This window comes from Planococcus sp. RAB007_Raresut, from assembly GCF_057369535.1.
In genome coordinates this window covers 341373-390878 of sequence record NZ_JBXYIF010000005.1, presented here as the reverse complement: position 1 = coordinate 390878, position 49506 = coordinate 341373, and the positions used below count along the sequence as shown (strand labels likewise).

General features: G+C 46.4%; 59 protein-coding genes and 3 tRNA genes (1 of these 62 cut by a window edge). 55 read left to right on the top strand and 7 right to left on the bottom strand.

Annotated features, from left to right (window positions below; translation table 11 throughout):
* Nucleotides 1-87: 87 nt before the first annotated feature.
* The 3 genes from AC2Q9J_RS12770 to AC2Q9J_RS12760 all read left to right on the top strand — a co-directional run bounded on the left by AC2Q9J_RS12770 (nt 88) and on the right by AC2Q9J_RS12760 (nt 345).
* Nucleotides 88-162: transfer RNA gene (locus AC2Q9J_RS12770), tRNA-Gln, on the top strand.
* Nucleotides 163-170: 8 nt separating this feature from the next.
* Nucleotides 171-243, top strand: a tRNA-Lys gene (locus AC2Q9J_RS12765).
* A gap of 29 nt (nt 244-272) precedes the next feature.
* Nucleotides 273-345: transfer RNA gene (locus AC2Q9J_RS12760), tRNA-Ala, on the top strand.
* A gap of 381 nt (nt 346-726) precedes the next feature.
* Here the strand turns inward: AC2Q9J_RS12760 and AC2Q9J_RS12755 are convergent.
* Nucleotides 727-1806 carry a citrate synthase/methylcitrate synthase gene (locus tag AC2Q9J_RS12755; RefSeq protein WP_499040451.1) on the bottom strand — a complete coding sequence of 360 codons (1080 nt, stop codon included), beginning with the start codon at nt 1804-1806 and terminating at the stop codon, nt 727-729.
* 112 nt (nt 1807-1918) lie between these two features.
* Here AC2Q9J_RS12755 and AC2Q9J_RS12750 point away from each other — a divergent pair, with 112 nt between their 5' ends.
* The 9 genes from AC2Q9J_RS12750 to glmS all read left to right on the top strand — a co-directional run bounded on the left by AC2Q9J_RS12750 (nt 1919) and on the right by glmS (nt 11692).
* Entirely contained in the window at nt 1919-2794 is an 876-nt protein-coding gene (locus AC2Q9J_RS12750) for a LysR family transcriptional regulator (protein WP_499040449.1), read from the top strand.
* A gap of 12 nt (nt 2795-2806) precedes the next feature.
* The gene (locus AC2Q9J_RS12745; RefSeq protein WP_499040448.1) at nt 2807-3370 is read left to right on the top strand and encodes a GNAT family N-acetyltransferase; all 564 of its coding nucleotides are present in this window, start codon (nt 2807-2809) and stop codon (nt 3368-3370) included.
* Nucleotides 3371-3440: 70 nt separating this feature from the next.
* Nucleotides 3441-4349: an arginase gene (gene rocF / locus AC2Q9J_RS12740; protein ID WP_499040446.1), complete on the top strand. Its 909-nt coding sequence runs from the start codon at nt 3441-3443 to the stop codon at nt 4347-4349.
* A gap of 201 nt (nt 4350-4550) precedes the next feature.
* On the top strand, nt 4551-5114 hold the full coding sequence (sigW, locus tag AC2Q9J_RS12735; RefSeq protein ID WP_499040444.1) for an RNA polymerase sigma factor SigW: 564 nt from the start codon (nt 4551-4553) through the stop codon (nt 5112-5114).
* A gap of 12 nt (nt 5115-5126) precedes the next feature.
* Nucleotides 5127-5762 carry an anti-sigma factor gene (locus tag AC2Q9J_RS12730; protein ID WP_499040442.1) on the top strand — a complete coding sequence of 212 codons (636 nt, stop codon included), beginning with the start codon at nt 5127-5129 and terminating at the stop codon, nt 5760-5762.
* 129 nt (nt 5763-5891) lie between these two features.
* Nucleotides 5892-6728, top strand: coding sequence for a diadenylate cyclase CdaA (cdaA, locus tag AC2Q9J_RS12725; RefSeq protein ID WP_499040440.1), 837 nt, complete (start codon nt 5892-5894; stop codon nt 6726-6728).
* Nucleotides 6721-7995 carry a CdaR family protein gene (locus AC2Q9J_RS12720; protein ID WP_499040438.1) on the top strand — a complete coding sequence of 425 codons (1275 nt, stop codon included), beginning with the start codon at nt 6721-6723 and terminating at the stop codon, nt 7993-7995. The genes cdaA and AC2Q9J_RS12720 overlap by 8 nt, the downstream gene beginning before the upstream one ends.
* Nucleotides 7996-8041: 46 nt before the next feature.
* Nucleotides 8042-9391 (top strand): phosphoglucosamine mutase, encoded by a 1350-nt coding sequence (gene glmM, locus AC2Q9J_RS12715; protein ID WP_499040437.1) that lies wholly within the window; start codon nt 8042-8044, stop codon nt 9389-9391.
* A gap of 495 nt (nt 9392-9886) precedes the next feature.
* Entirely contained in the window at nt 9887-11692 is a 1806-nt protein-coding gene (gene glmS, locus AC2Q9J_RS12710; RefSeq protein ID WP_101803572.1) for a glutamine--fructose-6-phosphate transaminase (isomerizing), read from the top strand.
* Nucleotides 11693-11810: 118 nt separating this feature from the next.
* On the opposite strand, the gene AC2Q9J_RS12705 is transcribed toward glmS, so the two are convergent.
* Complete coding sequence (locus AC2Q9J_RS12705) at nt 11811-12443, bottom strand: C40 family peptidase (protein WP_499040434.1); 633 nt, start codon at nt 12441-12443, stop codon at nt 11811-11813.
* A 529-nt stretch (nt 12444-12972) separates the two neighbouring features.
* On the opposite strand from AC2Q9J_RS12705, the gene AC2Q9J_RS12700 reads away from it, so the two are divergent.
* The 24 genes from AC2Q9J_RS12700 to AC2Q9J_RS12585 all read left to right on the top strand — a co-directional run bounded on the left by AC2Q9J_RS12700 (nt 12973) and on the right by AC2Q9J_RS12585 (nt 31835).
* Nucleotides 12973-13158 (top strand): hypothetical protein, encoded by a 186-nt coding sequence (locus AC2Q9J_RS12700; RefSeq protein ID WP_499040432.1) that lies wholly within the window; start codon nt 12973-12975, stop codon nt 13156-13158.
* Nucleotides 13159-13169: 11 nt separating this feature from the next.
* On the top strand, nt 13170-13700 hold the full coding sequence (locus AC2Q9J_RS12695) for an NUDIX hydrolase (protein ID WP_499040430.1): 531 nt from the start codon (nt 13170-13172) through the stop codon (nt 13698-13700).
* The gene (locus tag AC2Q9J_RS12690) at nt 13684-14136 is read left to right on the top strand and encodes a GNAT family N-acetyltransferase (protein WP_499040428.1); all 453 of its coding nucleotides are present in this window, start codon (nt 13684-13686) and stop codon (nt 14134-14136) included. Before AC2Q9J_RS12695 ends, AC2Q9J_RS12690 begins: the two co-directional genes overlap by 17 nt.
* A 42-nt stretch (nt 14137-14178) precedes the next feature.
* Nucleotides 14179-14643: a VOC family protein gene (locus AC2Q9J_RS12685; RefSeq protein ID WP_499040426.1), complete on the top strand. Its 465-nt coding sequence runs from the start codon at nt 14179-14181 to the stop codon at nt 14641-14643.
* A gap of 56 nt (nt 14644-14699) precedes the next feature.
* Nucleotides 14700-15215 (top strand): NUDIX hydrolase, encoded by a 516-nt coding sequence (locus tag AC2Q9J_RS12680; protein WP_499040425.1) that lies wholly within the window; start codon nt 14700-14702, stop codon nt 15213-15215.
* A gap of 17 nt (nt 15216-15232) precedes the next feature.
* Nucleotides 15233-15973 (top strand): alpha/beta fold hydrolase, encoded by a 741-nt coding sequence (locus AC2Q9J_RS12675; protein WP_499040423.1) that lies wholly within the window; start codon nt 15233-15235, stop codon nt 15971-15973.
* A gap of 219 nt (nt 15974-16192) precedes the next feature.
* Entirely contained in the window at nt 16193-17611 is a 1419-nt protein-coding gene (locus tag AC2Q9J_RS12670) for a purine-cytosine permease family protein (RefSeq protein ID WP_499040421.1), read from the top strand.
* 123 nt (nt 17612-17734) lie between these two features.
* Nucleotides 17735-18124 (top strand): VOC family protein, encoded by a 390-nt coding sequence (locus AC2Q9J_RS12665; protein WP_499040419.1) that lies wholly within the window; start codon nt 17735-17737, stop codon nt 18122-18124.
* A 61-nt stretch (nt 18125-18185) separates the two neighbouring features.
* A complete protein-coding gene (locus AC2Q9J_RS12660) occupies nt 18186-18434 on the top strand; it encodes a hypothetical protein (protein ID WP_499040417.1) in 249 nt (82 codons plus the stop codon).
* Between the two features lie 124 nt (nt 18435-18558).
* Entirely contained in the window at nt 18559-19710 is a 1152-nt protein-coding gene (locus AC2Q9J_RS12655; RefSeq protein WP_499040414.1) for an HD domain-containing phosphohydrolase, read from the top strand.
* Complete coding sequence (locus AC2Q9J_RS12650) at nt 19707-20051, top strand: DUF3307 domain-containing protein (protein ID WP_499040412.1); 345 nt, start codon at nt 19707-19709, stop codon at nt 20049-20051. Before AC2Q9J_RS12655 ends, AC2Q9J_RS12650 begins: the two co-directional genes overlap by 4 nt.
* Before the next feature lie 11 nt (nt 20052-20062).
* The gene (locus tag AC2Q9J_RS12645) at nt 20063-21907 is read left to right on the top strand and encodes an adenylate/guanylate cyclase domain-containing protein (protein ID WP_499040410.1); all 1845 of its coding nucleotides are present in this window, start codon (nt 20063-20065) and stop codon (nt 21905-21907) included.
* A gap of 128 nt (nt 21908-22035) precedes the next feature.
* Nucleotides 22036-22326, top strand: a complete 291-nt coding sequence (locus AC2Q9J_RS12640; protein WP_499040409.1) for a hypothetical protein — start codon at nt 22036-22038, stop codon at nt 22324-22326.
* Nucleotides 22327-22454: 128 nt separating this feature from the next.
* The gene (locus AC2Q9J_RS12635) at nt 22455-24302 is read left to right on the top strand and encodes a beta/alpha barrel domain-containing protein (protein WP_499040407.1); all 1848 of its coding nucleotides are present in this window, start codon (nt 22455-22457) and stop codon (nt 24300-24302) included.
* Between the two features lie 123 nt (nt 24303-24425).
* The gene (locus AC2Q9J_RS12630) at nt 24426-24950 is read left to right on the top strand and encodes a sigma-70 family RNA polymerase sigma factor (protein ID WP_499040405.1); all 525 of its coding nucleotides are present in this window, start codon (nt 24426-24428) and stop codon (nt 24948-24950) included.
* Complete coding sequence (locus tag AC2Q9J_RS12625; RefSeq protein ID WP_499040403.1) at nt 24943-26136, top strand: hypothetical protein; 1194 nt, start codon at nt 24943-24945, stop codon at nt 26134-26136. Before AC2Q9J_RS12630 ends, AC2Q9J_RS12625 begins: the two co-directional genes overlap by 8 nt.
* A 266-nt stretch (nt 26137-26402) precedes the next feature.
* Complete coding sequence (locus tag AC2Q9J_RS12620; protein WP_499040401.1) at nt 26403-26564, top strand: hypothetical protein; 162 nt, start codon at nt 26403-26405, stop codon at nt 26562-26564.
* A gap of 160 nt (nt 26565-26724) precedes the next feature.
* Nucleotides 26725-27447, top strand: coding sequence for a hypothetical protein (locus tag AC2Q9J_RS12615; protein WP_499040399.1), 723 nt, complete (start codon nt 26725-26727; stop codon nt 27445-27447).
* Between the two features lie 15 nt (nt 27448-27462).
* Nucleotides 27463-27852: a GntR family transcriptional regulator gene (locus tag AC2Q9J_RS12610; protein ID WP_499040397.1), complete on the top strand. Its 390-nt coding sequence runs from the start codon at nt 27463-27465 to the stop codon at nt 27850-27852.
* 3 nt (nt 27853-27855) lie between these two features.
* On the top strand, nt 27856-28701 hold the full coding sequence (locus AC2Q9J_RS12605) for an ATP-binding cassette domain-containing protein (RefSeq protein ID WP_499040395.1): 846 nt from the start codon (nt 27856-27858) through the stop codon (nt 28699-28701).
* A 21-nt stretch (nt 28702-28722) separates the two neighbouring features.
* On the top strand, nt 28723-29655 hold the full coding sequence (locus AC2Q9J_RS12600) for an ABC transporter ATP-binding protein (RefSeq protein ID WP_499040393.1): 933 nt from the start codon (nt 28723-28725) through the stop codon (nt 29653-29655).
* On the top strand, nt 29648-30856 hold the full coding sequence (locus tag AC2Q9J_RS12595; protein WP_499040391.1) for an ABC transporter permease: 1209 nt from the start codon (nt 29648-29650) through the stop codon (nt 30854-30856). Before AC2Q9J_RS12600 ends, AC2Q9J_RS12595 begins: the two co-directional genes overlap by 8 nt.
* Before the next feature lie 38 nt (nt 30857-30894).
* Entirely contained in the window at nt 30895-31407 is a 513-nt protein-coding gene (locus AC2Q9J_RS12590; protein ID WP_499040390.1) for a hypothetical protein, read from the top strand.
* A gap of 86 nt (nt 31408-31493) precedes the next feature.
* A complete protein-coding gene (locus AC2Q9J_RS12585; protein WP_499040388.1) occupies nt 31494-31835 on the top strand; it encodes a zinc ribbon domain-containing protein YjdM in 342 nt (113 codons plus the stop codon).
* 91 nt (nt 31836-31926) lie between these two features.
* Here the strand turns inward: AC2Q9J_RS12585 and AC2Q9J_RS12580 are convergent, their stop codons facing one another.
* Genes AC2Q9J_RS12580 through AC2Q9J_RS12570 form a run of 3 tightly spaced genes read right to left on the bottom strand, consistent with a single transcriptional unit; the run spans nt 31927 to nt 34861 of the window.
* The gene (locus AC2Q9J_RS12580; RefSeq protein ID WP_499040386.1) at nt 31927-32877 is read right to left on the bottom strand and encodes a hypothetical protein; all 951 of its coding nucleotides are present in this window, start codon (nt 32875-32877) and stop codon (nt 31927-31929) included.
* Nucleotides 32877-34103, bottom strand: coding sequence for a glycosyltransferase family 2 protein (locus AC2Q9J_RS12575; protein WP_499040384.1), 1227 nt, complete (start codon nt 34101-34103; stop codon nt 32877-32879). The genes AC2Q9J_RS12580 and AC2Q9J_RS12575 overlap by 1 nt, the downstream gene beginning before the upstream one ends.
* Entirely contained in the window at nt 34100-34861 is a 762-nt protein-coding gene (locus AC2Q9J_RS12570; RefSeq protein WP_499040382.1) for a hypothetical protein, read from the bottom strand. The genes AC2Q9J_RS12575 and AC2Q9J_RS12570 overlap by 4 nt, the downstream gene beginning before the upstream one ends.
* 398 nt (nt 34862-35259) lie before the next feature.
* On the opposite strand from AC2Q9J_RS12570, the gene fliW reads away from it, so the two are divergent.
* From fliW to AC2Q9J_RS12540, 6 genes are all read left to right on the top strand, one after another.
* Nucleotides 35260-35706: a flagellar assembly protein FliW gene (gene fliW, locus AC2Q9J_RS12565; RefSeq protein ID WP_499040381.1), complete on the top strand. Its 447-nt coding sequence runs from the start codon at nt 35260-35262 to the stop codon at nt 35704-35706.
* Between the two features lie 3 nt (nt 35707-35709).
* Entirely contained in the window at nt 35710-35931 is a 222-nt protein-coding gene (gene csrA / locus AC2Q9J_RS12560) for a carbon storage regulator CsrA (protein WP_499040379.1), read from the top strand.
* Nucleotides 35932-36115: 184 nt separating this feature from the next.
* The gene (locus tag AC2Q9J_RS12555; protein ID WP_499040378.1) at nt 36116-37027 is read left to right on the top strand and encodes a flagellin N-terminal helical domain-containing protein; all 912 of its coding nucleotides are present in this window, start codon (nt 36116-36118) and stop codon (nt 37025-37027) included.
* Nucleotides 37028-37350: 323 nt separating this feature from the next.
* Nucleotides 37351-37485 (top strand): flagellin, encoded by a 135-nt coding sequence (locus AC2Q9J_RS12550; protein WP_499040376.1) that lies wholly within the window; start codon nt 37351-37353, stop codon nt 37483-37485.
* A 58-nt stretch (nt 37486-37543) separates the two neighbouring features.
* The gene (locus AC2Q9J_RS12545; RefSeq protein ID WP_499040374.1) at nt 37544-37720 is read left to right on the top strand and encodes a YjfB family protein; all 177 of its coding nucleotides are present in this window, start codon (nt 37544-37546) and stop codon (nt 37718-37720) included.
* A gap of 74 nt (nt 37721-37794) precedes the next feature.
* Nucleotides 37795-38028 (top strand): hypothetical protein, encoded by a 234-nt coding sequence (locus AC2Q9J_RS12540; RefSeq protein ID WP_499040373.1) that lies wholly within the window; start codon nt 37795-37797, stop codon nt 38026-38028.
* On the opposite strand, the gene AC2Q9J_RS12535 is transcribed toward AC2Q9J_RS12540, so the two are convergent.
* On the bottom strand, nt 38025-38906 hold the full coding sequence (locus AC2Q9J_RS12535; protein ID WP_499040372.1) for an endonuclease: 882 nt from the start codon (nt 38904-38906) through the stop codon (nt 38025-38027). The two genes, AC2Q9J_RS12540 and AC2Q9J_RS12535, sit on opposite strands and share 4 nt — an antisense overlap.
* A 200-nt stretch (nt 38907-39106) precedes the next feature.
* Between AC2Q9J_RS12535 and AC2Q9J_RS12530 the strand changes: the two genes are divergently transcribed.
* The 13 genes from AC2Q9J_RS12530 (at nt 39107) to flgL (ending at nt 48510) form a co-directional block, all read left to right on the top strand.
* The gene (locus tag AC2Q9J_RS12530) at nt 39107-39868 is read left to right on the top strand and encodes a glucosaminidase domain-containing protein (protein WP_499040370.1); all 762 of its coding nucleotides are present in this window, start codon (nt 39107-39109) and stop codon (nt 39866-39868) included.
* A gap of 135 nt (nt 39869-40003) precedes the next feature.
* Complete coding sequence (gene flaG / locus AC2Q9J_RS12525) at nt 40004-40357, top strand: flagellar protein FlaG (RefSeq protein WP_499040368.1); 354 nt, start codon at nt 40004-40006, stop codon at nt 40355-40357.
* A 29-nt stretch (nt 40358-40386) separates the two neighbouring features.
* Nucleotides 40387-41928, top strand: coding sequence for a flagellar filament capping protein FliD (gene fliD, locus AC2Q9J_RS12520; protein WP_499040367.1), 1542 nt, complete (start codon nt 40387-40389; stop codon nt 41926-41928).
* Nucleotides 41928-42317 carry a flagellar protein FliT gene (gene fliT, locus AC2Q9J_RS12515; RefSeq protein ID WP_499040365.1) on the top strand — a complete coding sequence of 130 codons (390 nt, stop codon included), beginning with the start codon at nt 41928-41930 and terminating at the stop codon, nt 42315-42317. Before fliD ends, fliT begins: the two co-directional genes overlap by 1 nt.
* Before the next feature lie 18 nt (nt 42318-42335).
* Entirely contained in the window at nt 42336-42713 is a 378-nt protein-coding gene (gene fliS / locus AC2Q9J_RS12510; RefSeq protein WP_499040363.1) for a flagellar export chaperone FliS, read from the top strand.
* Between the two features lie 240 nt (nt 42714-42953).
* Nucleotides 42954-43751 carry a flagellar motor stator protein MotA gene (gene motA / locus AC2Q9J_RS12505; protein WP_472483938.1) on the top strand — a complete coding sequence of 266 codons (798 nt, stop codon included), beginning with the start codon at nt 42954-42956 and terminating at the stop codon, nt 43749-43751.
* The gene (motB, locus tag AC2Q9J_RS12500) at nt 43741-44571 is read left to right on the top strand and encodes a flagellar motor protein MotB (RefSeq protein WP_499040361.1); all 831 of its coding nucleotides are present in this window, start codon (nt 43741-43743) and stop codon (nt 44569-44571) included. The genes motA and motB overlap by 11 nt, the downstream gene beginning before the upstream one ends.
* Nucleotides 44572-44590: 19 nt before the next feature.
* Nucleotides 44591-45019: a flagellar basal body-associated FliL family protein gene (locus AC2Q9J_RS12495; RefSeq protein WP_084243347.1), complete on the top strand. Its 429-nt coding sequence runs from the start codon at nt 44591-44593 to the stop codon at nt 45017-45019.
* Nucleotides 45020-45099: 80 nt separating this feature from the next.
* Nucleotides 45100-45525, top strand: coding sequence for a flagellar protein (locus AC2Q9J_RS12490; protein WP_499040358.1), 426 nt, complete (start codon nt 45100-45102; stop codon nt 45523-45525).
* Nucleotides 45526-45551: 26 nt separating this feature from the next.
* The gene (flgM, locus tag AC2Q9J_RS12485; protein WP_084243346.1) at nt 45552-45818 is read left to right on the top strand and encodes a flagellar biosynthesis anti-sigma factor FlgM; all 267 of its coding nucleotides are present in this window, start codon (nt 45552-45554) and stop codon (nt 45816-45818) included.
* Between the two features lie 39 nt (nt 45819-45857).
* Nucleotides 45858-46337 (top strand): flagellar protein FlgN, encoded by a 480-nt coding sequence (locus tag AC2Q9J_RS12480; protein ID WP_499040474.1) that lies wholly within the window; start codon nt 45858-45860, stop codon nt 46335-46337.
* Between the two features lie 24 nt (nt 46338-46361).
* Complete coding sequence (gene flgK / locus AC2Q9J_RS12475) at nt 46362-47606, top strand: flagellar hook-associated protein FlgK (RefSeq protein ID WP_499040356.1); 1245 nt, start codon at nt 46362-46364, stop codon at nt 47604-47606.
* A gap of 25 nt (nt 47607-47631) precedes the next feature.
* On the top strand, nt 47632-48510 hold the full coding sequence (gene flgL / locus AC2Q9J_RS12470) for a flagellar hook-associated protein FlgL (protein WP_499040355.1): 879 nt from the start codon (nt 47632-47634) through the stop codon (nt 48508-48510).
* 667 nt (nt 48511-49177) lie between these two features.
* On the opposite strand, the gene AC2Q9J_RS12465 is transcribed toward flgL, so the two are convergent.
* Nucleotides 49178-49506: the 3' end of a flagellar hook-basal body protein gene (locus AC2Q9J_RS12465; protein ID WP_499040353.1), read on the bottom strand. 511 nt of this gene lie beyond the right edge of the window; 329 of the gene's 840 nt are visible here — the last part of the coding sequence; its start codon lies beyond the right edge, outside the window; its stop codon occupies nt 49178-49180.

The window sequence follows — 49506 nt, the reverse complement described above, 5'->3', positions numbered from 1 at the left end:
AAGTGGCTAAACGCGGCGGACTGTAAATCCGCTCCTTCGGGTTCGGCAGTTCGAATCTGCCCCCCACCACCAGTTTTATATTGGCATTGGGGTATAGCCAAGCGGTAAGGCAACGGGTTTTGATCCCGTCATGCCCTGGTTCGAATCCAGGTACCCCAGCCATTTTTTATGAGCCATTAGCTCAGTTGGTAGAGCATCTGACTTTTAATCAGAGGGTCGAAGGTTCGAATCCTTCATGGCTCATCTTTTATTACCTTGCGCCTGTTCAGCGCGGGGCCTTAGCTCAGCTGGGAGAGCGCGACGCTGGCAGCGTCGAGGTCAGGGGTTCGAGCCCCCTAGGCTCCATTGTTCCATGTGTATTTGTACTATCCATGTGTAAAAATCCCGTATCCATTCAATTGGATACGGGATTTTTTTATGGATAAGAAAGTATAGTTTTCTAATTATGCTTTTCAGAGCTAAACGGGTGCCGTCGCTTTTCTTTGTCCAGACTCCAGCGCCCAGATTCTCGAGTCATAAGCCACTTTGGCTATGCGGCAAAGAACGCCGCTTCGCCAAATCGTCTTATGCTTTTCGAATCTAAACGGGCGCTTGCGCTTTTCTGCTGTCCAGACTCCGGCGACCCAGCTCTTCGAGTCATAAGCCAACCCAGCTGCCGTGGCAAAGAACGCCACTCTGCTGGTCTGTCTTATGCTTTTCAGAGCTAAACGGGTGCCGTCGCTTTTCTTAGTTTCCAACATAAATCGATTGCGGACGGAAAATGACGTTATCTTCCTGCTGTTCGATAGTGTGGGCTGTCCAGCCGACGATTCGGGCGATACTGAATGTTGGTGTAAATAATTCAGGAGGCATTGCAATGGAACGCATAATAGCTGCAGCATAGAATTCCACGTTGGTGTACAACGCGCGTCCCGGTTTTCGTTCGTTAAGCAAATGGATAATCCTTTTCTCGGCGCCCACTGCGAGATCCAGCCACGGATCGCTGCCTTGAAGCTCTTGGCATTTCCCGCGTAAAAGAATGGAACGTGGATCTTCGGTTCGGTAGATGCGATGACCAAAGCCCATGATTTTTTCTCCCGCTTCCAGTTTTCCATTGATTACAGAATCGATATCATCAGCCGCATGGATTTCATTGAGCAAGGTGATGACTCCGGAAGGAGCGCCTCCGTGTAATGGCCCTTTCATTGTGCCGAGAGCGGAAGTGACAGCAGCCACCATATCCGATTCTGTGGAAATGGTGACTCGCGCAGCGAAAGTCGAAGCGTTCATGCCATGCTCCATCGTCAGCTTCAAATAAGTTTCAAGAGCTTCGATTTGCGCAGCGCTTGGCTCTTCTCCGTCGAGCATCCACAAATAATTGGCGACGTGTCCAAGTTTATCATTCGGGTGAATTATCTCATATCCGTTTTGAAGCCGGTAAAGCATGGCGGTCATAACGGGCAACGCGGAAGTGAGGGCAATTGCCTGTTCGTATGGGGACAATGAAATATACTCTTCATCATAATAAGCTGACAGCAGGGTCCGCATTTTATCCATGAGCGGAGCATTGACCGGCAGTTCTCCGGCAATCTTTTCAATATGAGAGGGAAGTGTCCGGCACCTCAGAAATTGCCGGCTCAGTTCCTGAGCCTGGTTTGCTGTCGGAAATTCTCCGTGCCATAGAAAATAAGCGGTTTCTTCAAAACTTTTGTGTTGAATCGCTTCTTCAACCAGGCTTCCACGGTACCGCAGTTCCCCTTTCTCCCCATCTACTGAAGCGATTTTCGTTTGAACTGCCACTACATCTTTCAACCCTTTTTGGAACATGTGAATTCCTCCTTTTCTTAAAGTTTACCCGGGTATATTGATTATTAAAATTAATGATTTATAATTAAATCAATTCAAAATATTAATCGATAAGGAAGTGATCATTATCGACTTGGCATGGCTAAAGACTTTTGCCGATGCAGCGGAAACGCTGAATTTCCGAAAGACTTCCGAGAGGCTGCTGATGTCGCAGCCGAGTGTTACTGTTCACATCCGCCTGCTTGAAGAAAGCCTCGGAGTGGTTTTATTCCAGCGGCAGAAGAACCGGGTATCGCTGACGGAGGAAGGAAAGTTATTCAAAGGAGAAGCGGTTACGCTTCTGCGGCAGTTGGAACAGAGTGTGGAAAGGGTCCACTCGTTTGCGCAGGGCTACCGTAAGAAATGGGTGCTCGCGATTTCGCCTTTGATGGCGGAGACGGTGCTGCCTTATCTATTGAAGTCGTTTACGAAGCGGCATCCGGATTTGGAATTGGTGATCCAAGTGGAGGAATCGGAAAAGATTGAAGCGCTGGTGGAGACCGGGGCAGTAAACGCAGGGATTTCAGCCATTCAGCCGATGAGCCGTGTGCTGCATAGTGAAGTGGTGTATAAAGACGAACTTGTTTTTGTCGTGCCGCGGGATGCTTACGATGATGAGTCGGGACCGGTCATCTCCGATGAAGCGATGCTGCGCTCCCATTATCTTTTCACACATCATCATCCGGTATTCTGGGACGAGCTGTTAGTGAAATTAAATTTGAAAGCACCTGAATTGCGGACAATGACAGTGACGCAGGCGCATATTGCGAAACGTTTTATACAGGAAGGGCTGGGCGTATCCTTTTTGCCGAGGTCGATGGTGCGCCGGGAATTGATTGAAGGGCGTCTTTTGGAAGCGCATTTTGATTTGTTTCCATTGCCTGAAGTCGCTACTTATTTCATTTGCAAAGAAAAGAATGACTTGGAAAAAGAGTTTTTGGAAAGAATCCAGGCGGTTTATTTCGGTTAAGGGGGAAGTTGGATGATTATTGAACAGCCAGGCGTGCGATTGCGTTTATTGAAGCGGGAGGATTTCGAAGCTTTATGGGACCTGTATACACCGGGTATTTTCGAACATATGCTGACAAAAGTGGAGACGTTCGAGCAATTAACGGACTGGTTAGAGGCAGGATTGAACGGATCGAATGTGCTGGTGTTTGCTGTAGAACAGCCGGACACCGGAAAAGTAGTCGGCACAACCCGTATTTACGGAATTGATGAGGCGAATAAAAGCTGTGAGATCGGCTCAACTTTTTATGCGGAAGAAATGCATGGCAGCGGATTAAACAGCCGGGTGAAATATGCGCTGCTCGCTTATTGTTTTGAAGAGCGCGACATGATTCGGGTCCAGTTTAAAACAGACAGTGAAAATATGCGGTCGCAGAAAGCGCTTGAAGCCATAGGGGCAGTAAAGGAAGGGACACTGCGCAACGAACGCATCCGTTCCACCGGCAAGCCAAGAGATGCTGTTGTCTATTCAATTATTGATCAAGAATGGCCGGCAGTAAAAGAATTACTGAAGAAACGGATGAATAAAAATACGTAATCTTGTGCGGTTGAGCCATTGAGTTGATAGCGGTTACAATGGGTTTAACTACTCAAGGGGGTATAAAAACATGAATAAATTAAATGTGTCAATTATTGGAGTTCCAATGGATCACGGGCAAAACCGCCGCGGAGTCGATATGGGACCGAGCGCCATCCGCTATGCGGGTGTTGTTGATCGCATCGAAAACTTAGGGCATACCGTCAAGGATGAAGGGGACATCCAAGTCGGCCACGCTGATGGGAAAATCGATACAGATACGAATCTTCGCAATATGACGGTCATCACTGAAGCCATGGAAGCGTTGGGCGAGAAGGTTCAGGCAGTTACGGAAACAGGCAACTTCCCATTGGTTCTTGGCGGAGATCACAGTATTGCTATCGGAACACTTGCAGGCATTTCACCGAACCATGAAAATTTAGGTGTGATCTGGTATGATGCCCACGCAGATATGAACACGAGCGAGACATCGCCGTCAGGGAACATCCACGGCATGCCGCTTGCAGCAAGCTTTGGCCATGGCCACGAGAACTTAACGCAGATCCGCGGCTTTTCACCAAAAGTGAAGCCGGAAAACATTGTCATCATCGGTGCACGTTCTGTAGATCCGGGCGAACGCGAATTAATCCGTGAGCGCGGCATCAAAGTCTACAGCATGCACGAGATCGATAAAATGGGTATGGATTTTGTTATTGAAGATGCAATCCGTTATTTAAAAGAAGAACGGGGAACAGACGGTGTCCACTTGTCTCTTGACCTGGACGGCATCGATCCTCTATATACACCAGGCGTTGGAACTCCAGTACCAGGCGGCATCAGCTACCGGGAAAGCCATTTGGCGATGGAGATGCTGCACGATGCAGGCATCATCACTTCCGCTGAATTTGTGGAAGTCAATCCGATTCTGGATGAAAAAAATAGAACAGCAGACGTGGCAGTGGCTCTAATCGGTTCATTGCTCGGCGAAAAATTACTTTAAAACAGGCGAAAGCCTGTTTTTTTATTTTTATGGAAATAAATTTTGTGAAATAAGGAACAAATCCTTTAGTTATTTCGTATGAAAATTAGATGGATTTATTTGGGTAATATTTGATACGATAGAAAAGAGAAAATAAATGAAACCTTTCATCGGGTTATCCGTATATAAAACATAGCCGCATAGGCGGAGGGAAATGAGATCATGGATGCGTTAGTGAACAAGAGAATAGCAAAAGTCATCAAAGGCGATCAAGACGCATTCGCAGAGATTGTAGAATTGTATCAGCACCAGCTGTATCAAATTTGCTATCGTATGCTCGGCAATAAACATGAAGCCGAAGATATAGCTCAGGAAGCTTTTATGCGTGCTTACGTCAATATTCATACATTCGATCAAAAGAGAAAATTCTCCACGTGGCTTTACCGTATAGCTACAAATTTGTGCATCGACCGGATCAGAAAGAAAAAGCCGGATTATCACCTTGATGCAGAAGTGCGTGGGGCAGAAGGCTTGAATATGTACTCGAGCATTGCGGGCGACGACCAGCTTCCCGAAGATGAGCTGGTGAAGATGGAGGTTCAGGAGCGGGTACAATATGAGATTAGCCGCTTGCCAGATAAGTACCGGGCAGCTATTGTATTAAAGTATATTGAAGAATTGCCGCTGGCTGAGATCAGCGAAATTCTGGATTTGCCGCTTGGGACTGTGAAAACACGCATACACCGTGGGCGAGAAGCCTTGCGGAAGCAATTAAGCAATTTGTAGGAGGCGAGCAGGATGAAGACGTGTCCGGATTACATCGTCCAGTATATGAACGATTATTTAGACGGTGACCTTGAACCATCCAAAGAACGGGTGTTGAAAGAAAATCTGGCGACCTGCCAAGATTGTCAGAAGATTTACCACGAATTGAACAAGACGATTGCATTCGTCCAGAGTGCATCCCATATAGAAGCGCCAAAGGGCTTCGTGGAAGCCACGATGAGCAAACTGCCGAAACAGAAACAGCGTTCAGGCGCGCAGCGCTGGTTCAAGCAGCATCCACTTTTGACGGCCGCTGCGATTTTCTTTGTAATGATGAGCGCAGCGTTGTTCTCGGATTTCAATAATGATCAGCAGTTCTCCTTCACGAAGCAGCCGAATGTTATTGTAGAAGGGAATACAGTGATTGTGCCGGAAGGTGAAGTGGTGACCGGGAACATTAAAGTGAAGAACGGTAATCTGCGTGTCGACGGGGAACTCCATGGCGACGTTACCGTTGTGAACGGACAATATATGGCCTCCAGTGGTGTGATTACCGGTGAAGTGGAAGAGATAGACCAGGCATTTGACTGGTTATGGTATAGCATTAAAGATGCCTTCAAAGACGCGGCTTCCATTTTCAGCAATGAAGACGCAATGATCGAAGAATAAAATCCGTCCCTTTGGGGCGGATTTTTTGCGTCCAGATTCGAATGGGCGTTTTCACGGCATATGAAAGCATGACCAGAATGATTTATGATATACTTATTTCATGCAGATGTAGAAAAGCGAGGGTTGCAGATGCCGTTTTTGGATAATATTACAAACCTAACACCACTCGAACTCATAATCAATATAGCTGATATTTTATTAGTTTGGTTCGTTTTATATAAATTGATAACGATTATTAAAGGGACAAAAGCCGTTCAATTATTAAAAGGGATTTTTGTCATTATCATCGCTCAATTGATCACGCAGGCATTGAATTTGCAAACGCTCGGGTGGATTATGCAGGAAGTGCTCAACTGGGGTTTCCTGGCCATTATCATCATCTTCCAGCCGGAATTACGGCGGGCGCTTGAACAGCTGGGACGCGGGAAATTATTTTCCAGCAGCACTTTAAATGAGGAATCAGAGCGCAACAGGCTGATCGAAGCAATGACGAAATCCGTCAGTTATATGGCGAAAAGGCGTATTGGCGCATTGGTATCCATTGAACGTGAAACCGGATTGAGTGAATATATTGAAACCGGAATACCTTTGAACTCAGACATTACGTCAGAGTTGATGATAAACCTCTTTATCCCCAATACACCTCTTCACGATGGAGCCGTAATCGTCCAGAAGAACAAAGTGGCGGCGGCAGCGTGTTATCTTCCATTATCGGAAAGTCCGTTTATTTCCAAAGAACTCGGAACCCGCCACCGCGCAGCTCTTGGAATCAGTGAAGTGACAGATGCCATTACAATCGTTGTTTCGGAAGAAACGGGCGCCATCAGTTTGACGGCGAACGGCGATTTGCACCGGAATCTGTCTTTAGAGGATTTTGAAGTGAAACTCCGCCGTATCTGGTTTGGCGAAGAACAACAGGATGAAACTTCTTCATGGTGGAACTGGAGGGGAAAAAAGAATGGATAAAATGATGGATAACCCCTGGTTTTTGAGGATTACTGCATTATTGCTAGCCTTTCTTATGTTCTTTTCCGTAAAAGCGGAAGAAGAAAACAATAATTCAGCGGCCAGCAATACGATGACCGAAATTATTGAAGATGTACCGCTCGAAGTCTATTACGATGATACAAGCCTGATGGTCAGCGGCGTGCCGGCGACAGTCGATGTCCATATTACAGGACCCAATAGCATGGTCCAGGCCACTCAGCAGATAAAGGACTTTACGGTCTTTGTGGATTTGCGCAATCTCCAGCTCGGGGAACATCGCGTGCGGGTGCAGACGGAGAATATTTCTGAACAATTGGGTGTCCGGATCGAACCGACTTTCCTGAATGTGCAGATTGAAGAAAGGGTCACCCAGGAATTCAAAATTGATGCAGAGTTGAATGAACGCTTGATTGCGGAAGGCTATGTGCTGAAGAGCATATCTGCCGATCCGGATACAGTGATGGTCAGCGGACCGAAAAGTGTCATTGATTCCATCAGCTTTGTGAAAGCGACAGTAACAGAAGAGCCGGGCTTAGATTCTTCCGTGACAAGGGAAGCGAGAGTGCGTGTGCTTGCCAACGACCTGACAAAACTGGACAATGTAAAAATCGAGCCCGAAGTGGTGGAAGTCGAAGCTGTGATTGAAGAGTACAGCAAAGAAGTTCCAATCACACTGACTCAAACGGGAACGGCCCGCGAAGGTATTACTGTGGATGAGATTGAAACAGATGTTGATACCGTCAAGATTTCAGGGCCGCGGAATGTCGTGGACACAATCGAAGAATACGAAGTGGAAGTGAATATCAGCGGGGTCACCCTGACGGATACAGCGATTGAAGTGGATCTCGCAGCTCCGGAAGGGACAAGCGCTGTAGAGCCGGGAACCCTTATCGTGGAAGCCGAAATCAGTGTGGATGAAACTGTGCTGATGCCGGAAGATATCAATTTTGGCCTAACAAATCAGGACGATGCGCTTGATCAGCAAATCTTTGAAAATCTTCCACTGGAAATCAGAGGGCTGGAAGATGGCAATAAAGCCGATTTCCTCAATCCCGAAGATGGCCTTGTGTCTTTGATTGCTTATGGAACTGAAGAGTTGCTTGGAAGTTTGAACTTGGAAGATTTTGTGGTATATGTAGATGCAGCGGAAAAAATGGGACAGCATAAACTGACGGTTGCGGCAGAAGGAGTGGAAGAAGCCAAATGGCTGATTTTCCCCTCGACTGCAACCATCCATATAAGATAGGCATTATTATCCGATATTGCATTGGATTTAAGGAGAGAATAAAAGCATGGGTAAATATTTTGGTACAGATGGAGTTCGCGGTGTTGCCAATAGTGAATTGACACCGGAACTTGCATTTAAATTGGGCCGCTTCGGCGGATATGTGTTAACGAAAAGTTCGAAGGATAAACCGAAAGTTTTGATCGGGCGCGACACCCGTATTTCAGGTGAAATGCTCGAAGGTGCTTTGGCTGCCGGATTATTGAGTGTCGGAGCGGAAGTCATGCGCCTTGGCGTTATCAGTACACCGGGTGTTTCTTATCTGACGCGCGTGATGAGCGCGGAAGCGGGCGTAATGATCTCGGCTTCACATAATCCTGTCGAAGACAACGGCATCAAATTCTTCGGTTCTGACGGCTATAAACTTTCCGATGAACAGGAAGCTGAAATCGAAGCCTTGCTGGATATGGAGGAAGATACGCTGCCGCGTCCTACTGGCGGTGACCTTGGCGCCATTACGAGCTATTTTGAAGGCGGCCAGAAATACATCCAATATCTGAAACAGACAGTTGACGAAGAATTCGACGGCATCCATGTCGCGCTTGACTGTGCACACGGTGCCACTTCAACTTTGGCGACGCATGTATTCGCTGATCTTGATGCGGACATCACTTCAATGGGAGCTTCGCCAAACGGCTTGAACATCAATGACCAGGTCGGTTCCACGCATCCGCAGAAGCTCGCGGAACTTGTCGTGGAGAAAAACGCTGACATCGGACTTGCTTTCGATGGCGATGGCGACCGTTTGATTGCGGTGGATGAAAAAGGCCGCATTGTCGATGGCGACCAGATCATGTATATCTGCGGTAAATACTTGAAGTCTGAGGGCCGCTTGAATAAAGACACAGTCGTGTCAACGGTAATGAGTAACATGGGCTTCTACAAAGCGGTGGAAGCAAACGGCATGACCAGCGTGAAAACAGCAGTGGGTGACCGTTATGTGGTCGAAGAAATGCGCAAAAACGGTTATAACCTTGGCGGCGAACAGTCTGGCCATATCATTTTCCTTGATTACAATACAACAGGCGACGGATTATTGACGGGCCTTCAATTGGTGAACATCATGAAGGTTACCGGCAAGAAATTGTCCGAGCTTGCAGCTGAAATGACGATCTTCCCGCAAAAACTTGTCAATATCCGTGTAACTGACAAACATGCAGTGACGGATAATGCGAAAGTGGCTGCTGAAATCGAAGAAGTTGAAACTGAAATGAACGGCAATGGCCGTGTGCTTGTGCGTCCTTCCGGCACTGAACCGTTGGTGCGCGTCATGGTGGAGGCAGCTTCAGAAGAAGATTGCGAACGCTATGTCGAGCGGATTGCAGAAGTGGTCCGTGCTGAGATGGGCATGAAATAAAAATTGAGACCGTTCCGAAGCTGAAATGCTTCCGGAACGGTTTTTTTATAGGGCTGAATTAATAAATAAATTAACAGAAACGTAAATATTTTGTCGGCAGACAGATATGAAAATCGAATTTTATCCTTTATTCGATATTAATACATCTTTGTCTAAGGACTTAGGGACGATTGACTAAGGGAATTGGAAAAGGTATGATATAGTAGCCTGTTTAAGGCCGCCAAAAAAGGGGGATAGTAGTAAAGCGTAAAAAGGAAACTAGTTGAAGCGCCTGTACTGGGGAAATCGGACGGACAAGTCATTTCCCAGTAGACGAGGAGGAGGAGTATCGAGATTTCGGCGGATACCTCCCGGCCGTGAAGCCCGGTCGTTATGTCCATCTTCAAAGCAGTTGAGTGATCAGCTGTACAACAGGATGGATGGGCTCAAGCATGCGTGCGCGCAAAATGGCGAACGCTCTTTTTGATATTGAAAAAAATTGGAGGAACTATAATTATGTGTGGAATTGTTGGGTATATCGGAGAAAAAGATTCAAAAGAGATCCTATTGAAAGGCCTTGAGCGCTTGGAATACCGCGGCTACGATTCAGCGGGTATTGCTGTGCGCAACGGCGATGGCATTACAGTATTCAAGGAAAAAGGCCGCATTGCGGATCTTCGCGGAGCTGTGAACGGCGACGTGACAGGAAATACGGGAATCGGGCACACACGTTGGGCAACGCACGGCAAGCCGAGCCAGGTAAACGCTCACCCGCATCAGAACACGTCAGACCGTTTCACGATTGTGCATAACGGCGTAATCGAAAACTATCACCACCTGCAGCGCGATTATTTGGCTGATGTGGAAATGGAATCCGATACGGACACGGAAATCATCGTTCAATTGATCGGTAAATTTGTTGAAGGCGAAGGCATGACGACGCAGGATGCGTTCAGCAAAGCTTTGAAGTTGATGAAAGGTTCGTATGCGATCGCCTTGCTTGACGCTGAAGAAGCACAGACGATTTTCGTCGCGAAAAACAAGAGCCCCTTACTTGTCGGCCTTGGAGAAGATTTCAACGTTGTAGCGTCTGATGCTATGGCAATGCTGCAAGTGACGGACCAATTCGTTGAATTGATGGACAAGGAAATCGTGATCGTCCGTAAAAACAGCGTGGAGATCCTGACGCTTGAAGGCGAAAAAGTGGAACGCGAACCGTTCACTGCTGAAATCGACATGAGCGATATCGATAAGGGCACATACCCTCATTATATGCTGAAAGAAATCGATGAGCAGCCGGCAGTGATGCGCAAAATCATCCAGGCTTACCAAGGCGAGGACGAGAAATTGACGATCCAGCCTGAAATCCTTGATGCTTTGCAGGAAGCTGACCGTCTGTATATCATCGCAGCGGGCACAAGCTATCATGCTGGTCTGATCGGCAAGGAATATTTGGAGAAAATGGCGGGCATTCCAGTGGAAGTGCATGTAGCGAGCGAATTCGGCTATAACATGCCGCTTCTTTCCGAAAAACCGTTGTTCATCTTCATTTCCCAGTCAGGTGAAACAGCTGACAGCCGCCAGGTACTGGTGCGCATCAAAGAACTTGGCCACCCGTCACTCACAATCACAAACGTTGCGGGATCGACTTTGTCACGCGAAGCTGACCATACGTTATTACTGTATGCAGGACCTGAAATCGCTGTAGCGTCTACTAAAGCTTACACAGCACAATTGGCAGTTCTGGCGATTTTGGCAGCCGTAACTGCAGAAGCACGCGGACGCGACCTTGGTTTCGATCTTGTGCAGGAAATGGGTATTGTGGCAAACGCCATCCAGGCGCAAGTCGATATGAAGGAAGAAATCGAGAAATTAGCGCATGATTTCCTTTCGACGACACGCAATTGCTTCTTTATCGGCCGTCTGATGGATTATTTCGTTGGTCTTGAAGGCGCTTTGAAGTTGAAAGAGATTTCGTATATCCAGGCGGAAGGTTTTGCCGGCGGCGAATTAAAGCACGGTACGATTGCTTTGATCGAAGAAGGTACACCTGTTATCGCACTTGCAACACAGGAATCTGTAAACTTGAACATCCGCGGAAACGTCAAAGAAGTGGCGGCGCGCGGCGCAAACACAATGATCATTTCAATGGAAGGCCTGAACGAAGATGGCGACAGCCACGTTCTTCCGACAGTGCATGAATTGTTGACTCCGCTTGTATCGGTTATCCCGCTTCAGCTGATCAGCTATTATGCAGCACTTCACAGAGACTGTGACGTTGATAAGCCGCGTAACCTGGCGAAATCCGTTACGGTTGAATAAAAATTAATATTGCAGAGCCGGATCCTTAGGGGTCCGGTTTTTTTGTGCTGTCAGATTTAAAAACACAAAAAAAACAGACCAGGAATTATATCCTGATCTGTTTCGTTTATTGAGTTTATTACATTCTGCCGTAGCCAGTGAAGTGGTCTCCCCAATAAGGGCCGAATACGTCAACGACTTCTACTCCGCCGTTATTGGCAGCTACCATTTTGCCGTTTCCGACATAGATGCCGACGTGCGAAATTCCTGCTTTATATGTGCCAGAGAAGAAAACCAGATCCCCTTGTTGCGGAGTGCTGACTTTCGTCGCCATGTTATAGTAACCAGCTGCGCTTGTGCGGCTTACGTTGTGGCCTGCTTTGTTAAGTGTATAGGCGATAAATCCACTGCAGTCAAATCCTGCTGGCGTTGAGCCGCCCCATACATATGGAACTCCGATATATTGTTGTGCAATTGATGCGATTGAAGAAGTAGGGTTGCTCACTTGTGTTACTTGCGGCGCTTTCGTGCTGCTGGATGCTGCAGAAGAACCTGCGCTAGTCTGGAATGTTTGGCCAGGATAAATCATATGGCCTGAAATACCGTTGATGCTTTGCAGGCTAGAAACCGTAGTTCCATAATCCTGTGCAATATTCCAAAGCGTGTCACCGGATTTTACTTGGTGTGTAGCTGCGCTAGTAGGTGCAGCAATAGCAGCTGAAAGGGCAATAGTGGCAGTGAAAGATAGTAAAGCTTTTTTTGTTTTTTTCATGTTTTTATTTCTCCTTAAATGTCTGGAATTCACTGGATTCATATCGTTGAATAGTGATTCTCGTATTTTATTTATTAAACCAAAATGTCTAAGGTGTTATTAATAATCTGATGCTTCTTATCACTTATCTTTGAAGCCTTGATTAGTGTAGCATGCCATTTTCCCGAATTAAACCCTTGTAATGGTTTTGTGAACGCATTTAAATATTTTGATATATTTTTGATATATTGTATCTTTATATAATGAAAAACAGTTAATTGGCTAAAACTCTCTCCTAACGTTAGCGCGAAAGGATTTAAGAAGAGCCTTCAATGAAAAAATGAACTCGATTCTCTTAAATTAAGCTGTAAAACTTACATTAAATGGATTGATTGTTTCAAAGATGAAATGTGTTTTTTCTTATTTTCTGCTCGAATTTAAAACAGTATTGAATAAGAAACATCAGTCTAGGAATTGTAAAATTCAGTATTTTTGTATTTTACTGGGCTTTCGGATGGTATGATTAAGTGAAAAAAGGAGGGCTTTGTAGATGAATTGGGCAGTTTTAAAAGATGGCAGAACAATGCTGGGGCTGGTGTTGTCTGTTTTATTGAGTGCAGGAGCAATTGTGCTGGCGGTGAACGATATCGGTTATTGGGTTGCACTGGCTGTAATGGCGCTGATTGTGCTTTTCTTCAGTATTGCCAAAGCTGATAAAGTCACGAAGCAAGGGTAGGGGGCAAACGCATGGAAAATCAGGCATATGTAGATTGGGGCGGCCATATCATCAGCCTTAGCTGGGAACCATACAGAAAGATGGAATCGGCTGATATTGTGACGAGTGTACACGGGTATTGCTTTTATGAAGGCAAAGTGGTGCTCGTCCATGTGAAGGGCAGAGGCTTTAATGTTCCCGGCGGCCATATTGAATCGGGGGAAAGCCCTGAAGAAACGCTGCACCGCGAAGTATATGAAGAAGCTTATGTCAAAGGGGATGTAACCTATATCGGGGCGATTTGTGTCGATCATACAGAAAACGTGAAGTTCGTGGAGAACGGAAAATATCCGCAGGTCGGTTACCAATTGTTTTACCGGATGGACGTTGTGGAATGTCTGCCATTTCTACGGGAGCATGAGACCTTGACGCGCATTTGGGTGGAGCCGGAAGAAGTGCCGCATGTGATGGATGACCATGAAATTGCGTTATTGGTATTAAAGGAAGCAATGAACAACAAGAGGGAAAGCGGAGTGACTGTGGGAAATGAAAATAGAAACTGAACGATTGATTATCAGCCCTTGCACGGAAGATGTAATCCCGATGCTGGAAGAACAACAGTACGATAACGGGCCGCAGGTTGAAAATCACCTGAAGCAGCTTGCAGAAAATCCAGCCATTCTTTACTGGGGACCGTGGCTTGCGATTTTGAAATCGGAGAATACGATCATCGGGGACCTGGGATTCAAAGGTGCGCCGGACGATAAGGGCGCAGTGGAAATCGGCTATGGTTTGCTTGAAGAATACCGGGGCAAAGGATATGCGACAGAAGCGGTAGAGGCCTTGGTCGACTGGGCATGGAAGCAGGATGGTATACATAAGATCAAAGCGGAAACGTTGGTGGATAACCGGGAATCGATCCGTGTATTAGAAAAAGTCGGGATGAGTAAAGTGGCTGAGAGCGAAGAGATAGTTTATTGGGAGACAAGCAGAGGCTGAGACTGCCATGAATATCTTACAACAGATACTGGAGGGGAAATAATGATCAAAGGCCTGTACGAAGCCCATTTACCGGTGCGCGATCTGGAGACATCAATCGAGTTTTATAAAAAGCTGGATCTGGAACTGGCTTATCAAACAGACAAGCTTGCTTTTTTCTGGATGGAGAAGGGACACAGCTGGCTGGGGTTGTGGGAGACAGATAAAGTGGACACGCCTTATCATCCGTCGCTTCGGCATATCGCTTTTCACGTGTCGCTTGAAGATATCCGAAATGCAGGAGATTGGCTAAAGCAAAGAGGGCTCGAATCACGGACGGCTTTCGGCTTTTCGCCCGAGGAGCAGCCGCTGGTCCTGGCAAATGATGCACATGCCCATGCGGCGGTTTATTTCCACGATCCGGACGGCAACTCACTGGAATTGATTGCGCCGCTGCGCTTGGATTCTAATGAGAAGCTTGAAAAGATGTCGCTGAAAGAATGGGATCAAAAGCATCCATCGGAATAAATCCGGATAGGCTGACGATGCGGAATAGTTGAATAGGAAATGAGTGGATTTACATTATGCTGAAATATACGCTTTGTTTGATCAGAAACGGGGATCAATTCCTGCTGCTGAACCGGTTGAAAAAGCCGCAGATGGGCACATGGAACGGTGTTGGCGGCAAAATAGAGAACGGTGAAACGCCATTTGAAAGTGTCATCAGGGAGACTTTTGAAGAAACGGGAATTCTCCTGAAAGAGCTGACTTATGCAGGCAATGTGATATTCAAGAGCAACGAAGGCCGGGAAGGCATGTATCTTTTTATAGCTGATTTGCCGGAAGGCAGTCGTTTGGTGACGCCAGCCGGAACAGCGGAAGGCATCCTGGACTGGAAGCAGGTTGACTGGATTCTTCATAAAGACAACCGGGGAGTGGCGGCGAATTTGCGTGTTTATTTGCCGGCAGTTCTGGAAGGCAGAGTAGGATTGGAGCATCTCTTTACATATGACCAAGGTGTTATTCTGGATTACACGACTGTTGATATGAATGAAAATAAAATTAATGAAAAATATGCACCACCGGTTATTGTCAGTTGAATAGAGGAGTGCGTGTAGTGAAGAAAAGCGTTGGCGATAAAGTGTCCATAAACGGCGCAGAGCTGTATTATGAACGAGCTGGTAAACCGGGCAAAGGGCCAATCGTCGTCTTTGAATCGGGGTATGGGTGGTCCATGGAAAACTGGAAGCCGGTTCGAAAAAACTTGGAAGAATCAGTGGGAATGTTCTTTTATGACCGGGCCGGTGTCGGCAAGAGCGACAGAAGTGGAGAACCAATGCACAGCCTGCAAATTGTCCGGAATTTAAAGGGGCTGCTTGAAAAGGCGAAGGTCGAACCGCCTTACTTGTTAGTCGGCCATTCGTTCGGCGGCATCAACGTCCGGTTTTTCGCACACCTTTATCCTGAAGAAGTCGCAGGAGTAATCTTGCTGGACTCTTGCCACGAAGATCAGAATCGGAAGATGGTGCCGTTGTTTAAAGATGAAGTGAAAGAGGATTATTTGAATCAGTTTACCGTCGAAGCGACTTTGGTAGAATTTGAGCAAAGCCTTGATCAGGTCCGTGGAAAAAGCCTGGAAGACATACCGCTATTGGTAGTGACCGGCGGCAATCAGCCTCACCATACGGCAGAGTCCATGCAGGAGTGGCTGAAATTCCAGGAGGAGCTTGCGGCATTGTCTTCAAATAGTGAACATGTGATGGTTGGAGATGCTGGCCACGCTATTCATTTGGACAACCCGGTGCTTGTCACTTCATTGATAAAGAAGATGGCAATGCAAAATCAGTCAAGCTATTAAGTTATTGTGGGAAAACTCTGTAGACCAATATTTTACAATTAATGGCTGAATTGCCTGTCTTAAGTACGAAAATTTCGCCAGACGAAATATCGGAATATAGTATATGTTAAAATTAAAAGGCAAGTGTTTTTATTCCTTGGGGCGCCAGCGCCTTGATGGGAATGGAGCCACCTGCTTTTTTATATGTTTTAAAACTCCATACAGAAAGAAGAGGATAATATGAGATCTGAGATTACCGCAGATCAGGAAGTACATGACAGGCATTATAAACCAGAAGCAGAACCAACCAAAGATTATACGTTCGACCGGGTTCCACGGGAAGAACGGAACATGGGCTGGCTGAGCATCACGAATATTACGTTCGGCATTGCCACCGCCATTTTCTATTTCCAGATGGGCAGTGTAATGGCACTTCAATTCGGAGCGGGGAATGCCATGATTTCGGCTGTCTATGCCATAATTGTCGCAGGCATCATCGGTTCGATCATTGTTTATTTATCCGCTAAATCAGGCATGAACGTCAATTTATTGTCCCGCGGAGGGTTCGGTTATATCGGCGCCTCACTCACCTCATTAATTTACGCATCGAATTTCATCATGTATTGTGCCTTCGAAGGCATGATCCTGGTATCCGCAATCCATGCATATTTCCCCGCCATCCCCTTATGGATATTGATTGTTGTCTTCGGCACATTGGTCATTCCGTTGAACTGGTTTGGCATCAAACAATTGGACAAACTTCAAAAATGGTCGCTGCCGCTGTTCGGCATCTTCCTAATCGCTGCAATCGTCGTTGCCTTCAACCGGACGTCAGTATATGACGGGAATTTCTGGACGTATATGCCGGAAGGTGTACAGATCGGCGGTACCGCCTTATTGCTGTGTATCGGCATGCAGCATGGCATCATGGGACTGACAGCATTGATCGCTTCTGATTATGCGCGTTTCCTGAAACCGAAAGACTTGAAAATCGGATCCATCGCCATCGGCTTCATCCCGCAGATATTCTGCTTTGGTGTTATGGGCGGCCTTGGCATCTGGTTCGGTGTGACGTTAGGTGAATCAAACCCGGGTGTTTATATCGTGGTGCTGCTGGGCCTTGGCGGTGTGCTGTTTACGACACTGACGCAAGTGCGCATCAATATCACCAATATCTACAGCTCTTCGCTGTCCCTGTCGAGTTTTTTCGAGAACATGTTCCGCTTCACGCCGGGCCGGCGTTTCTGGGTAGTGGTTGCGGGCGTCGCTGCCATGGCATTGATGCTAGGCGGCATCATCGACCATCTCGATACCGCGATGACATTCCAGGGCGTCGCGCTTATGACATGGGCTTCGATTCTAGTGACGGATGCCCTGGTCGTGAAGAAATGGCTTAAGATCGGGCCTCGCTATTACGAATCCGAACAATCGAATTTGTATAAATGGAATCCGGTCGGCGTCATTTCGCTGCTGCTGCCGACGATTATCGGCACGATTGCGGCACTTGGCTACATGGGCACGTTCCTGCAAAGCACTGCTGCTTTTTTCGCCGCGCTGCTGGCAGCTGGCTTGACGGTAGTGTTGGCTGTACTGACGCAAGGCCGTTATTATCAGAGGGCGGAAGCAAAAGATATTCCAAAAGAAGATTATATTGCTTGATGATAAAAAACAATGAACAGCTTCCGCTATTATTACGGAAGCTGTTTTTCTTTAGATAGAGGAAAACAGGCAGACTTTAGAGAAAGAGAAAGAAAGCAAATCGTTGTAATAGGAGGAATTTGTTTGGAACTGACGCATATTCGCTTATTGGTGGACAATTACAAGGAATGTTTTCTGTTTTACCGGAATGTTTTGGGTTTCAACGTGTCGTGGGGAGATGAAGTTTCCAATTATGCCGATTTTGAGTTTGATGGAGTTAAATTGGCCTTATTTGAACGGAAGCAGATGGCCGACGCAATCGGAGCGGAATACCATTTGCTCCGGAAACGATCAGATAAAGCCGCGCTCATTTTCAAAGTCGATGATGTGGATGAAAAGTACCGGGAACTTCAGAAGAAAGTCGACTTTATCACCGCGCCGACCGTCCAGGAAGACTGGGGCATTAAAGTGGCGCATTTCCGGGATCCTGCGGGGAACTTGCTCGAAATTTATGAAAGCCTGCCGCCACTCTAATAATGGGGTTGTGTACGGTGTGTTGAAATGAATTCAGAAATTTTCTGAAGGGGTGGCGTCAATGAGCGGGATTGATAAAAACGGCCGTCTTGACGAAGAGCCGTTTGCTTATCAACTGACGAAAAATCATACGGTGCTGATCAGTTATGAAGGGAAGACAGTAGTCACGTTGAAAGGGAAAGAGGCTGAGCGGCTGTCTGCAAAGCTTGCAGCTGCCACGGGTGATCACCGACAAGAGCAGTTGCTGCTGGCGAAAGCGACAGGGAATTTTAAACGCGGCAATGAAAAGAGCGCCAAACCAAAATGGTGAGCAATAAGTTGACGGTAAAAGCTGAATCCCTATGGGTTCAGCTTTTTTATTATCCGCGAAGGGTTAAGGTTGAAGGGTTTTCAGCCGATAATAAACAATAAATGACCGTCATTGGGGGAGTACCGTGGAACACGTGGAGAATTTGGAATTGCAGGTTCAGGAATTATTGAAGCTGCTGGAAGCCGCAAAACAATTGAATTCAAATTTGGAGATAGAAGAAGTGTTCCAGAACATCCTGCTGCAGATGGTGACGATGATCGGCGCCGAGGCAGGCACGCTTTGGGTGCTGGAGCAGGACGGCGAAGAGATCAAAGTGGTCGCGGCTTACGGCGAATCGGCTGACAAAATCGTCAATATCCGGCTGAAGAAAGACGAAGGCATCGCAGGCAAAGTGATTATGAGCGGAGAGCCCGTGTTGATACGTGATGTACAGGAGCATCCGGATTGGTCGAACCGGGTGGATGTATCAAGTGGTTTTGTGACGAAGTCAATGATTACGGTGCCGCTCACGGTAAAAGGCAAGGTGCTGGGATCGCTTCAGCTATTGAATAAGAAGCAATGCGATTTCTTTAATGAAGCGGATGTCTCCCTGGCTGTCGCGCTTGCAAGCCAATCGGCGATGGCGCTCCACAACAGCCAAATGTATGACGAACTGCAACAGATGTTCCTCAGCATGATCCGGACTTTGGCTAAAGTGCTCGATGCACGGGATCCCTATACAGCGGGGCATTCAGAGCGGGTGGCCAATTATTCGGTATGGATTGCCGACAAGCTTGGCATGGCGGGAGATCGGAAGAAAGAATTATATAAAGCGGCGCTCTTGCATGACGTCGGAAAAATCGGCATCCCGGATGATATCCTCCGTAAGCCTGACCGGCTGACGACAGAGGAATACGAAGCGATTAAGTTACACACCGTAGTCGGTGCCGACATCCTGTCGAATATGGAACCGAAAAGAGCGATGGCAGATGTCATTCAAACAGCCCGTTCCCATCACGAGCGCATCGATGGCAGCGGTTATCCGGATGGCCTGAAAGGGGACGAGATTTCCCTGTTCGCACGTATCGTCGGTGTGGCGGATACATTCGATGCCATGACGACGGCGCGTTCTTACAGTAAAGGGATGCCTTATAGGGACGCGGCGGCAGAGTTGATCCGCTGCAAAAATACGCTTTTTGACAGTGCCATTGTCGATGCGTTCACAACGGTTCTGGCGGAAAGTGATTACGACTTAACGCAATACGAAGCGGATCATAAAAAAGAGTACCGCTTATGAGCCAGTTCGATTTATTGTTGATCGGGCATTTAATTGGAGATTTTTTATTGCAGTCGTCATGGATGGCGAAGAATAAAGCAACGAAATGGCTGCCGTTACTCGCACATGTCGCAGTCTATACGATTGTGGTCGGCATTTTCGGACTGATGTCAGGCGGATTGTCGCTCGCGGCAATCGCTTTGATCATTATCAGCCACATTATATTGGACAGAAGGACATTCGTATCGTTTTGGGTACGCAATGTGCAGACGGCGGAAGGCCCCGAACAGGCATGGCTGTGCATTGTGGCCGACCAGATTTTTCACATCATCATTATAGCGATTGCCATTGCTATTTCGTAGGAGAGTGACAGATGAATTTTGCACCGAAAGTGTTTACAATGGAACGCGTTTATAATTTGAGTAAAGAAGAAGTATGGGGACTGCTGGCGGATAACGACCGGATGAATCAGTATATCGGCCTTTTTCCTGTCTCATTCAGCACAGTGAAAAAAGAAGGACAGGGCGTTTTTTACAGGGAAGCGAGCGCGACTGCAGCTGGTGTGGTTCCGATGAAGTGGCAGGAGCTCCCTTTCCAGTGGGAAGAGTTCAAAGAGTACCGGATCGAGCGTCGCTATATCAGCGGGCCGTTCCGTTTTTATACCTGGACAATCGAGCTGTTCGAGGTGTCGCCAAGTTCGGTAGAGACCCAAACAACGGTGCGGCTGACGATGGAATTCATCCCGAAAAACTTGATGGGAATCGCGGCGATTTACGCTGTGGCGGTTCCGACGATGAAAAAAGCGTTGGATTACCTGGATGATTTCATCACATCCGGCGCGCAAAAACTGCACGAAGCGCCTCGGAAAACGGCCAAGCATAAAGTGGAGCTGGAAGAACTGGAGCGGCTCGAGAAAGTCCTGAAAAGCTGGCCTGTCGAGGATGCGAAGGTTGATTTACTGCACCGGCATCTCGTGGAAAAAAGCGATCACGATGTGGCGTTGATGGAACCATTTGTGCTGGCTGAGCAATGGCAGGCGGATCCGGATGAAGTGCTGAGCCTGTTTTTGTATGCGACCAAATCCGGCATTCTTAATCTGAGCTGGAATATGATCTGCCCGAATTGCCGGGTGTCCAAATCGGCGACGACTTCGCTGTCGGGTCTGACTGCCGACTTCCACTGCGATTTATGCGGCATCAATTACGACGCCAGCTTCGATCAATTTGTCGAACTTCAATTTTCTGTTCATCCGTCGATCCGGAAAGCCTACGCGGAAGTGTATTGTGTCGGAGCACCGATCATCACACCTCATGTCAAAGTGCAGAAAATAATTGAGCGAGGCAAGACTGCGCGCTTTCCAGTCCCGGAATCGGAAGGGCAATGGCGGCTGAGGGTATTGCAATCGAACGAAATGGTGAATGTCGAGCGGGCGGCCACAGAAACGGAAACGTCTCTTGGATTTACCGCTGATGGCTGGTCGGAGTCCCGCTTGCTGCCGGTATCGGAACTCACAGTCCACAACTCGAGCGACCGGGATATCGTCGCGGTTCTGGAACAGGCAGACTGGAGCAAGAATGCCGTAACAGCGGCAAAAGTGACAGCGATGCAGGAATTCAGAGATTTATTTTCTTCCGAAATCCTGTCGCCGGGCCAGCAGATCGGCATCGATCATGTGACGATTCTCTTTACCGATCTGCAGGGGTCGACTTCACTTTATGAAACAGTGGGGGACGCCAATGCCTATGGCCAGGTCAATAAGCATTTCGATTACCTGACAAAATGGATCGGGAAAAACAAAGGCAGTGTCGTGAAAACGATCGGCGACGCCGTGATGGCGGTCTTCCATTTGCCGGAGGACGGCTTAAAGGCGGCCCTAGATATTCAACAGAACCTCGCGGAATTCAATGAAGGCAAGCAAGATCCGATTGTCCTGAAAGTCGGCTTATTCAGCGGACCGGCCATTGCCGTAACCTCGAATGACCGCCTCGATTATTTCGGACGCACCGTCAATCTGGCGGCTCGTATCCAAGGTCAGGGAGCGGGCGGCGACATCATCATCAGCCGTGATTACTTGGAACAGCCGAAACTTCGCGCCATTGTGGAGCGGGAGGGCAATCAGGTGGAGACTTTCCCGGCGAAACTGAAAGGGATTGAAGAGCAGGTGGAACTGGTGAGGGTTTGTGTGGGAATCAATGAAGTGGAAGCAGTCTTTAAATAGCCTATTAGTTCGGTGAATTACAAAATAATTGAATAACGCAGATGCAACGTCTGACTGACGGATAACGTCCTTAGGAATAAGAGCTCGTTCCATTACATAAATCCCAACCAGTTAGAAGGATTGCATATATGATAAAACTTTTTTTATTTTTGGCATCAATCGCCACAGTCATCGTTCACCTTTCGATATTCTTAATTTGGATTTTTGACTGGACAATATTAACGACAGAGACAGGCCTAATCACCTGGGGCGCATCCATTGCAACAGGTGTGCTGATTTACACACTTTGCCGCAAATTCAACGATGCTGATAAACGTGGCGTTTTTACAAAACGGCTTATATTCACTTCGACTTTGATGACGGTTGCTTTAGCTCTTCTTTCGGCAGTCATCGAAATTGCCGTGCGTTCGATGCCTTAACTTCAAATGAAGAAATTTTTCTTTAGAGTCAGACTTGTTAATACATATTCCTTTTTAATGAGAAAGGATGAAAGGCTATTCTTTCTCTGAACAGTTAATGTAAAATGAGGATATATCAACAATAGGACGTGATTTCTTTGCCGGATTGGACGTATCATACGCTGTTTAAACCGACGCTCTCCCAATTGCCGGCAACGAAAGGGCGAGAGTTTATCCACCGGGGCATGACTGTCATTTCCAGAGTACCGGGTGGAAGTAAACTAATCGAATATCTCGGACATACCAATCCGTCTGCGCGGTTGGAAACAGAACTCTTTGGATTCAAAATTTCCAATCCAGTAGGATTAAGCGGAAAGATTGATTCTGCACTGACTGGCACTAAGGCATTCGGCCATTTGGGGTTCGGTTTTATCGAAACTGGTCCGGTCACTTCAAAGCCGGAAGAAGATGGTGTGCCAAGATATACGCAAGCGAAAGACAATCTTATTTTTCCCTATCGTGCGGAATCCCCGGGACTGGAACAGACTGTGACGAAGCTGCAAGAACTGAAAGGATTTCAGAAACCGCTGTTTATCCGGATTGGAAGTGCAGAATCTGTTAGTGAAATTTCCTCTTTAATGCAGATGCTCGCTGATTACGGTGATGCTTTGATTATAGAAGGACATTATGGAGAAGATGAGTGGCAGCTGTTGAGGGAGGCTAGTAAGGATAAGCCGCTATTACTGGCATGTTCACGAGATGAATTGGACTCTGATACTATTGGGAAGCTGACAGCAGGTAATCGGGTGGATGGCGTCATTATCGATGAGCAGCCAAAAGATACCGGCAAGGGGTTGGAATATCCTTTGGCCGATGCAGGCAATTTGGCAACAAAGGTAGCAGAAATCAGAAAAAAGAGCAGCATCCCGATTATCGTTTCCGGAGGCATCAAGGAACCGAGAGATGCACTGGCTTTATTCGAGGCTGGAGCGGATCTGGTAATGCTCACTGCGGGTTATGTTTTTACCGGTCCCGGATTGCCGAAGCGGATCAATGAAGCTTTACTGGATACAAAGATTGCAGTAAAGGATACATACAGCGGTTGGATCTGGCATTGGCTATTCGGGTTTCTGATGTTGATAGGCGGTCTTGCCGCTTTAATTGTCAGTATGACGATCGTTGTCCTGCCCTATGATGAAGCGTTCTTGAAGATGACGAGGGAAGAATTAATCGCGATTAACCCGAATATTTACCGTTTTATGCAACATGACCGGATGACGGTCGCCGGAACAATGATATCGGGCGGCATCATCTATATGCAATTGGCTCGGCATGGTGTCCGGTATGGGCTGCAATGGGCGAAAAGAGCAATTCATATTGCTGGCATTCTGGGATTTTTAGGAATATTGCTGTTTCTTGGATTCGGTTATTTTGACTGGCTGCACGGCATTTTATGGTTGATCTTACTGCCGTTTTTTTGGAAAGGCTATTTGATGACTAAGAATCATGCTGAACACGCATCATCGAGTAATCGGACGAATCACAGGGCATGGAAGAAAAGCTTGTGGGGGCAGCTTGCTTTTGTGGCACTCGGTACGGCTCTTGCAGTTGCTGGGCTCGTCATTTCCACGATCGGTGTGAATGGGGTATTTGTTCAAACGGATATCGCTTATATTTGCATGAGTCCGGAACAATTAGCCGGTATAAATGACCGGTTGATTCCGGTTATTGCCCACGACCGCGCAGGTCTCGGAAGCGCCTTGATCAGTGTAGGTTTACTTGTATTGATGCTCGCGCTCTGGGGATTTCAACAAGGAGAAAAATGGGTTTGGTATACCTTTTTGCTCGGCGGAATCCCAGCTTTCAGCGCTGCTATCATCATTCATTATGTGATCGGGTATACAACATTCATTCATATCTTCCCAGCCTACATTGCACTGTTGCTGTTTGCTGCGGGGTTATGGTATTCCAAGGAGTTCTTTTTTAAGAAACAATAAAACTTTTCGTTAATATTTTACCCTTTCCGCTACAATTGGCAGAAAGGGTCTTTTTTATTGCCAAAAACGAAACGCGAATGGATCGGGCATTGTCTAACAGTTAGAGAAAAAGGGGGAGAGGGCTTGGAGAAGCGCGAAAAGGACCGGCTGCTGACGGAGGCGATGGACGAATACGGGCATTATCTGGTGCGGCTGGCGTATTCGTTCGTTAAAGAACGGACAAAGGCGGAAGATATCGTACAGGACGTGTTCATCCGCTATTACATAAATCTTGAAGGATTCGAAGGGCGCTCGAGCGTCAAAACGTTTCTGTACCGCATCACGGTGAATGAATGCCATAACCATTTCAGGAGCTGGGCGCATCGCAAGATCGAGTTGACGAATATACTGAGCCCACTTTTGCCGAATAAAGGATCAGCGGAAGAAACGGCGCTGGCCACTGAAAAGAGCAACGAAGTGGCGGAAGCTATTGGCAAGCTGCCGCTGAAATACCGGGATGTTATCTGGCTTTATTATTACGCCGAGCTGTCAGTAAAAGAAATCAGCGAGGTTCTGAAAATCTCGGACAACACGGTGAAGACGCGGCTGGCCAGGGGACGGCAACAGGCAGGCGTCAAATTTTCGGAGGAGGGGATTGACCATGCATGAGGATCTGAAACGGAAGCTGGACGAGTCGGTGCCGGAAGATGTGACACTGTCGGATGCGAAAAAGCGGCAGATTTTGAATGCGGCGCAGTCGCAGGGCGAGACGCGCAAACCATCGCGTGCGCCGAAGTTGGTGCCGGCGTTTGTGGGCATAGCGGTGATTGGGTTGTCGGTGATATTGGGCTACCCTTACGTAAGTGATTGGCAGGAGCAGGGGGCTGTGGAGGAAAAGAATTTGGAAGAGCCCTTGCAAGTGGAGCCATTACAGGAAGAACCCTTACAGAAAGTGGAATTGCCGGTGAATGACAATCCGCAATTGATTAACGCCGTTTTTTATAATGACAACGGGGTCCTCGTTTATCAGGAAGCACAGAAAATTTATTCTTATGATGTTAAAACCAAGGAAGAAGTGGTTTTGACCGAGGTCCCGGAAGGAACGTGGATCCAAGGGGTAACTGTTGAAGACGATTGGGTCGTCTGGACTGAAGTGCTTGAAGAGAATATGGATAGCTCTTCAGTATTGAATATATACAATTTAGACACTTCTGAACTGATTACTATTTCAGATTTGAATGCGCTGTCCCTTGTAATCGATGGAGACCAACTGAGCTTTCTTGATTTTGGAAGCGGAGGGCCAACCTACAAGCTTCTGGATCTGAAAACGATGGAAGAGACGGATGTATACCAATCAATAGAAGGCGCAGACAGTATGCAGGCGTTCAATGATGGAATAATTGTCATTCCGGATATTCGGGAAGAACAGAACGTTACAAAATTGACGGTTTTTGATGCAAATGAAAAAGAAATCATCAATGAATTTGAAGTCCCTTCCAAAACAACGATGAACATTCAATTTGATGACAATAAAATTTATGCCCATCTGGCCGATGAAAAATTCGTTTCAACACTTGTATCGATTGAGTTGGAAACAGGTGAAATGACAGAGTTCGATTCTCCGGAATTCAGCGCGTTCTCAGTCCATGGCAAATACGTAGCGCTGAGTGTAGCGGAATCAGGCACTGCGACAGTGAAGTTGTTTGAAATGGACGGTTCTTCGCTAGTAATGTTGCCGGCACTGGACAGCGTGGAGGAACATCTTTGGAAACCGCGCTTTATGGGTGACGGAACTCTTGGGGTGAATAGCGAAGGTGGAGGCCTGTATTTGCTAGATACCACTGCAATTGAGTAATATATTCTTTATGGTCAAAGAGATACTCTTAGGATAAGCTTTTCCTGAGAGTATTTTTATTTTGAGTGATTTTCTAAACAAATGGAGGCTGCACCAACGAACGAACTGCCAAATTGCCTGAAATGCAACTCCGAATATATCTAGGAAGACGGCAGCCAACTCGTGTGCCCGGAATGTGCGCATGAGTGGGAGGAGCTTGGGGGTGTATTTGCTGTGTACGGTGATTATTTGGCATTGAGTCTAATAGAAGGAGCGGATTCCACGACTTGCAGCTATATAAAATGGCGGGAACTGAACTGGAAGAAGTGCCAGCTTTCGCAGCCATTGAGGAACGGCTCGTTCGACCGCGTTTTACAGATGAGGGAACCTTGGTGGTCAACGGCGAAGCAGAAGACCGGGCAATGTATATTCTGGATGTCACAAAATAAAACTTAAAACTTATAATCGTTATCGAAGCATCCCTTGCTGTTAGAGGGATGCTTTTATTTTCGGGCAAAATATTCTGCAAACTTATTGACAACCTGAAAAAGTATTTGATACTGTGTATATGAGTATAAACAGTATAACAGTTAAAAGGAGTGTTTATAAATGAATGAATGGAAAGAGGGTTATCGGCTGGCGGCATTTGAATTGAAAGCTTCCATGAAAAGCTTTTTGCTGATCCTGGCCTTCTATACCGCCATGAGTTTGACCGTTATGATGTCATTTGATATTTATCTCAAAGGCGATTTTCGCTATTTTGATCTGCTGTACCTGCTGATTTTCTTTCTGTTTCCGGCCTGGATGAAAAACAAGGAATTTCAGATGCAGAAGTTAAGCGGGGATTTATGGACAGTGCCGTCGGTCGTCATGCTGCAGCAGCTGCCGATTTCAAAAGAAGCCATTATCAAGAGCCGCTTTATCATCCATGCGGTGTGTTCGTTTCCGTTACAGCTCGTCCTGCTCATCGCGATGCCGATCATGTCAGAAGAATTCAGGAACTACATGACGCCGGTTACTTATATTGTTTTCGTCCTGATTTGGCTGTCGCTGTCGATCGCAATCGGCTTTATTATGGCGGCCAGTGAAGCGGGAGGCAATTTCAAGAAAAAAGCCATCGTTATGTCATTTATATATGTGCTGGGGGGAACAGCTGCAGTTTTCTTCCTTGTTGTAGTAATCGCGAATGACGGGTTTATTCTCTTGACGATGCAGCTGGCCGCCGACTGGCCTTTCCTGTCGGGCATACTTGCGATTGTCCTGGGCATCGCCGGCTGGAAATACTGGCAATGGGATATGAGAAAAATGATGAAAAAAGCGGATTATCTGTGAGAGGGGGACTGGAGATTGCTGCCGATACGTTTATCCAAGGATTCTCGTGAACCCATTTACCATCAAATCGAAAAACAATTGAAGGCGCTGATTGCCGGCGGACATTTACCTGCCGGCACGTCGCTTCCATCGATCCGCGCGCTGTCGAAAGACCTGGAAATCAGCGTCATTACCATACGCCGCGCCTATCAGGACCTGGAATCAGAAGGGTTTATTGAAACGCTTCACGGCAAAGGGACCTTTGTCAAAGAAGTGCAAAATGCGATGAAACAGGAAACGATGACGGCTTCCGTCCAGGCCGAGTTCGAGCGCGCCATCCAGAACGCGATGGATTATGACTATACAGTGGATGAAATCGAAGAAGTTTTTGCCGAGACACTGAAAAGACTCGGGAAAGGGGAATGACAAATGCCTTCATGGATTGAGATAAAAGATATCAGTAAAAAGATCGATGACTTTCAGCTCGGGCCTGTCAGTCTGTCGATCGAGCCCGGCACCATTACGGCGCTGGTCGGCAATAACGGTTCCGGAAAGAGCACATTGCTGAAAATCATCATGAATATGGCGAACGCGGACAGCGGAGAAATCCAGGTTTTGGGCAAGCTGGTTACCGGGCAGGATGAAAGCTGGAAACGCCATGTCACCTTCCAGCCGCAAAACGCGATCGGCTGGAACGCCTATACCGGAGATGACCTGAAAAGATTGATTGCGCCGCTGTATTCAAAATGGGATGACAAGCTGTTCGAACGCATGATCAAGCTTTTTGATATTCCGCTGGACAAGCGTTTCGGCAAAATGTCCCCTGGCATGCAGCAAAAACTGAGTTTGTCGCTCGCATTGTCGCGCAGCACGGACATCCTGATACTGGATGAACCTACGGCGTCGCTCGATATCCCGTCGAAGAACCTGTTCACCGAGTTGCTGGTGGAGTGGATGGAACAGGAAGACCGTGCGATTATCCTTACCACACATCAAGCGGATGACCTCCGGAAACTCGCCGATTACCTGTTCCTGATGCAAGACGGGACCCCGGCCGGGCATTATGAGAAAGACGAGCTGGCAACAGCATACCGCCGTTACTGGCTGAGTGAGATGCCAAAAGCTGCGGTACCGGGAGAGCTTGCGCGATCCGGCAACGAATTCATATCAGAAAACCCTGACGTAACAGAACAGTATTTATTGGAACAAGGCATTTCGATCCTTGACAATAAAGCCCTGGAACTTGAAGAGATTATTGGCTTATTACTGAAATAAATGACGGAGAGGATGAAGAGAATGGAAGCGGTACTGACTGTAGAAGGGTTAGGCAAATCATTCAAAGACAAACGGATCATCTCGAATATTTCCTTCGAAGTGAAAAAAGGGGAAATCATGGCGCTGCTCGGTCCGAACGGAGCGGGAAAATCCACGACGATCCGCAACATCATGGGCATCATGTATCCAGATGAAGGCACGATTACATTCCACAACAGTAAAGGCATAGAAATCCCTCGGGATAAAATCGGTTACCTGCCGGAAGAGCGCGGGCTCTACAAGAACGTCAAAGTGATGGATATTCTGTTGTATCTCGCGGAATTGAAGGATTATCCTTTGGACCGCGCCAAACAGCGCGCGCTCGACTATTTGAAGAAGTTCGGCCTTGAAGGAAAAGATAAAGTATCAGTCGAGGAATTATCAAAAGGCATGGGGCAGAAAGTGCAGTTCATCGCATCCATTCTTCATGAGCCGGAACTGCTGATTTTGGATGAGCCTTTTTCTGGGCTCGATCCTGTCAGCCAGGAATTGTTCAAAGAGGAAATTCGCTCGCTTGCCCAAAATGGCACTGCGATCCTATTGTCATCGCACCAGATGAACCTCGTCGAAGAAATGGCGGACCGCTTATTCCTGATCCACCGCGGCACCCGGGTAATTTATGGTCCGCTAAGCGATGTGAAAAAGGAATACGCTAATTTCAAATGCACGATTAACGGCGCTAACAGCCTGGAACTCCTGGAGAGCCTGCCGGAAGTCGAACGGGTCGAACAGAATGCGGAATCAGCTGTGCTGTACCTGTCGAAACACGTGCAGCCGGCTGTCTGGCTGAAAAACCTTCCAGCGGAACTGGACATCCAGGAATTATCAATTGACCGGATTTCGCTGCATGAAATCTTCATCGATATCGCCACCGATAAAAATCTGTTGAAGGAAGCGGGTGAACTGCATGCGTAACACGATGAAAGTCGCCAAATGGGAAATCAAACGAAATCTCAAGAACAAATCGTTCATCATCGGCATGTTCCTGACGCCGGTCATCTTCCTGGCGTTCCTGTTGCTGCCGGATTTATTCAGCTCAGACGAGGAAGCGGCAACAACGAAAGTCTATGTCAACGAAGGACTCGGCGTCTATGAACAATTGGAAGCGGCCGCGGCCAACACCGAATGGCAAATGGAACAGACGGACGTGACGGAACAAGAGGCGGAAGCGGCGCTTGGCACTGAAGAAGATGCCGCCTATGTCTTCATCGACGAAGGATCGGTCGAAAGCGGCCAAGTCACGGTCTACACAAATGAAGAAACAAGTTCTGCTTTCATGGACGAAGTGCAGATTCTTGGCGGTCCATTGCAGATGCTGCAGATTGAACAGCTGGGCCTGACGCCTGAAGAAGCAGGTGTTGTCGCTCAGGGAATCGTCTTTGAAGATGCAGCTGTAGCATCGGATGACGAAGGTCTATTCAGCGAAAACATGCTGGAACGCGTGATTCCCGGTGCGTTCGCCGCAGTCGTAATGCTGTCAATCGTCTTCACCGGGATGGCGATTTTCCAAAGCGCATCCCAAGAGAAAAAAGATAAGATTGCCGAGATCATCCTGTCATCGCTGACACCAGCGGACTTGATGCAAGGCAAAATCATCGGCTATTTCGTCCTCGGTCTTGTGCAGGTGGTCGTCTTTATCGTCATTGCGCTGCCGGTGCTCATCTGGAAAATCGATTTTCCGGTCATCGAGTACCTGCTTGTGCCGGAACTGCTGGTGTTATTGCTCATTGCGATCCTCGGCTACCTGCTTTATGCGGCGCTGTTTGTCGGAATCGGTGCAACGATGGCCGATATGTCGACAGCCGGTAACTTCCAAGGCATGGTCATGATGCTCCCGTTCAGCCCATTCCTGTTCATTGGTCCCGTATTCAGCGACCCGAGCGGATTTATTGCGCAGCTGGGCAGCTATATCCCGTTTACCGCACCGGGAGTCCTGATCCTGCGCCTGTCGCTTCTTGAGGAATGGCCGTGGACGGAAATCATCATCGCCATCGCCGTTCTCATCGTCAGCGTCTGGATCTTCATGAAACTAGCCGGCAAAGTCTTCCAGACCGGCATTCTCATGTACGGCAAGAACGCGACGCCGGGTGAGATTTGGAAGTGGATTCGGGCTTAATAAAATATTTGATGTGAAAATGAAGGGATGTGTGAAAGATGGAGACGCCATTTGGTCAGGTAGAGATTAGGGTGTACGCTGAAGACGGGAAAGAAGTCGCAGCGGATGTGCAAGTGATTGAACAGAAAATCGACGAGCGATTCCCGGTTGATGGCCGATATCTGATTGAAGTTCGGGTGACGCCGCTAAAGAATCAGCTCTATATTTTCACCATCCGCTTTACGCCACTGCGGGAGATTACCGATGCTTATGTCGAAACCGGCGAGCATCTGGAAATGAAAAGCTGGTTCAGCGGCAATGTCAAATGGAGTATTGGAACGGTGGACGAAGATTGGCTTCGGGCTTTGCGGAACGTGAACCTGAAGGACGTGGAATATCTTGATGACGGCATTTCGCTGAAGATCGATGGAATTCCGCCTGATGAGCCGTTCATGCTGCCGTTTGGTGTGGCGTGGAAAGAACCAGCGGATTTGGAGGATGCCGCGACCTGGTTTGAGGCAAGCCCATCGGCTATGTATCCGCCGAAGTGGCTGGCACAGGAAGAAAAGTAAATTAGCTATAGTCATTAATGTACTCTTGGGATAAGCTTTTCCTGAGAGTATTTTTTATTTGAATCGATTTAATGGAGGCTATAATAATGAACGAACTACCAAATTGCCCGAAATGCAATTCCGAATATGTGTATGCAGACGGCAGCCAGCTCGTGTGCCCGGAATGTGCGCATGAATGGACGCCGGGAGCGGAAAATGAATCGGCAGAAGAAATGAAAATCGTAAAAGACGCCAATGGCAATGTCCTGCAGGACGGCGATTCCGTTACAGTTATTAAGGATTTGAAAGTGAAAGGCAGCTCGTCTGTCCTGAAGCAAGGGACGAAAGTGAAAAGCATCCGCCTCGTTGACGGCGATCATGATATCGATTGCAAAATTGACGGGTTTGGGCCGATGAAGCTGAAGTCGGAGTTTGTGAAGAAGGGGTAAGCGGGAGGCTGGAGAAAATCCAGCCATTTTTATTTGTTCTTTTATCAGTAAAAAGCACTTAAGGAAGCTTCCTTAAGCGCTTTTAGAAAAATTATTGTTTTTGTGCGAGCATCTGGTAATGGATAAAGTCGAAGAAATGGGCGTTATCAAGCATTCCATCGGCAGCGATTTCCTTGGCATGCTGGAAGACTTCATCCGCCAGTTCGGTTTCACCCAGTGTTGAAAAATAAGCGTGCAAATAATAATAGACAGCCAGAGACTCGTAGTCCACTGTCGATTTCAGCGTCTGCCGGTCGTAGCGGCCGTGGAGTTTCTGCTCTTTCATCCACTCTTCCTTGAGCCATTCCGCGAATAGCTCTGAATGCTGGCCTCTATTTTCGCGGTTCAGCGCAATCAGCAATTGGTCGATCATGTGCACTTCGTTGCTGCTGATGTATTGTACGGACGCGGTGTCGTAGTATTCGGGAAAAAACACTTCGTTGGCATCGGCCATGTCCAGCAATTCGTAGGATTCGGCAGTAATCGCTCCATTGTCATCCAGATAGCTCAAAGTCAGCCGCTGGGCAGGCATGTCGAGCGACCAATCGTAGAAATCCACAGTATAACCGCCTTCAGATTGAACGCTGGATACAGCTTCTGAAAGTTGGTCGGCAATAATTTTATAGTCTTCATTGCCAAAAATTTCGGCCGCCTGCTCCAGTGCCGTTATGATGCGGATATCATCGATCAGCGCATTCGTCGCGGCATTTTCATTCAGCCGCCAGCGGATGAAATAATGATCGTTTTCCTGCGCGAGAAAGTGGCTCTTCAGGACTTCCACCTGCTCGGAAAAGTTCTCTTCATCTTCAACGAGCGTTAAATATTCCATATATAAGCCAATCGTTTCGGATAAGTATTCGGAATCCTGCTCTGTCGGGTAGGCGTGAATCAGTCCGTCGGTATTCGTATAATTTTTTTCGACCTGTTCCTGAGCAGATTCCATTATCCCGCATCCCCCCATCATCAATCCAACCAGAAGCAGCACAACGAACTTCATTTTCATCAGCCAATCCCTTTAAAGCGTTTCGTTTTATCCCATGCAATCGTTTTGCCGCGCAGGCGGCTCCAAGCGTAAAGGGAAAAACTGCGCAGCAGGAGGATGATGAACAGCTGTGCATAGGTGAAATACATGGTGAAGACGAAAAAGACATTTTTCAGCGTCACGTTGCGGTCGATCACCAACGCGCTCAATAATTGGCTGGTGTAGACGATATAACTCATGAACCAGAGGATCAGGAGCGGTGCCCCCATATTCGGAAACTCGTAGCCGGCCACGCTGAGGATGAAGAAGATATCCGAAAACAGCAGGACCAATACGAAAACGAGATAAGTCATGACATGCTGGAGGCTGAGGAAAAACGTCTTCCCTTTCCAATGCGTCAGATCCTGCAAGGATTTCTCCAAGAGATAGATATTGCCGGTCAACCAGCGTGTCCGCTGCCGGATAAATGTTTTGATGCTTTCTGGTTCCTGTTCCCAGGTCCGCGACGTCGGGACGACCGGCAGCAGATAGCCTTTGGACGTCAGGCGGATTGTCAGTTCCGCGTCTTCAGCAAGGGCGAATACATCGTAACCGCCGATTTCTTCGAGGACCGATCTCCGGAGCAGCATATTCGTGCCCGCAAGCGAGCCGAGTTTGAATACTTTCCAGCGGCCGCATTGCATCAATAATTGAAACACCTGAAATTCCAAAGCGATCATGCCGGTCAAGATATTGGCGTTCCTGTTTTTAGTCTTCACATAACCGACTGCGCCGGCCGCATTTTTTGTGCTTTCTGCTGTGCGCACCAACTTCTCCAGTGCATCGGTTTCAGGTTCATTGTCAGCATCGTAAACGATGAAGTAATCCGAATCGGAAATGCTCAGCCCGTAATTCAATACCCGTGATTTGCCCGCAGGCGAACCGTCGGGGACGGAAATATAATGGATTCTGGAAAAGACGGCCGCAAACTCTTTGGCAATTTCCGCTGTCTCGTCTTTCGACCTGTCATCCAGCACATAAATATCCAGCTTGCCTTTGTATTCAAGGCGCGCCATGGCCCGCAGCGTGTTTTCAATGACGATGCCTTCATTATGGGCAGGGATCAGCACCGCGACACTCGGGTAATCGGTGAGTTCTTCCGGATCTTTGAATGTAACCCGGAACCAAACGCCTGAAATGGTCAAGATCGAGTAGAAAATAAGCAGCGTCCAGAAAAAGGCCATAATTATAAGAATGATAGAAGTCATAACGGTTTCCCCATCAATCCCGCAAGATGTTTGGCATCTGTTACCTGCTCGGTTACAGTGGCGTATGGCGAATCTGTTAAATTGATTTCAGCCTGGACCTTTTCCCGAAAACGGTCCAATACGAATTGCACACCTTCTGAATGTGTATTCTTCAATAGAAGATAAATAGCTCCCATATCGCCTGTCGCCAAGTCGAATTTTTGGCGGATGCTCTGCAACGCCAGACGTTCCAGCTCTTCCTGCAGATTCACTTTCACGCGTTTATTGGGAGAAGTGATGGAAATCTTGACGAACCAGGCCTCTTCTTTATTCCGTTCCTTCGATTTCAACAGCCATTGCGCCTGTTCATCGAACTCCGGAAGCGTCAGCAGCTTGGTCACGCCTTTATATTTTTGCAGCAGCCGAACCTCGTGCTTAAGATCATTATTTTCATAACCGATTTTTTTAATGAAGTTCATCAGGATCCAATACAATAGAAGAAAACTCGTCAGCAATAGATGCCCGTACATATACAGGAGCTGAATCTCGGCCGATTGCTGATTGACAAAAACATGGATTGTAAGAAAGAGACCGTAGGAAAGGGCAATGGTTATTGCATACAAAAAGATGAATCTCTCTTGCACAGCAGTCATTACCAGGATGGAGATGCCGGCAAGTACAAGCACTGTCTGATAAAACGGCAATTCGAGAAAAGCGATTGCCCAGCCATTGAGCAGAATTCCCAGAAGCAGCGAAGCAAGTACAAAATTCTTTTTCATAAGCTCATTCCTCCCTTTTTTTGAAAATTAAATATTTTGAATATTTTATCTATATAATTTGAATATACGTCTCTGGCACTAGAGCTACAAGTGCAGATAAGCTTAGAGTGGTATTTTGTAAAAATAGCAGAAAGAACTATAAGTGGACTTATATTTAGTGAATTTATTTCTTTTAGATAAAATAATGTTTAAATATAAGCTTCTCCTTTCTTTTTAATTGAAAAATGAAGAAAGATACACAATAAAAAATATGATTTTCAATAATTTTTATGCTGTAATCCGAAGAATGCATAGGGATTATGACGCTAGCGCAAAAAATTACTGTTTAATCATTCCATTATGTGCAAAAATAAGAACTAACAAAATGAATCACGAACAGAAATGAGGAGAACCCAAAAATGAAATTCCAAACGACCCGTTTCGGTGAAATAGAAGTAGCAGACTCAAGCGTCATCACATTTACAAGAGGCATCCCCGGCTTTGACGACTACCAGAAATACGTATTGATCCCGGCCGACACAAAAGAAGAAACGCCGTTTTTCTTCCTGCAATCGCTGGAAGCGGAAGACATCAGCTTTTTCCTCGTCGATCCGTTTTCATTCTTCCAGGACTATGACGTTAAAATTTCTGACCAGACCGTCGAGCGTCTCGAGCTCGAAGATCCATCCGACGCACTGGTGCTGACCACCGTGACCGTACCTGGCGAAATGCAGCACGCGACGACCAACCTCAAAGCGCCGCTTGTCATCAACAATAGGAAGCAACTCGGCATGCAAACCGTGCTGGACAAAAAAACCTACGAAATCAAACAGCCGCTATTCCAAGCTGAAGCAAGGAAGGTGTAAGCGATGCTCGTACTCGGACGAAAAAAAGGCGAATCGATCATCATTGATGATCAAATCGAAATCATCGTGACAAGCGTTGAAGGGGAAACAGTGAAACTCGGCATCGAAGCGCCAAAGCATATCACGATCCATCGAAAAGAAGTTTACCTGGAGATTCAGGAAGAGAATAAGAAGGTGATGTCGAATGTTATTGATATCGGAGATTTTTTGAAGATGAAGAAATGAGTGAAGAGCCTGCAGAGATGCGGGCTTTTTTTATTTCCAAAAGAAAATTAAAGTTTTTTAAAAATAAATTAAAAAAACGCTAAACATTTTCTAACGCCCTCCGATAAAGATAGTGTAAGGAAGTTCAAACGGATTTGAACACCCTTGCAAAAAACAAAAAAACATTACACGGAGGTAATACAAAATGATTATCAATCACAACATCACAGCTTTAAACACTCACCGCCAATTGGGCTCAGCAAACAACGCTCAGGCAAACAGCATGGAGAAATTGTCTTCTGGTCTTCGCATCAACAAAGCTTCAGACGATGCAGCTGGACTTTCAATCTCTGAAAAAATGCGCGGACAGATTCGCGGGTTGGAGCAAGCTTCAGCAAACGCTCAAGACGGCATCTCATTGATGCAAACAGCTGAAGGCGCTTTGAACGAAACTCACGACATCCTGCAACGTATGCGTGAATTGGCTGTTCAATCTGCCAACGATACAAACACAGATACAGACCGTAAAGAGCTTCAAAAAGAAGTAACTGAACTTGCTTCAGAAATTTCTAGAATTGGTAACAACACTGAGTTCAACACTAAGACACTCTTAGATGGTGATTTTTCAGCTACATTCCATATCGGAGCAAATGAAGGGCAAAATCTTAAATTAACTGTAAGTGATATGCGCTCGGATGCACTTCAAGTAGGAACTTCTTATACTGCAAATGATACTGATGGTTCTACTATTGCCTATGGTAGCGATGGAGCTGGAACAGCTACATGGCAGGCTGCAGGAGCTGAGTCAGCACCTGGAGCTGGAGATGCGACTGTTGCCGGTTACTATGATACAACTAACCTAGTAGTGGCTGCTGAATCTGCTTTTGCTGCAAATACTAAAGGAACTGCAGGTATTGACATTTCTTCACAAACTTCAGCCGATGCTGCAATTACAGTGATCAATACTGCTATCGAATCAGTTTCATCTGAACGTTCTAAACTTGGTGCAAACCAAAACCGTTTAGATCACACAATCAACAACCTTGGAACATCAGCTGAAAACCTAACAGCAGCGGAATCACGTATCCGCGACGTTGATTATGCCGAAGCCGCTTAAAGCGAGCAGAGGTACAGTCGTCCTAACTGGTAACGGTTAGAGATTACGATCGGGTGAATTGCTGGAAACCCCTTATAGCTTTTATTGCCACAATGCAGCTGGAAACGGCAGACATGAAGGCTTGAAAAAATAAAAGATTGGGCAATCAGCAGCCAAGCTCCTGTCTCGAAAGAGTGGAGAAGGTTCAACGACTAGGATAAACCATCTAAGGCGAGAGCTATGGTGATGAAATCCGTAGGTGATACAGTGTACATCAGCACTGATTGATCCGAAGTGCCCGACCCCTACTTACACTAGAGGGTGAAGATATAGTCTAGTCATTTATGAAAGTAAATGTTCGCACGATGGCGAAAGAAATGATGAACCAAACTAAGAACTCGATTCTTGCACAAGCAGCACAAGCAATGTTAAGCCAAGCCAACCAACAGCCACAAGCTGTTCTTCAATTACTACGTTAATCTTAAGAAAAAATGGGAGCCTAATTTTAGGCTCCTTTTTCTATAAGGGGGATGCTAAATGGATATCGCAGCATTATCAATGGTTCTAAGCCAAGCGAGTGTTCAACAGGAAGCAACTATGTCAGTAATGAAAAAGACAATGGATCTAGCTGAGTCGAATGGTCAAAATGTAGTTAAAATGCTTGAGCAATCTGTTCAGCCACATATTGGCGGATCGATTGATTTAAAAGGATAATTATAAATGCAAATTGATGTTAAAGGAGCCAAGGAATAATCCAAGGCTCCATTTTATATAGAGGAGAAAAATTTATGGATGATAGAATGTATAAAGAATTTCTTGAGTCACAGCTTCATTGGTCGAAAAATCAAACTGCTATATTGGGTGAAATGGAGAGCAGACTCCTTGAAATGAAGAAGGTTGCTGAGTATGCAGCAGCTAATGTACTGTCGTCCGCTGAATTAGAAAATTTGACGGCTCAGATAAATAAATTGAATCAAGAATATCAGAGATTAACGGAATCATATCAATTGGGTACGAATTAATCTTTTTCCATACGAAAACAACATTTAGTCAAATGGCTGACGGTCAATCCTGTTTGCTGTTTTAACTCCTGTAGAGATTCTCTGTAATTTGGATGGATTACTATTTGATAAGACTTGGTGGGAATTTGCTGCGAAACTATGTTTTGTCTGAAAAATTCATCTTGGTTCTTAGCAGCTTCAATTATTAAAGGTAACTTACTATACTGGCTGTTAATTTCTTCAGTAGGTTTGGCAAGAATGATCTCGTCTGGAAGATAAACAGTAGTTCGAGCTGCAATCGGTTTTACTCGATAGGCAGGACGTTTTTTTCTATTCATTGATTCGTGGATGTATGGACTAACGATATGCAGGAAATAAAATATCTGAAACTGATCATACAATAAGAGCCGGTTCTGACCATCCAATGAGAAGCGAAATTCGTATTTCTCCCGAAGAAAATGCTGCAGAAAAAGGTTTTCATCTTTACTGAAACTATCAGTAGATAGAATGATTTTTCTAGGAATAGCTCCATCCAGTTTTAAATGCCCATCGTCTTGATACCACCAAGCCAAACTTCGATCTGTAAAATTTTCTTCTATATAAGATAAAGGCAATTCTTTCTTTCCGTCTGGATACCACACTTGATATAACAATGAAATATCAATGGAAGTCCGCGATTGAACAATAAAGCTTTCGGTATATCCCAACTTCATTCGGGAATCAATTAACTTTCGATATTTTGGCGGAGCTAATGGCAAGAATTCACCCAGCTGTTCGTAGCAATAATTGCTCCAACCTTTATCTTTTATGCAGTGAGTGAATTGGAATCTCGGTTTCCGGTTCTGTTCTTTAGTCAGACAGCCATCCCCCAATAATTTCCCGCAAATTAAGTCATGCATTTCAACCACCAGCTTTCTGATAAGCTTTTAGTTAATTATACGTTCACTTGCTGGAATAAAGAATTTTGAGCGAGTGGATACAATCATTTATATTTCGATGGAAATAAACATTTTTAATGTCACAATTATCCTATTCTTTTTTCTTTCATTCTACTGTATGATAAATTCATGATTATACTGATAAAAGGTGTGTGACTCCTGTGACGAGCCCGATTTCTTCAAATTGGTTCTACTATACAACAATGGCTTCATTGGCCCAGGCTTCATCGGCTGCGAATCAGCCTGGAAATTCTGCTACATCTTTGAACGCTTCAGGCAACAATACCTCCATGTTCCTGACACTATTGAGCTCCATGATGCAGGGCGGCGAGATGGATCCTTCCATGCTGGCGGCGTTGAATCCTCAGACAAACTTGGGAAATAGCCAAAGCAGCCAGATGATGGAGCAATTGAATAATACCTATAAGCCGATTTCTGTTTCGTTGCCCGCTTCAACGGCTCCAGCAGTTGCTGAAACTGTTGCACAGCCTGCAGTGCCGAATTTAAAAACAGATTTAAGCTTCAAGCCGATTCAATTCCTCAAGCTTGAAAATACATTAGGCGGCAAATTGAGCGGCACTTCTGCCCACTTCATCAATGCTGGTAAGAAATACGATCTGGATCCTAATCTCCTTTCGGCCATTGCCATCCATGAAACTGGAAACGGTACATCTCGTGCTGCGAATGAGAAAAATAATATAGCTGGAATGATGGGTAAAAATGGCCTCCGCAGTTATGACTCTGTTGAAGAAAGCATTTTTGATATGGCCCGCAATCTCCGTCAAAATTATTTGAACCAAGGCAAGACCACAGTTGCCGCAATTGGTGCGAAATATGCTCCGGTCGGTGCTGGAAATGACCCGACTGGCCTCAATAATCATTGGGTCACCGGCGTAAATCGTCAATTGAATAAATTAACGTAGATAAAACCGATTCCTATTCATCGGTTTTATTTTTTTTGCAGTAATAATTATAAAAAATGCTAAAAATATCTCTTTTTCTGCCGATACATAAGTATGGCAATTATATAGATTGATCGGACAAGGGGATAGAGAGCGATGGAAGTGAAAAGTACACCTGTTATTCCAGTTTTCAAAAGTAATGAAACTGCAGTTGTTGAAAGGGTTAAAATCCAAGTGAAAACCGAATCTGCTCATTCTACAGAAGAGGTTCAGCAGGAACAGATTACCAAAGAGATGGTAAAGAACCGCGTAGAAGGCATGAATGAATTTCTTGAGCCAACAACAACGGCCGTTAAGTTTTTATTGCATGAAGGCTTGAATGAATATTATGTGCAAGTGATCAATCCTTTAACCGACGAAGTTTTAAAAGAGATTCCAAATAAAAAATTCCTTGATATGTATGCGTCGATGACGGAGCTCATGGGATTGATCGTAGATGAGAAGAAGTAAAAGAATGATATAGAATCGGAGTGATTTAAATGCGTGTAGGTGGACTGGCTTCCGGAATGGATACAGATGCAATCGTAAGAGACATGATGAAGATACAAAAAATGCCGTTGGACAAATTGATGCAACAGAAAACCTGGATGGAATGGCAAAAAGATTCGTTCCGGGATGTCAACTTATCTTTGTCCAATTTGCGGAACTTAGCAAGTGGCTTAAGGCTTCAAAGCACTTTCAACTCGTATAGCGCAACTTCATCCACACCTGGAGCGGCGACGGCGGAAGCTTCCGCTCTTTCGGTCAGCGGAAGTTATAATGTGAATGTAGAAAGACTTGCGAGCGGCGCGAAAATCCGTTCTGCAGATGCCATTACAAAAGATGGTACCATTCCAGCACAGTCCTCTGATCAAATTGGAACAGCCGGTAATATTGTAATTAAAGGCAGCAAAGCAGGATCTGCCGATATCACCGTTGCGATCGCAGCGACGGATACATACGAAGCGGTAGCCAAAAAAGTGCAAGATGCAACTGCTGGTAAAGTGCCTGAATTGCGAATGAGTTTTGATAATACTACTTCGATGTTCTTTATGTCTACTAAAGGAATGGGCGAAGATCAGAACTTCTCGATGGATTTTGAGAATGCTGATGGAACTGCTAATTCGGCATTAGCGAAGCAAGTTATAAATCAGGAAAGTGGAACTGCCGGCGTATATGTTTCTACATTCTCTACCGACACAGCTGCAGATACCTTCATTTCCAAGGCTGACACAGGGAAAGTAACATTAGATGGCATTGTAATTGATAACTTGAATTCCAATAAAACAACGGTCAACGGGTTGACCATCAACTTATTGAGTCTTGGGCAATCGACTATCACAGTGCAGGCAGACGCGACCAAGACATTTGATAAAATTAAAGATTTCGTGGATAAGTACAATGAAGCAATCGGCGATATTGAAAAACAATTGGTTGAAAAACGTTATCCAAATTTCCAGCCTCTATCCGCAGAGCAGAAAAAGGATATGTCGGAAAACGAAATTGAGCTTTGGGAAGAAAAAGCCCGCAGCGGGTTGCTTCGAAATGACCCAGTATTGCGAGGTGCCATGCAGGAATTGCGTCGCTCATTCATGGATCCAGTTGCAGGTGTACCGAATGGCAATCTCAATTTGATGTCGCAGATCGGCATCAATACCGGAAGCTATACAGAAGGCGGCAAGCTTTTCATTGATGAAGATAAATTGAAAGCTGCTTTGACAGAACAACCGGATGAAGTGATGGCATTATTCACGAATCGCGTCGGTGATCAAAACGTTGGAGTCGGCGGCCGTGTTTACGAAACATTGAACAATGTAGTGAAAAGGTTAAGCGATAAGGCAGGCAGTCCGTCCAGCCTCGTCGATAATAGCCAAATGACGAAATACCTTAAGCAAATGGACCAAGACATCAGCAAATGGCAAGATAAACTGACTCGCATTGAAGACCGCTACTGGAAACAATTCACGGCAATGGAGAAAGCACTGAGCCAGATGAATTCCCAAAGCGCTTGGATGCAGCAGAATCTATTCGGTGGCATGTAATGGACGCGTATCAACTTAGACTGGCTGAATTTCTCGAGCTTACAGAAAAATTGAATGCACAGGCAAAAACAGTCCATACCAAAATGGATAATAATGAAGCAGGACAAATCGAGTCAATGCAGGCGCTATTTGAAAGGCGCCAGGCAGTCATCGATCAGCTCAGTGAATATACAAAAGCCGCTGAATTCGAATGGACGACCGAAGATAAGAAGGTCATCAGCCAACTGAAAGGTTATGAAGACGAAATGCAGCCATTATTAAATCGCTTGCATCAGTCTTTCACAACCCAGATGAACCGGCTGAACCAGACAAGCCAGGCATCGAAAAAATATGTCGGTGCGTACCAGACGAAATCCACCGAAGGCTCATTCATCGACCAGCGGAAGTAATACAAGGAGGTTCTACAATTGGCAATCAATAATCCGTACCAAACATATCAACAAAACTCAGTTATCACTGCATCACCGCAGGAACTGACTTTAATGCTTTACAACGGCTGCCTGAAATTCATCAAGCTGGCAAAACGAGCGATGGACGAAGGCAAGATCGAAGAAAAAAATACGAACTTAATCAAAGCGCAAGCAATCATCCAGGAATTCCAAATCACGCTCGACCGTGACATCGAAATCTCAGAAGGCCTGGCTCAACTATACGAATACATTAACTTCCGACTTATAGAAGCGAACATGAAAAACGACATGGCCATCCTCGAAGAAGCAGAAGGCCAAGTCAAAGAACTGCGTGACACATGGAAAGAAGCAATGGCATTGGTGAAAGGGAAGTAATTTCTTTTCTTTAAAAAATTTTTTAATCCACTTTAAAGAAATGACGGAAGGAGGCGACTCCTGCGGGAGCAGTGACAAAGCAAAGCGACGGAGCGACATGAGTCTTGAGACCCCACAGGGAGCACAGCGACCGAGGAGGCTCAAGCCATGCCCGCGGAAAGCGTCCTCCTGCAGTGATTTCTGATTACTTACAACAAGAAACATTAGACAGAGACAAAGCAGTGAAATGAGGTTACAGATGTGGATAAGACATCCTGGATTGGCGTAATACTTGGCGTAGTCGTATTGGTTGGAGGCATGGTCCTGAAAGGCTCCAACCCGATTGCTTTATATAACCCGGCAGCACTCGTCATCATTTTTGCCGGAACGATCGCGTGTATCATGGTCGCGTTCCCGATGGAAGAAGTTAAAAAGATTCCGAGCTTGTTCAAAGTCCTGTTCTCGGAAAATAAAACCCTGTCAATCAAAGAAATGGTGCCGATGTTCTCACAGTGGGCGATGCTTGCACGCCGCGAAGGGCTATTGGCTTTGGAAGAAAAAGCAGAAGAAGTGGAAGATCCATTTTTACAGCGCGGCTTGAAAATGGTCGTTGACGGCCAGCCGCAGGAACAGATACGCGAAATGATGGAAGAAGATATTGCGGCAATGGAAGAGCGTCACGAACTTGGCGCAAAAATCTTCACGCAAGCCGGTACATACGCCCCGACACTAGGGGTGTTAGGAGCGGTTATCGGACTGGTCGCAGCACTTGGCCACCTCGATGATATCGCCCTTCTCGGGAAATCGATTTCTGCCGCGTTCATCGCGACGCTGTTCGGGATTTTCTCAGGGTACGTCCTATGGCATCCATTTGCCAATAAACTAAAACGGAAATCCGAGCACGAAGCTCGGACCAAGCGCATCATGCTGGAAGGCTTGCTGGCAGTTCACGAAGGCTTGCCAGTCCGTACAGTGGAAGAAAAACTATTGACTTACCTGCCGCTCAAGGACCGTGTTCTTGAAGAGGAAGTAAAAGAAGGTGTCGGCGTTGAAGCGTAAGAAAAAACATGAAGATCACGTAGATGAATCCTGGCTGATTCCTTACGCAGACGTTCTAACTTTGCTGCTTGCTTTATTCATCGTGCTGTTCGCGGCAAGTGAAGTGAACTCGCAGAAATTCCAGGAGATTTCCGATTCATTCAACCGGGAGCTGCAAGGCGGCACCGGTATTTTGGATCAGCAGTCAGCGGTCGAAACATTTGAAGAAACGTCGAAGCTGGCGGAACCGAATGATGTCGATCCGACTGAAGGGGAAGCGATAACGCCGCCGGAAGTGGAAGAGGAAATTGATAATAAGATTGAAATGACTGCCGAAGAGATCGAGCAATTGGCTCTTGCGGAAGATTATAAAGAACTTGCAGCGATACAGGATAAAGTGAAAGCTTATATCGCAGAGCGCAATATGGAAGATAAATTGGAAGCGGAACTGACTTCCAAAGGCTTGGTGCTGAAAATTAAAGACGGCGTGCTCTACCGTTCAGGAAGCGCGGATATTTCAGAAAGTTCACGGACTGTCGCGGAAGAAATCGGCAAGCTGCTGGTGACGGATCCACCGCGCAGCATTTTCATCGAAGGGCATACGGATAACATTCCGTCGACTTCCGACAGATTCCCGTCCAACTGGGAATTGAGCTCGGCTCGTGCCATCAACTTCATGAAAATTCTATTGGAAAACAACGAGTTGGATCCAACGAAATTCAGCGCAACCGGCTTTGCGGAGCATCAGCCGATCACCAGCAATGAAACAGCGGAAGGCCGTGCGGAGAATCGCCGGGTCGAAGTGTTGATTTCATTGTATGCACATGAAGAAACAGACTAATAGCAAATAGAGGTGCGTTATGGGGAAAATGATGAAAGTCTTGCTAGTTTCATTGCTTGTATTGGGTGCAGCAGGAGCCGGTGCGTTCTTTTTCTTAGGAAAAGACGCCGAGGGCTCTTCGGAAAAAGAGAAGCAGCCTTCTGCGGAAGAACTGGCAGCAATGAGCATTGATACAGATATAATTACAACAAATTTGGCGTCGCCGAATTTCGGCATCGTCCAATTCAATATTTTATTGGACAGCGAAAAGGCGAAGGAAGAGGCTGAAAAGCGGACGCCGGAAGTACGGGCAGCCATCATTTCGACAGTGGCCGGATTTACGAAAGAGGAATTGGTCGGGCAGGAAGGCATTGCTGAACTGGAAGAGCAATTGAAAGGGAAATTGGCGGACATTATCCAGACTGGAAAAGTGGACCGCGTACTGGTTACTGAATTTAAAGTGCAGTAATTGAAAAGCAATTTGAAAAAAAGCTAAACAAACCGCGAAATATGCCGATATTTATTTTATAAAGGAACTGGGTGATTATTATGCAGTCAGATCGATTAGCTAACTGCACGATTTGCGGTAAGTTATATTTGAAGGATCATACGGATTATTGTTTGGATTGCTACAAGGAAATGGAGCAGGAGTTCAAGATCATCACCGATTTCCTGAAAGTGGAGGAAAACCGGTTTGCTTCCATTGAAGAAATCAGCGCGTTTACAGGCGTAGCGGAAAAACGGATTGCGAATTTCATCCGCGACGGCCGGATCTACGTCGAGGATTACCCGAATCTGGGTTACGGATGTGCGCATTGTGGTACTCTTATCAAGAGACAGATGCTGTGCAACAGCTGTTTCGAGGATTTTACTGCCGAGGTCAACAAGACCTTGAAGGCGGAGAAATTCCTGGAAGAAGCGAACAAGCCGAAAGAGCATTCGCAAACGGCAAGATATTGGAAACTAAGAAATTAAAATATAAAAGACGGGGCGGTGAAGGAATGAATATCGATAAAACAAACGGTTCTTCCTTTATTCAATCTTACCAAAAACAAATGCAGGTTTCGAAGGTGGATAAAGCGAAGCCATTGCAAAAGGAAGACCAGCTGCAGATCTCAAATGAGGCTAAGCAGATGTTCGAAAGCAAAGCGGAATTTGACCGCCATGAAAAGATTCAGGCGTTGAAAGCCCAGGTCCAGTCTGGTGAATACCAGGTGAACAGTGAAAAAGTGGCAGAAAAGATGTTTGATTTCTGGTACGGAAAATAAAACGGTCAGTTAAAAGGAGGGTGTCGGATATTGGATGCAATGGTCACGGCACTGGAACAATTAATAGTCGTCCAACAGCAGCTCATCAATTGTGCTGACAGCAAGAAAGCGGCATTGATCGAGCGCAATGTGGACAGTTTGAATGGTGTAACGAAAGAAGAAAAGAAGCTGGTCAAACAGCTCGAACAAGCGGAACAAGGACGGATGGCAGTAATGGAAAGCGTTGCGCAGGATTCTGCAGCAGCAGGTTTCCAGTCATTTCTGGACCAAGTTCCCGTTGGACAGGCAAGACAAAAGATTGAATCCCAATTGAAAACATTACAGGAGCTCACCGCGGAATTGCAGGCGAAAAATAAGATCAATGACCGCCTGCTGAAAGATTCCATGAGCTTTGTACAACATATGATCGACCAGATCACCAAATCACAGCAGCAACAATTCAACTACCAATCACCGATGGGCCAAGCCGGCCAAAAATTACAAACAGGCAACCGCGGCTTTTTCGATACGAAAGCCTGAGCGGAGCAGAAGGAAGGGAAACACATGGTTTCAACATTTCACGGATTAGAGACTGGAAAACGCGCCTTGAGCGTCGGGCAGGCAAGCATTGCAACGACCGGCCATAATATTGCCAACGCCAATACGAAAGGCTATTCGCGCCAGCAGGTGAACCAGAGCACGACTCCTTCACTGGATGTCTGGACGAACAGCACGAACCCTGGCCAGCTCGGTTCAGGCGTTTCCATCGACTCGATTACGCGTGTGCGGGACCGTTTCCTGGACAATCAATACCGTGACCAATCAGCGACACTTGCGGATGCACAGACCAAACAGGCAGCATTCGACCGCTTGGAATCGATCATCAATGAACCGAGCGATTCCGGTTTGAACGCAGCGATGGACCAGTTGTGGAACGCATGGCAGGATCTTTCGAACAACCCGGACAGTGTGTCCGCCCAGGCGGTTGTCAAAGAACGCGCGCAAGCGTTTGTTGAAGCGGCTCAATCAATGGACAGCTCGATGGCTAACATGAAAATCGACTTAAGTGAGCAAAAGACAGCAGCCATTTCCGAAGCGAACGATTATCTGAAGCAAATCGCTTCATTGAACGAATCGATTGTCCGCGGAGGCAACCAAGCAAATGATTTGAAAGACCAGCGCGATGTACTTGTCGAAAAGTTAGCGGCGCTTGCTCCGATCAAAGTCGATGCGCAGTCGAACGGGGCTTATAACATCAGCCTGGTTCAAAAAGACGATACACCGCTTGCCCTCGTTGCTGGCACAACAGTAAGCGAGATTGACGATACTACTGAAGTAACAGGCGGGAAGATTGCCGGTTTGATTGCAGCGGAAAATAAAGTTGAATCAAATCACAGTGCATTAATTTCAGTCGCAACAACATTTGCAGCTGCGAATAATAAAACTGAAGGCGGCACGCCGCTGTTCGGCAATACTACAAGCATTGCCGCAATGGCAGTCAACTTCGGAGCAACACTCGGTGCACCGACAGCAGCGATGGAAACAGACATTAAAGGCGTGAAGTCTGACTACCAGAAGCTGGTCAGTACATTGGGCGCTGAAAGCCAATCGGCAACACGCTCAGTTGCGAACTTCGAAGCGACATTGCAGGCGACAGAAAATCGCCGCCAATCTGTAACCGGTGTTTCTTTGGACGAAGAAATGGCCAATCTTGTTAAATTCCAACATTCATATAGTGCCGCAGCTCGGCTGATATCAACGACGGATCAGATGCTTGATACGATTATTAACCGGATGGCTGCACGTTAATAATCGGTAACCGGAGGTAAGTATAATGAGAATTTCACATCAGATGCTACATCAGAATTCAATGAACCATGTCAGCCAGAACATGAGCCGCCTGAATAAAGTGTATAACGACGCTTCGACAGGCAAGCAACTCCACAAACCTTCAGATGATCCGCACGGCGTGAGCCAAGCGATGCAATTGAAGTCAGCCATTTCGGCAAACGGGCAGTACGAGCGTAATACAAGTGAAGCCAATTTGATGCTGGATGAAACGGATCAGACGATCAACAGCATGGTGAATGTCATGCAACGTGTGCGCGAATTGTCTGTTCAAGGCAATAACGATACATTGAACGATGAAGACCGCAACGTCATCGCGACGGAAGTCGAAGAGTTGACGGAGCAGCTTCGCCAGTTCGCCAACACACAAGTGAACGGCAATTACCTGTTCAACGGGACGGATACGAAAAACGCGCCTTATGCTGACAAAAACTCGCATGAAACAGCTAATTTCGCTGATGTGAAATTGAAAACTTTCACCATTGCGGATGGCTTGACGCTGGAAGTGGGCGTGAAGGCGGGCGAACTATTCGGTCAAGGAGAAGATGGTCTCTTTGCGAAACTGTCGGAAGCAGCGCAAAACCTGCGTGCCGGCGAAAAAGTTTCACTGGATAATATCGATAGCGGAGTCGACCAAATGCTGCAAAAAGCCGCTGAAGTCGGAGCTCGCAAAAATCGCGTCGAAGCTGTCGAAAACCGGATCTCCGGAAGCACACTTGAGTTGAAGCAAATGCTGTCGAAGATTGAAGACATCGACATCGCCGAAGCGATTACGAAGCTGAAAAGCGAAGAAAGCCTGTACCAGGCAAGTCTCGCTGCATCAGCAAAAATCATTCAGCCGAGTCTGATGGACTTTTTAAGATAATAAATGAGAGAAGGAGCGTTGCCGTTATGGTGATACTCTTTTTTGTTTTTTATAGTTCGCAGCCTTCAGCAATTGCCGGAATTCAAAAGCTTGGACGGATGCTTTTCGCCTAAGCCCGGCCGAAAAGCGGGAAACCTCGAATTCAAGAACATAGTGGATGTTTTTCGCATAGCGAAAAACTCCTTCTTTAAGGAAATCTTCGCGGATGCGGAGATTTTTTCAATATATGGGGTTTTGGGGGGAGTGGGAGTGGGTGAAGGACGGGACGGTGGGAAAAGGGAGCTGTTAAAATAACCCATATTAATAATAGTGATTTGCCGTGAGCTGATTTCATAGGATAGGGGACGTTATTTGTCATGAATTCCAGGTAGTTGGGAGTAAAACAGAAGAAGTTGGGAGTAAATCGATGAAAGTTGGGAGTAAACGGTGCCGAGTTGGGAGTAAAATCAAAAGCTGATGAGAATGAAAATTATTTTGCTTAATTATTCCATCTGAATAGACGGATTCTTCGAGCAGAGACTCGTGCTATTTAGCGTTTCACAGAAGTTGGGCATAAAACAACCAAAGTCGGGCATAAACGGGTCCAACTTGGGCATAAAAGACACCGACTTGGGCATAAATCGAAAAAAGCGGAGTACCCGATACATCGGGTACTCCGTTTTTCCTATTATCCTCTAATCGTATTAACCAAACCGCGCATATCATCAGCAAATGAAATTGCCTTGCTTTGCGATTGCAGCAAACGCTGAGTAGCGATCAATTCGGTCATTTCAGTGGTCAAGTCGACGTTAGACATTTCGAGTGCGCCTTGGCCGACGCGGATTGAGCCGTTGTTTCCGTCAGCAAGATTCAATACCTGCAAAGTGCCACCCGCTACTTGTTCCGCTTCAGTACCCGGCAATTCATAAAGATTGCCGCCGGTTTTCTGGAGAAGGTCCGGACGGTTGATTTCAGCGATGCTCAATTGGTATGTGTCTGCTAGTTTGCCGGCAGTTT

Bases quoted from the DNA above. Each gene is read 5' to 3' on its own strand.
- AC2Q9J_RS12755 (WP_499040451.1), bottom strand. From the start codon at position 1,806: ATGTTCCAAAAAGGGTTGAAAGATGTAGTGGCAGTTCAAACGAAAATC.
- AC2Q9J_RS12745 (WP_499040448.1), top strand. From the start codon at position 2,807: ATGATTATTGAACAGCCAGGCGTGCGATTGCGTTTATTGAAGCGGGAG.
- rocF (WP_499040446.1), top strand. From the start codon at position 3,441: ATGAATAAATTAAATGTGTCAATTATTGGAGTTCCAATGGATCACGGG.
- sigW (WP_499040444.1), top strand. From the start codon at position 4,551: ATGGATGCGTTAGTGAACAAGAGAATAGCAAAAGTCATCAAAGGCGAT.
- AC2Q9J_RS12730 (WP_499040442.1), top strand. From the start codon at position 5,127: ATGAAGACGTGTCCGGATTACATCGTCCAGTATATGAACGATTATTTA.
- cdaA (WP_499040440.1), top strand. From the start codon at position 5,892: ATGCCGTTTTTGGATAATATTACAAACCTAACACCACTCGAACTCATA.
- AC2Q9J_RS12720 (WP_499040438.1), top strand. From the start codon at position 6,721: ATGGATAAAATGATGGATAACCCCTGGTTTTTGAGGATTACTGCATTA.
- glmM (WP_499040437.1), top strand. From the start codon at position 8,042: ATGGGTAAATATTTTGGTACAGATGGAGTTCGCGGTGTTGCCAATAGT.
- glmS (WP_101803572.1), top strand. From the start codon at position 9,887: ATGTGTGGAATTGTTGGGTATATCGGAGAAAAAGATTCAAAAGAGATC.
- AC2Q9J_RS12705 (WP_499040434.1), bottom strand. From the start codon at position 12,443: ATGAAAAAAACAAAAAAAGCTTTACTATCTTTCACTGCCACTATTGCC.
- AC2Q9J_RS12700 (WP_499040432.1), top strand. From the start codon at position 12,973: ATGAATTGGGCAGTTTTAAAAGATGGCAGAACAATGCTGGGGCTGGTG.
- AC2Q9J_RS12695 (WP_499040430.1), top strand. From the start codon at position 13,170: ATGGAAAATCAGGCATATGTAGATTGGGGCGGCCATATCATCAGCCTT.
- AC2Q9J_RS12690 (WP_499040428.1), top strand. From the start codon at position 13,684: ATGAAAATAGAAACTGAACGATTGATTATCAGCCCTTGCACGGAAGAT.
- AC2Q9J_RS12685 (WP_499040426.1), top strand. From the start codon at position 14,179: ATGATCAAAGGCCTGTACGAAGCCCATTTACCGGTGCGCGATCTGGAG.
- AC2Q9J_RS12680 (WP_499040425.1), top strand. From the start codon at position 14,700: ATGCTGAAATATACGCTTTGTTTGATCAGAAACGGGGATCAATTCCTG.
- AC2Q9J_RS12670 (WP_499040421.1), top strand. From the start codon at position 16,193: ATGAGATCTGAGATTACCGCAGATCAGGAAGTACATGACAGGCATTAT.
- AC2Q9J_RS12660 (WP_499040417.1), top strand. From the start codon at position 18,186: ATGAGCGGGATTGATAAAAACGGCCGTCTTGACGAAGAGCCGTTTGCT.
- AC2Q9J_RS12650 (WP_499040412.1), top strand. From the start codon at position 19,707: ATGAGCCAGTTCGATTTATTGTTGATCGGGCATTTAATTGGAGATTTT.
- AC2Q9J_RS12645 (WP_499040410.1), top strand. From the start codon at position 20,063: ATGAATTTTGCACCGAAAGTGTTTACAATGGAACGCGTTTATAATTTG.
- AC2Q9J_RS12640 (WP_499040409.1), top strand. From the start codon at position 22,036: ATGATAAAACTTTTTTTATTTTTGGCATCAATCGCCACAGTCATCGTT.
- AC2Q9J_RS12625 (WP_499040403.1), top strand. From the start codon at position 24,943: ATGCATGAGGATCTGAAACGGAAGCTGGACGAGTCGGTGCCGGAAGAT.
- AC2Q9J_RS12615 (WP_499040399.1), top strand. From the start codon at position 26,725: ATGAATGAATGGAAAGAGGGTTATCGGCTGGCGGCATTTGAATTGAAA.
- AC2Q9J_RS12605 (WP_499040395.1), top strand. From the start codon at position 27,856: ATGCCTTCATGGATTGAGATAAAAGATATCAGTAAAAAGATCGATGAC.
- AC2Q9J_RS12600 (WP_499040393.1), top strand. From the start codon at position 28,723: ATGGAAGCGGTACTGACTGTAGAAGGGTTAGGCAAATCATTCAAAGAC.
- AC2Q9J_RS12595 (WP_499040391.1), top strand. From the start codon at position 29,648: ATGCGTAACACGATGAAAGTCGCCAAATGGGAAATCAAACGAAATCTC.
- AC2Q9J_RS12590 (WP_499040390.1), top strand. From the start codon at position 30,895: ATGGAGACGCCATTTGGTCAGGTAGAGATTAGGGTGTACGCTGAAGAC.
- AC2Q9J_RS12585 (WP_499040388.1), top strand. From the start codon at position 31,494: ATGAACGAACTACCAAATTGCCCGAAATGCAATTCCGAATATGTGTAT.
- AC2Q9J_RS12580 (WP_499040386.1), bottom strand. From the start codon at position 32,877: ATGAAAATGAAGTTCGTTGTGCTGCTTCTGGTTGGATTGATGATGGGG.
- AC2Q9J_RS12575 (WP_499040384.1), bottom strand. From the start codon at position 34,103: ATGACTTCTATCATTCTTATAATTATGGCCTTTTTCTGGACGCTGCTT.
- AC2Q9J_RS12570 (WP_499040382.1), bottom strand. From the start codon at position 34,861: ATGAAAAAGAATTTTGTACTTGCTTCGCTGCTTCTGGGAATTCTGCTC.
- fliW (WP_499040381.1), top strand. From the start codon at position 35,260: ATGAAATTCCAAACGACCCGTTTCGGTGAAATAGAAGTAGCAGACTCA.
- csrA (WP_499040379.1), top strand. From the start codon at position 35,710: ATGCTCGTACTCGGACGAAAAAAAGGCGAATCGATCATCATTGATGAT.
- AC2Q9J_RS12555 (WP_499040378.1), top strand. From the start codon at position 36,116: ATGATTATCAATCACAACATCACAGCTTTAAACACTCACCGCCAATTG.
- AC2Q9J_RS12550 (WP_499040376.1), top strand. From the start codon at position 37,351: ATGAAAGTAAATGTTCGCACGATGGCGAAAGAAATGATGAACCAAACT.
- AC2Q9J_RS12545 (WP_499040374.1), top strand. From the start codon at position 37,544: ATGGATATCGCAGCATTATCAATGGTTCTAAGCCAAGCGAGTGTTCAA.
- AC2Q9J_RS12540 (WP_499040373.1), top strand. From the start codon at position 37,795: ATGGATGATAGAATGTATAAAGAATTTCTTGAGTCACAGCTTCATTGG.
- AC2Q9J_RS12535 (WP_499040372.1), bottom strand. From the start codon at position 38,906: ATGCATGACTTAATTTGCGGGAAATTATTGGGGGATGGCTGTCTGACT.
- flaG (WP_499040368.1), top strand. From the start codon at position 40,004: ATGGAAGTGAAAAGTACACCTGTTATTCCAGTTTTCAAAAGTAATGAA.
- fliD (WP_499040367.1), top strand. From the start codon at position 40,387: ATGCGTGTAGGTGGACTGGCTTCCGGAATGGATACAGATGCAATCGTA.
- fliT (WP_499040365.1), top strand. From the start codon at position 41,928: ATGGACGCGTATCAACTTAGACTGGCTGAATTTCTCGAGCTTACAGAA.
- AC2Q9J_RS12495 (WP_084243347.1), top strand. From the start codon at position 44,591: ATGGGGAAAATGATGAAAGTCTTGCTAGTTTCATTGCTTGTATTGGGT.
- AC2Q9J_RS12490 (WP_499040358.1), top strand. From the start codon at position 45,100: ATGCAGTCAGATCGATTAGCTAACTGCACGATTTGCGGTAAGTTATAT.
- flgM (WP_084243346.1), top strand. From the start codon at position 45,552: ATGAATATCGATAAAACAAACGGTTCTTCCTTTATTCAATCTTACCAA.
- AC2Q9J_RS12480 (WP_499040474.1), top strand. From the start codon at position 45,858: ATGGTCACGGCACTGGAACAATTAATAGTCGTCCAACAGCAGCTCATC.
- flgK (WP_499040356.1), top strand. From the start codon at position 46,362: ATGGTTTCAACATTTCACGGATTAGAGACTGGAAAACGCGCCTTGAGC.
- flgL (WP_499040355.1), top strand. From the start codon at position 47,632: ATGAGAATTTCACATCAGATGCTACATCAGAATTCAATGAACCATGTC.